This is a genomic window from Mycobacterium dioxanotrophicus, assembly GCF_002157835.1.
In the GTDB taxonomy this organism is placed as follows: Bacteria; Actinomycetota; Actinomycetes; order Mycobacteriales; family Mycobacteriaceae; genus Mycobacterium; species Mycobacterium dioxanotrophicus.
The window spans coordinates 7,132,937-7,190,607 of sequence record NZ_CP020809.1 but is presented as its reverse complement, the minus strand read 5'-3'; the positions used below and the strand labels follow the sequence as shown (position 1 = coordinate 7,190,607).

Sequence of the window (57,671 nt, the reverse complement as noted above, 5' to 3'; positions counted from 1 at the left end):
CACCCTCGCTCACCCCAGTCAGCGGTGCACCAGGCGCTCCTGGTGCACCGAGTATCGGATCTCCGAGCGGGGCACCAGGTACGCCGTCTTCGCCGAACATGCCGGGCAATCTCAATCCCGCAGCGCTGAACCCGCAACAGCAGCAGCTCAATGACTTCACCAAGGCGATGAGCGATGCGGCGTCGAAGGTTACCCAGCCGTTGACGCAGACCGGGCCTCCGGTGAACCCGGCGGCGGCAGCGTCAACGCCGTCGACACCGCTGCAAGCTCCGCCACCGGCAGCTGCGCCGCCCCCGCCTGCGGCGTCGGCTCCAGCCGCGTCCGCATCGTCGTCGGGCGGTGGTTCGGGTTCGGCTCCGGTGAACGCGAATGTGAACGTCAACTCGGCTCCGTCGTCGCCGATGCCGCTGGCGCCGGCACCGTCGGTTCCGTCGGCGGGTCCGGCCGCCCCCGCCGGATCGACCGGTGGTCCGATGGGTCCCGGGGTGATGCCGGCCGGCGCATCGCAAGGCGCGGGCGCGGGCGCGGTTCCGCCGCCGCCTGCTCCGGTACCGGTGTCGGCGGCGCGCATGGAACGCGACGCCGTCGCAGTGTCGTCGACTGCTGCTGCGCTGCAACGCAAGCAAGCGGGTAACGACCCGCTGGCGGTCGCACGTCGTATCGGTGCCGCGCTCAACATGGGGCACACGAAGGACCCCGGCTTCTACTGGGTCACCGGCCTGACGAAGGACGGCGCCATCGTGGTCGCCAATACCTATGGGCTGGGCTACATTCCGGATGGTGTGAAGCTGCCGGAGCCGGTGAAGCTCGCGAGTGCCGACGAGTCAATCCCGGCCGGTGTGCGGGGGAGCTGGGCGACATATCCGATCGTGGCGCTGCACGGTTGGGCGCAGCATCACGACACAACGCTGCGGGCGGTGATCGCGACCGAGGACCAGTTCAAGGGGTTCGATCCCGGCGCGGCGCCGATCATCTTGCAGCCCGACGACATTCCGGAGACTGGCCAGATGCAGGGCCGGGACCGGTTGACGGTCATCTCACCCGATGTGTCGGCGCGGCTGATGAAGATGAGCGATGCCGCGCTGATGGAATTACTGCCGCCGGCCTCGGTGGATGTCGAAGGGCCGCAGAACCGTCGCGTCGAACTGCTGCTGGAGGTGTTCCGCCCGCTGCTCAGCAGCGATCCCGGCCGCATCCCGGTACAGCTGGAGGCGATGGTCAGCTATGCCGATCACATGCAGGAACTGGCGATCTACAACGCGCACACCGCGGCTGACGGCGAGGCGCAACGCTCGGCGATCGCCGACTGGCTGTACTGGCAGCACTTGGGTGTGCTCACCTCCGATGCGCTGGCAGGCGCGAGTTGACGCTGCCGTTCGACGACGACGATTCCCTGCGGTACCCGCCAACACCGGTGATGCCGGAATTGTTCGTCGATCTGGATCTGCAGCTGTTCACCGCGGCCGACGAGTCTATGCGTTGGGCCGCGCTGGTGGCAGGCACCCGCGAGGTTCTGGACCGGTTTGCGCACCTGGCCTCGCCGAAGGTGCGGGTATCGACCGGCCCCGAAGTGGTGGTCAGTCGGCTCGACGCGTGCGTGCAGGGTTTCTCCGCAATCGGCGCCGAAGCGTTCGCACGGTGGCTACAAACGGTCGTTGATGTGCTGGAAGCCCATGCGTCCCTGCAACATCGGTGCGTACACGACATCCGTGCGACCAAGTCCGATGCGGAGGCAATTACCGCGATCACCGAAGCTGCGACGTCCCTCGATGCGGCGGCGAAGGCGATCGCCGGATACCCGTTTGGAGCGTTTCCACCTCGTCCGGACGAATCACCCGACTACCCGTTGATGGCCCAGGCCGGAATGTGCTTGGCCGCAGAGACTCACCGGGTCCCCCTCCGTACCCAGCTGGACGGCGCGGGCGGAGCCTCGGGATCCGCCGAGTTCAATCCCTATGTGGCAGCGCTGTTCCGGTTGGAGTTGGCGACGCATCGCCGGTTATATCGGCTGTTCTACGAGCTGTGCTTTCACGTAGGTTTCGATTTGCATGACAACCCCGACGTGCGGTTCGACACGCCCGATGGTGTCGACCGTCAGGGCCTGTGACGAGAGGAAGGTGAGCGATGGGGAATGTTCACGTCGATACGACGGTCTTGACCAGCCGCGCAAGCGAAATACTGACGATGCCGTGGAAGACCAGCGTGTCGCAGGCGCAGGCTCCGGACAGTGTGCCGCTGTCGGTCACGGCGGTGGCAAATCTCAACGACTGTGCCAATTCGCTGATGGCGTACCAGAATTGCGGCCAGACGCAGAGCGAGCGGCTCGCCGGGATGCTCAACGACACCGCGGAGCTGTATCGGAACGTCGACACCGAATATGCGGGCAGGATGGACGATCCTGGTCGGCTACCGAAGGTGAACGCGATCTCGGTACCCCCACCATCGACCCCGCCGCCGCCCTTGCCCGAAGCGCCGAAACCACCAGCGATGGTGAGCGCGGCGGGATACAGCACGGTCGAGCAGAACAATCAACAACTCAACAGCGGCCCAGGTACCGGCGCGTTGGATTCCGCCAGCGCGGACTACAAGGATGCCGCGAACATGCTTACCAAGGTGGAGGCGCCGCATTTCGAGAACTGGGAAGGCACCGCCGCCACAGCAGCAATGGACCGGTTCAAGGAGCTCTACACCTGGTTGGGTGAGCTGAGCACCAAATGGACTGCGTTGGCCGCGGCTGCCGACCAAATCAAAGCGGCACATAACACGGCTGTAGCCGAGCACGCGCCGATCCTCCAGTCGTACAACGAGTACCTGCGCAAACTGCAAGAGCTCATGAATGATCCGAACGCTGACCCGGCGCTAATCGACTTGATCGCTCGCACATTGACCAAGCTGCAGCAGGATTCCAACGACGTCCTGGAAAAGTACGCCAGGAGTGCGTCGTTCAGCCCGCCCAACGTGTCCGATCCGCCATTCGCGTCAGGGCGCACAGGCAATCCATCTGTCGGTCCCAACGGTGGCAAGGAAGGCGGCCCCAAGGCAGGTGGCGGCGACGGAGACAGCAAGGACTCCAAGGGCGACAGCCCTCAGGTATCGCCGGCGAGCACTGATCCCAATGCGGCACAACAGAAGTCCGGATCACCCGCGGGCGGGGGATCGCCTGCGGGCGGCGGGTCGCCGTCTGGAGGGTCACCGTCGGGCGCTGGCGCCGGAGGGGCGCCTTCGGGCGGTATGCCCGGGGGAATGCCCAACGCGGGCAAGCCGACTTTGCCGAAGCTCAGCGAGCCGTCCCTGAAGCCGGCCAGCCTGGGCGGCGGGGGCGGCGCCAAAGGCGGTGGCGGGGGTGGCGGCGGCATGCCCAAGATGCCGCTCGGGCCGGCGGTCGGATCGGAGTCAGTCGCACCGACTCCTGCCGCTGCAAAAGCAGGCGGCCCGGGTGCCGCGGGCACGGCGCCTGCCGGTGCCGGCATGGGCGGCGGTGGCATGGGTAGCGGCGGTATGGGCCACGGCGGCGGTCAGCAGGGCAAGGAAAAGCGTCGCGACCCGAACCTGTCGCCCGACGAAGATCTGTACAAAGAGGATCGCGCGTGGACCGAACCCGTCATCGGCCGCCAGACCCCGCAGCGGCGCAAAGCTCCTGACGGCGGCAAGGACAGCGGCAGCTGACGAGACTGAGCTGACGCTGCTGATTGGCGTGTCACAGCGAGGGTGGAACTCGCGTATTTGGGCTGCGCCCAGCCGACGCCGACGAGCGCGACCGTAAGCTGCTGCCGATCGTCAACAAGGGTGTCAGCCAGCTCAGCGACATCATCCAGAAGTCCACCAACGACATGATCGACATCCGCGGACGGGTGCAGGGCATCAAAGGCGAATACGAAGGCCTGATCAGACAGAAATTTGGGCCGCGTCATGAGGCTCCCGACGACGGCAGTGACCAGGACAAGAACGAGGGCGATACCGCTCAGTCAGATGCACCGGGAGCGAAGCCGGGCGAGCCTGGCGGCCCGGAGTTCGTGATGGGGGCGCCGACAAAACCTGACATCAAGTGGGACGAGGACTTCCAGTACGACTCTGCCGATCCGTCGTGGCGAGATTATCTGAAGCGCGCTGAGTGGCAGGCGAAGTTGGCCGGTGGCAGGGTGTTGCGGCCTGACCTCGACGACGCCACGCAAATGTATCGGCATTATTGGGACAACGACGGTAAGCCAATCGAATTCGATTACGAGGAGGCCTACCGGGAAGACCCAGGAATCAAGGCAAATGTCGATGATCAAATCAGCCGAGCGCAACGCGGGGCTGAAGAGCTGATCCGAGCGGGCAATACGTCGTTCTCGATGACAGGGGATGCGACGCCTACGTCCACGTACCCGACCACAGAGAACTGGCAGAAAGCGGTTGGTGGATACCAGCAGTGGAGCAGCGCTGATGTACGTGTCGACGGAAACAAGGTCACGATGACCGTCACTGTTCATGCAGAAGATCACTACGATTTCAATCGCGGTCAGGCTGATATCGGTACCGGGGCAGCCGACAATGAGAATGGCCGATTTACTGAACTGGGTTGGGCGAAGCCATTCGATTCTCACGGCCAGCTCACCCGTACGATCACATGGGAGCTGGGCAGTGCGCCAAGCGCTGAGCAAGGTGGGCAGCCGCAGTTCAATCCAGGGCGCGAAGATCGCGTCGACGGCAGAGGTAGCGCCGGCGGTATTGGACGGCCTGAAAACAACCGCAGCACGGGAGGGTGACGTTGCCGTGACACCACGTAAGACGCTGCGCGCCAGGATGATCGTCGCGCCGACGGCGCTACTCGTTGCCGCGCTCGCGGCGTGCGGCTCCACCGCTCACAGCCCTCAAAAGAGAGACGCCTCGATGAATGCTCCGGCGAGCAAGACCACTTCCAATCCGGTTCGGCACGACCTTGAGCCGATCACGAGGCGCTTCCCGGTGCTCGGCTCACCGATGTCGGGTTCGTGGGTGAGCGGCGACATGGGAGATCCGAGTGTTCCCGGCCCGTCGCTGTACTGGATCGACGCGGTGATCGAGTTGACGGCGGATACCGCAAGCGATCTGAAGCAGCGATACCTGCCGGTCCCGACTACTGCAATGCCGGATGTCTGGAATACCTTGACCGAATTGCTCCCGAAGGGTGGCTACGTCACCAGCATTCAGTTGGATGCGGCCTTCACGACGACGAAGCTCAAGTCGAAAGCGTTCATGGCAGCGGATGCGCCGGTTGTCGTAATCAGCGCTATCGGCGAGTAGCCAATAGAAATTTGAGCCCCCGCCGCGAAAGCGGCGGGGGTCCAATGTAAGACGTCAGAGCGCGGAGACTGTCCCCGTGAGGTGTGGGTAGCCCTTCGAGAGGTTACGCAGGGTCAGTTCCCAGCCGTCGGTGTCTCGTGAGACGTAGAGCCCCGCGTTGGCGGGCAGGACCACGGGCTTGGCGAATCGGACCGAGTACTTCACCGCGTCGGGCAGCTGACCCTCGATGTTCGCCAGAACCGTTGCCGCGCTGAACATCCCGTGTGCGATCACAGTGGGGAAGCCGAACAGCTTGGCCGCGATGGCGTTGGTGTGGATCGGGTTGTGATCCCCGCCGACGTCGGCGTAGTGGCGGATCTGCCCGGGCGTGATGCGCAGGATGGCATTCGGCGGGCCGAGCTTGGGTTGCTTCTGTGGCGGCGGCTTCGGTTCGTCGGACAGGCTGGTGCGCTGCTGGTGCAGGAACGTCGTCACCTGATGCCAGGCCAGATCATTGCCGACCTTGAGGTCGGTGACGATGTCGACCAGCAGCCCCTTGCGGTGCTCCCGCAGGTTCTCCGCATGTACGGCGGCGCTGACGGTGTCGGTGACGGAGATCGGCCGATATTGGGTGATGTGGTTCTCGGTGTGCACCGAACCCATTGCGGCGAACGGGAAATCGAATCCGGTAACCAGTGACATCACGGTCGGGAACGTCAGTGCGAACGGGTAGGTCAGCGGCAGCGTATCGCCGAACCGCAGCCCGGTCACCTGCGCGTATGCCGCGACGTTGGCTGGGTCGATGGCAAGGTCGTCGACGGTGATGGTGCGGGTGGGCAGGGTGTCGGAGCGGGGGACGAACGGTAGCGCCCCCACCACGGCGCGCAGCATGTTGTTCACGCCGTCACGCCCCCAGCATGGCCTGGCCGCACACCCGGATCGTGTTGCCTGTCACGGCATTCGACGCGGGGTTGGCGAAGTAGGCGATCAATTCTGCGACGTCCACGGGCTGACCACCCTGGAACAGCGAGTTGAGCCGGCGGCCCACCTCGCGGGTGGCCAGCGGAATCGCCTCGGTCATCTTGGTCTCGATGAAGCCGGGGGCCACCGCGTTGATGGTGATGCCCTTCTCGCCCAGCACCGGGGCCAGCGCATCGGTCAGCCCGATCATGCCGGCCTTGGTGGTGGCGTAGTTGGTCTGTCCGCGGTTGCCCGCGATGCCTGCCATCGAGGACAAGCCGATCACGCGGCCACCCTCACCCAGGGCGCCGGCAGCCACGAGGCCCTCGGTGAGCCGTTGGGGCGCAAGGAGATTCACGGCGATCACAGCATCCCAGCGGCCCTCGTCCATGTTGGCCAGCAGTTTGTCGCGGGTGATGCCGGCATTGTTCACCAGCACGTCCACCTTGCCGCCGTGATGCTCGGTGACGTGCGCGACGATCTTGTCGACCGCGTCTTCGGCGGTGACGTCAAGTGTCAGCGCGGTTCCGCCGACCTTCTCGGCCACCTTCTGCAGGTCCTCTGCGGCCGGCTCGACGTCCACAGTCACCACAGCCGCGCCGTCACGCGCGAACACTTCGGCGATGGTCGCCCCAATGCCGCGCGCCGCCCCCGTCACGACGGCGACCTTGCCGTCGAGCGGCTTGTCCCAATCGGCCGGCGCAGTGGAGTCGGCGGCGCCGACCCGGAACACCTGTCCGTCCACGTAGGCCGACTTCGCCGACAGGATGAAGCGCAGCGTCGATTCCAGACCGGTGGCGCCGGGCTTGGCGTCGGCGGCCAGGTACACCAGGGCGACCGTGGCGCCGCGGCGCAACTCCTTGCCCAGCGACCGGGTGAAGCCCTCGAGCGCACGCTGAGCGATTTGCTCATGCACGCTGCCCGCCTGCTCGGGCGTGGTGCCGACGACGACGACTCGTGCGCACGGGGCCAGGTTGCGCAGCACGGGCGTGAAGAACTTGTACAGCTCCTTGAGGCCTGCCGCATCGGTGATGCCGGTCGCGTCGAGCACGACACCGCCGAACGAGTCCGCCCAGCGGCCGCCGATGTTGTTGGAGACGACGTCGTAGTCCTCGGCGAGCGCGGCGCGCAGGGGTTCGACGACGCGGCCGGTGCCGCCGATCAGCAGTGACCCGGGTAGCGGTGGGTCGCCGGCTCGGTAGCGGCGCAGGGGCTCGGGCTGGGGCACGCCCAGCTGCTTGGCCAGGAAGGATCCCGGCCCGGAGTTCACAATCTGAGAGAGCAGGTCGGTAGCCATACCTACGAACTTACTCCAGAGTAAGAACAGTGGGTAATATGGCCCGGGACAACCCGACAGTGGAGGGCAAACAGATGGCCAACAACACGACCCGGCGCCGCGTTGCCGTATTGGGTGGCAACAGGATTCCGTTCGCGCGGTCCGACGGCGCTTACGCGAACGCCTCCAACCAGGACATGTTCACCGCAGCCCTCGACGGGCTGATCGACCGCTTCGGTCTGGCGGGCGAGCGGCTCGGCGCGGTGATCGGCGGTGCGGTACTCAAGCACAGCCGTGATTTCAACCTCATGCGTGAGTGCGTGCTCGGCAGCGCGCTCTCCGCGTACACCCCGGCCTTCGACGTGCAGCAAGCCTGTGGCACCGGCCTGCAGGCGACCATCGCCGCGGCCAACAGCATCGCGCTGGGGCAGTACGAATCGGCTGCCGCCGGCGGCGTGGACACCGCGTCGGACGCTCCGATCGCTTTCGGCGACGACCTGCGCCGCGTGCTGCTCGGGCTGCGCCGCGCCAAGTCCAACGTCGATCGGCTCAAGCTGGTCGGCAAGCTGCCGGCATCGGTGGGCGTCGAGATCCCGGTGAACAGCGAACCGCGTACCGGCAAGTCGATGGGCGAGCACGCCGCGATCACCGCCAAGGAAATGGGCATCAAGCGCGTCGACCAGGACGAACTGGCTGCAGCGAGCCACCGCAACATGGCCGCCGCCTACGACAGGGGCTTCTTCGACGACCTGGTCACGCCGTTCCTCGGGCTGTACCGCGACAACAACCTGCGCGCCGACTCGAGCGCGGAGAAACTGGCCAAGCTCAAGCCGGTGTTCGGGGTGAAGCTCGGCGACGCCACGATGACCGCAGGCAACTCGACACCGCTGACCGATGGCGCCTCGGTGGCGCTCTTGTCCAGCGAGGAGTGGGCCCAGGCGCACGGACACGAGCCGCTGGCATATTTCGTCGACGGCGAGATGGCGGCTGTGGACTACGTCAACGGTCCCGACGGTCTGCTGATGGCTCCGACTTACGCCGTGCCGCGTCTGCTCGCCCGCAACGGACTGACGCTGCAGGATTTCGATTTCTACGAGATCCACGAGGCGTTCGCCTCGGTGGTGTTGGCCACCCTGACGGCGTGGGATTCCGAGGAGTACTGCAAGGGCCGCCTGGGTCTCGATGCCGCTCTGGGCACCATCGACCGGTCGAAGCTCAACGTCAACGGTTCGTCGCTGGCCGCCGGGCACCCGTTCGCGGCCACCGGCGGGCGCATCGTCGCCCAACTGGCCAAGCAGCTCGCCGAGAAGAAGAAGCAGACGGGCCAGCCGGTGCGCGGCCTGATTTCGATCTGCGCGGCAGGCGGGCAGGGCGTTGCAGCAATCTTGGAGGCCTGAACCGTCCTGACCAGGGCTGATGCCCGCCCCGAAAACATTCGAAAAGTTTGTTTTCTCGGTGTGTAACGGCCCGCCCTGGGACGTCGATACACGGGTAGCTCCGTGTTGCCGTCTGACCCCCCGACCCGACGGCAACACGGGGCCACCTTCAAACTTCCCTTGAATTCCGGTCGAATTTTCCTCTGGTCTGAGGGGTACTCGAGGCGTAGGCTCGACCGTACGACGGGTTCGGGAGTGACTGATCCGAAGAGTCGGTCGAAGGGGTGAAAGACCGGCGGCGCGAGACCGATTGAGACGCCCCCAAGTGTCCTCCCGAACCCGCCCTTTTTTGTCTCCGCCCGCTTAGCGTTGAGGCCATGCAAACCAGCCTCATCGGCTCCCTCAGCGATACCCGCGGCCGTTCACCGATCGACGCCACCGTAGAGAATCTGGCGCAGCTGCGCGATGAGGGTTTCCGGCGGGTGTGGATGACCCAGATGCCGTACGAACCCGATCTGCTGACGGTGCTCGCCGTGGCGTTCCGTGAAGTCAGCGACATCGAAGTCGGCACCGGCGTGATTCCCATCCAGAACCAGCATCCGATGCTGCTGGCCCAACGTGCCCTGACGCTGAATCTGATCGGCGGCGGCCGCTTCATCCTCGGCCTGGGCATGACCCATCAGGCGGTTACCGAAGGCATGTGGGGCATCCCGTGGGACAAACCGGTCCGGCGCCTGCGTGAGTACCTCGACGGTCTGCAACCGCTGCTCGCCGGGGAGGCTGCCGATGCGCCCGGGGAAACGGTCACGACCCGCGGTTCACTGCAGATTCTCGGTGCGACCGCACCCGACATCTACATCGCCGCCTTGGGTCCGCAGCTGCTGAAACTGGCCGGGCGTCGCACGGCCGGCACCGTCACGTGGATGACGGGCCCGACCACGCTGGCCCAGCATGTGACGCCGACGCTGCGCGAGGCCGCGCAGGGTCGCCCGGTGCGCGTCGTCGCCGCGCTGCCCGTCAGTGTCACCGACGACGTCGCGGGGGCCCGCGCGCAGGCCGCCAAACAGTTCGCGATGTACGGGCACCTGCCGTCCTACCGCGCCATGCTCGACCGCGAGGGGTACGCGGGCCCGGAGGACGCCGCGATCATCGGCGATGAGGCCGAGGTCGCCGAACGGATCGAGGCGCTCGCCGGCGCCGGGGTCGACGAATACGTCGGTGTGCTGTTCGACGCGTCACCTGAGGCCAGGGCCCGCACCCGCGCATTGCTGCGCTCGATCGACAGCTGAGGGTGTGGCCAGCCCCACCATATATTGGCTGGACTGCACCATCGCCGGATGCGATCGTGTCCGGCAACCATGGGGAACGTGACTACCACCGCGATCGCACCGGCTGTTGCCGATGACTGGCGACGAGTCCTGCGCACCCCGCTGCGGGCCCGGGCCTGGCGCGCCTACTTGTACTTCCTGCTGATCAGTCTTCTGGCCGTGATCGGTGTGGTGTACCTGTTCGCGACCGGCTTCGTGTCGGGAGTTCTGCTGGTCACCCTGGTCGGCATTCCGTTGCTGGCTGTCGTCGTGCTGACGGGACGACGGTGGAATGCGCTGTACCGCGCGTTGGCCCGCTTGGTCGGGGTCAGCATCGACGCGCCTGCGCCCTTCACCCGGCCGGCCGGGCTGCCACAGACCGTGGCAGCAGCGCTGACCGATGCCGTCGGTTGGCGCAGCCTGGGCTTCCTCGCACTGCAGAGCATCGTGATGACCCCGGTGGGCTACCTGGTCTTGGTCGGCGTCGTGATGTCGGTGAGCCTGGTGGCCTCACCGGTGATCTGGGCCGTCACGGGCGAAGCGGTCGTGAGTTTCGGTGAGCCCGTCCAATCGCTCGGCGCGTACCTACTGTTGGCGCTGGGTGGGCTGATCGCGCTGTACCTGCTGGGCTGGCTGATGCTCGGAATCGTGCGTGCCCATGTCTGGCTGGCCGGCACGCTGCTGGCCGCGCCGGCCCGCGAGCGCAGGGTCGCCGAACTCGAAAGGGCCCGTGCCGGTGTCGTCGACGACGCGGCCGCCACCCTGCGCCGGGTCGAGCGCGACCTACACGACGGCACCCAAGCTCGACTCATCGCCGTCGCGATGACGCTGGCCCGCGCCGAAGAGCAACTCACCGATCCGAAGAAGACCGAGCGGGCACGCAAACTGGTGTCCGACGCGCTGGCCAACACCAAGGACACCCTGACCGAGCTGCGCGATATCGTGCGTGGAATACGGCCTCCTGCCTTGGATCTCGGCCTCGGGCCCGCCGTGCAGACCTTGGTGGCGCGCAACCCTATCCCCGTGGAATTGGTCGACGACATCGCGGTACGCCCATCGTTGGGAGTGGAGACACTGGCATATTTCTGCGTCGCCGAACTATTGGCGAACGTATCGCGGCACTCCGGCGCCACACGGGCCACCGTCTGGCTGCGCAGCGACGCCGAAGAACTACGGATTGCCGTGGCAGACAATGGTTCCGGCGGAGTTCAACCGGGCAACGGGTCGGGCCTGACGGGCTTGGCTGAGCGGTTGCGCATGGTCGACGGGCGCCTGGATATCGACAGCCCGGCCGGTGGGCCCACCACCGTGACCGCCGTCGTGCCCTCGGGTGCCGAGCGATGACCAGGCTGGCCATCGCCGAGGACAATGCGATCCTGCGGGACGGGTTGACGCAACTGCTTGTCGAACGCGGACACGACGTGGTGGCCAAGGTCGGTAGCGCCGACGAGATGCGGGACATCGCGGAGGCTTTGAGCCCCGAAGTATTCGTTGTCGACATTCGGATGCCGCCCACATTCACCGACGAGGGGTTGGTCGCTGCGGTCTCATTGCGCCGGTCGCACCCGCAGATCGGAGTGCTGGTCTTCTCACAGTGGGTGGAAACCCGTTATGCCGCTGAACTTCTCGCAGGCAACCCGGAGGGCGTCGGCTATCTGCTCAAAGACCGGGTGGCCGACATCGCCGAGTTCGATGCGGCCGTGCGGCGGGTTGCCGCAGGCGGCACCGCGCTGGACCCCGAGGTCGTGCGCCAACTGATGGGCAGCCGCCGCGGCGCCGACGCCCTGGACCGCCTGACCGCACGCGAACACGAAGTGCTCGGGCTGATGGCCGAGGGGCATTCCAACAGTGCTCTGGCCGACCATCTCTCGATCTCAGAACGCGCAGTGGAAAAACACATCGGCAGCATATTCACCAAACTGGACCTGCCACCGTCGGCGGCGCACCACCGCCGTGTGCTGGCGGTGGTCACCTACCTCAACTCCTAGCGGTGGGAGAACGGAAGTCAATACTTGGGCGAACGCAGTATCGGTGCGCGGTAACGATATTTGGCGATGAGATACATCACTACACCGAGCGCTGACAGCGCTGCGAGTGCCATCCATTCGGCGGTGGCGAAATCGACCGCACAGGCTATTGCGACCCACCCGAGCAGCACCGCACCGACCAATGGCAACACACCGCCGAGGAGCGCGTCACGCCAGTTGGACAGCACCCGGTCACGCAGGGCCCACGCGGCGGCGAGTGCGGTCAGCGCGTAGTAGCAGGCAAACAGAAAGCCGACGGTGGCGATGAGAAGGTCGAGGGCGTGCGCCACGCTGGAAGCCAAGATGTACACCCAGGTGGCCGCGATGCCCAAGCCGCCGATCAGCAGCGTGCTCGCGGCCGGCGTCTGGAACTTGCGGTGCACCTTGCCGAAGACTGACGGCAACACCTTGTCGCGACCCATCGCCAGCATGATGCGTGCCAGGCCCACGATGGTGGCCTGGGTCGCGGCCAAGACAGACGCCACCACTGCCAACGCCATCGCCTTGGCCCAGCCGGTTCCCGTCAACTCCTCCGCGACGAACACTGCGGCGTTGGTGGAATGCTGCTCCATCGCCTCGGGTGGCGCGACGGTGGCAAAGGCGAAACATATCAGCGTGTACATGACACCCAACACGATCACGGCGATGATCACCGCCTTTCCGGGGTTGGTCTCTGCGCGCTCGGTCTCCTCGCTCAGATAGATCGAGGTGTCCCACTGCGCGATCATGAAGATGACCAGCAGCATTGCGGCTACGAAGCCGCCGGTGCCACCCACACCCGAAGGGCTGAGCCAAGCCCACGTCGGATGCACCGAGTTCGGGCGGTCATTGGCGAACAGGGCCCAAAATGCCAATGCCGAGAACAGCAGGAGCACAGCGTATTCAGCGATAGCCAGGGACAACTGGAGTCGACCCGTGAGTTGTACACCGATGACGGCGAATGCGGTCAGAAACGCACCAAGCACCGTCGTGGCGATCACCGTTCCCCATTGACTGTTCGGATCGAACCCGACTAGTGCGAGAACGGCGGGGCCGATGCTGACGAAGTTGATGATCAACGAAACGACGAAGGTCACCACGAGGATCCATCCGACCCCGAAACCCGCACGCGGACCGACCGCACGTCCCACCCACGCGTAGGGACCGCCACAGTCCTGTTCCCACAGGTTCATTCGCTGGAACGCCACGGCAATGCAGAGCATCGCGATCGAAGCCACGATGATCGACGGGATGAATCCGTAGCTGCTGGCAACGATCAACGGCGCCAACGAGACCGCAACCACCTGACCCGGCGCCGCCCCAGCCATGCTGATGATCGTGCTTTCCCTGAGCCCGATTGCACTCTTCCGAAGAGTCGGACTGTCATCGACGGATCCGGGTGGACGCGATGCAGCTGGGTTGTCGCGGCGTTCTTCCGGTGTGGAGGGCTGCGTAACCGACATGGACGTCTCCTTGGTTGAAGAGTCGTGATTGCTGGTACGGAGAACAAATCGAGGATGGTGGGGCAGTCCGGAGTTCTACGGACTTTCATTGCTGCGCTTGCTATTCCAGAACCACAGGCCATGGCGCATGATCCATTGCCCGTTGTGTGGCGATAGCCCGAGAACGGCGGCTGTGTTGTTGCCTGACGGGCGGGGACGAGCCGTCGACGAGGCAGGGCGGAAGCTCGTCGACGGAACAAGCTCTCGTGCGCGGATGAGTAGGTGCCGTTGACGTTCGGTGAGCACGGTGCCGCTATGGCGGGTTAGTTCAGTGACGAGCTCGACGAATCGAGCATTGAGGCGTTGTACGTCCATGCCGAACCGCGGCAAGATGTCTTCCTCGTCAGGTCCGCCGTACGGCGCCCAGTCGACCAGGTAGCGAATTATGTCCCACTCGAATTCGTCGATCGGTAGCCTGCTTGCATTTGCCATCACCGGCTGACCGAACTGCGACTACGTTGCCGTGGTGTTGAAGAAGACGTTCTTCACTTCGGTATACGCGTCAAGCGCGTCGGGCCCGAGTTCGCGGCCCATGCCGGACTGCTTGAACCCGCCGAACGGTGTGGCGATCCGCACGGAGGTATATGAGTTCACCGCCAGCGCCCCGGCAGCCACCCCGCGGGCAACGCGCAGCGACCGTGCGGCGTTTGAGGTCCAGATCGAGCCGGCAAGACCGTAAATGGTGTCGTTGGCCCGGGCAACCGCCTCATCTTCGCTGTCGAAAGTGAGTACCGAAACAACTGGACCAAAGATCTCTTCACGGGCCGACCGGTGATCATCATCGATCGGGTGAAGCACGGTGGGTGCGAACCAGAACCCAGGGCCGGTCGGTGCCGAACCACGGAAAAGCACCGGTGCGTCATCGACGTAGCTCTGGACGGTTGCAGCATGTCCAGCCGAGATCAGTGGACCCATCTGTGTGTTGTCCGAAAGCGGGTCGCCGACAACGATGTTGGCGACGACCTTCTCAAGTTTCTCGAGAAAGGCGTCGAGCGCCGACCGTTCGACAAACACGCGCGAACGTGCGCAGCAGTCCTGGCCCGAGTTGCCGAATACAGCACCCGTGAGGCCTTCGGCCGCCGCGTCGAGATCGGCGTCGGCGAAGACCAGTGCCGCGGACTTGCCGCCCAGTTCCAGCGTGACGCGCTTGATGCCGTCGGCGGCCCGCCGTGCGATGTCCTTGCCGACATCGGTCGATCCGGTGAACGCGATCTTGCCGACGCCGGGGTGTTCGACCAGCTGGCTGCCGATCGTCCGTCCCGGGCCGACGACGACGTTGAACAGGTCGGCAGGCAACCCGGCTTCGACGGCGAGCTCTCCTAGCCGCAGTGAGGTGAGGGGCGTGAGTTCAGCCGGCTTGAGCACCACGGCGTTGCCGGCCGCCAAGGCCGGCGCCACCTTCCACGCGGCGATCGTCAGCGGATAGTTCCATGGTGTGATCAGTCCGACCACCCCGATGGGTTCGCGGAACGTCATGTCCACGCCGCCGGCGACCGGGATGGTGTGTCCGAGAAGACGTTCCGGCGCCGCCGCGTAGTAGCGGAATGTGGCGGCCACCCCGGAGATGGCGCCTCGTGCATCGCTGATGGGCATGCCGACGTTGCGGGCCTCCAGCTGGGCCAGGGCTTCGCGGTTGTTGTCGACCGCTGCGGCGATGGCCAGCAGTACCTCCGCGCGGAACTGGGGTGGCTGCGCGGCCCACTGCCGCTGTGCAACGGTTGCGCGGGCGATCACGTCTTCCAGCTCTGCGGCAGTGATCTGCTCCAGTGACTCGATGACCTGTTCGGTCGCGGGTTCGATTACGTCGATGACGGCCATGTCAGTGGTTTCCTCCGAGTGCGTGGGCAGCGTTGTTGATGAAATCGGTAAGGGCGTGCTGCAGTTCTGCGGCCTCGGGATGCCACTGCACACCAAGCACATACCGATGGTCGGGCCATTCAATTGCTTCGGGCAGTTGGTCGGGCAGCGATCGCGCCGTGACTACGGCACCACTGCCGAGCTGATCCACGCCCTGATGGTGGTGGGAGTTCACGGTTTGGATTCCACTGCCGCACAACATCGCCGCGTGGGTACCGCAGTCCACCTCAACTTCGTGAAAGGTCTCGTGGTTGAGCTTCCCCGGGCTCGGCCGGTGTTCGGCGTATCCGGCGTCGAGCAAGTGTTGATGCAGTGTCCCGCCTGCGGCGACATTGAGAATCTGCATGCCCCGGCACACACCCAACAGCGGAACATCACGCCGCAACGCTTCCCGTGCCAGCGTCAACTCGAATTCATCGCGCAGTGGTTCGGTCGCTTCGGTGCGGCCGTTGTCTGTCGCTCCGTACGACGACGGCTCGACATCGACCCCACCGATCAACAGCAATCCGTCGATGCGGTCGACGAGGAGGCCGGGGTTCGCGACAGCTCCGGTGTCGGGTATGAGGCCGAGTGGGATCCCGCCTGCGGCATCGATTTTGCTGAGATACGTCGCCGGAATGATCGCGGCCTGCTGGGTCCAGAAACCCCAATTGGCGACCTCGAATGCCGCGCAGACTCCGATCACGGGTGCGGTCATGCCGGATCAGCCGATCTCGGCCGCGAACTTCGCCTCTGCCTCGGTGAGGCAGCGGTCGACGATCTCGATGGCGCGCTCGGCTTCACCGCGGGTCAGCACGAATGGCGGCGCGAGGTGCAGAACGTCCCACACCCGAGTGACCAGACCCTCTTCCTGGGTACGCAGGGCGAGCTGCTTGATGAACGGATGCGCAGTGCCCCACGCCTCGCGGGTTTCCTTGCTCTTGACGAAATCGATTGCGCACAAAAGACCCTTGCCGCCGCGGACATCGCCCACGGTGGGGTGGCTGCGCAGTTCGTTCGCCAACTCGAAGAGGTAGGTTCCCATCTCGGCCGAGCGTTCGACCAGGTTCTCCCGTTCGAGGATCTCGATGTTCTTCAGCGCGGCGGCAGCGGCCACGGCATGGCCACCGAAGGTGATCAGGTGGCCGAGCGCGTGTCCGTCGGGACGGAAGTCGTCGAAGATCGACGACCGGACCGCCACAGCCGCGACCGGTGCGTAACCACTAGAAAGGCCCTTGGCCATCGTCATGATGTCGGGAACCACGCCGTAGTGCTCGGCGGCAAACACCTTGCCGGTGCGTCCCCAGCCGGTGATCACCTCGTCCATGATGAGCAGAACGCCGTACTTGTCGCAGATTTCGCGCAGCATCTGCCAGTACACCGGGCTGGGCAGGTGAGTGCCGTTGGCGACCGAGATCGGCTCACCAATCACCGCCGCGACGTGTTCGGGGCCCTGGATCAGGATCTCCTGCTCGACATAGCGGGCGCACATGATGTCACCGGCCTCGCCTTCGAGCCCGAAATCGTTGCGATAGTGGTTGGGGTTCGGCACCTTGCTCACCCCGGCCATGAACGGTCCGAAGTACTTCTCGCTGGCGCTGCCCGTCAAACTCGCCGCGCCGAAGGTGGTGCCGTGGTACGAGCCGCGGCGGGCAATGATCTTGTAGCGCTTGCCGAATCCGCGCATCACCTGCACCTGCTTGGCGATCTTCATCGCGCTCTCGACTGCCTCGGATCCGCCCGAGCACAGGAACACCCGGTCGAGGTCGCCCGGGGTGAGTTCGGCGATTTTCTCGGCGAGCTTGATCGCCGCGGGATTGGCGGCGTTGGATGCGGCGGTGTAGGCGATCTTCCCGGCTTGTTCGGCCATGGCTTCGCCGATTTCGGTGCGGCCGTGGCCTGCCGCGACCACGAACAGCCCGGCGAGGCCGTCGATGTACTCCCTGCCGTGGACGTCGATCAATGTCGAGCCGCGGCCTTCCACGAAGACTCGGAGCCCGCCTTCGATCAGTTCGTTCCATTCCAGGTCGTTGCTGTGCAGCCACAGGTGGTCCAGCGCAGTGGATTCCAGGGCATGCCGAGTCTCAAGTGATGTCATAATCTGTTCCTTTCCTTGGGGTTTCAGTCCGCTTACCAGCCGCGTTCGGCGAGTCGGTGCGGCTGGGGGATGTCGTCGACGTTGATGCCGACCATGGCCTCACCCAGCCCGCGCGACACCTTGGCCAGCACGTCGGGGTCGTCGTGGAACGTGGTGGCCTTGACGATCGCCGCGGCCCGCTGCGCGGGGTTGCCCGACTTGAAGATGCCGGATCCGACGAACACACCCTCGGCGCCGAGCTGCATCATCATCGCCGCATCCGCAGGCGTGGCGATACCACCGGCGGTGAACAGCGTGACCGGCAACTTGCCCGCCTTGGCCACCTCCACCACCAACTCATACGGGGCCTGCAACTCCTTGGCCGCCACGAACAACTCGTCCTCGCTCATCGAGGTGAGCCGCCGGATCTCACCACCGATCTTGCGCATATGCGTCGTGGCATTGGAGACGTCCCCGGTGCCGGCCTCCCCCTTGGACCGGATCATCGCCGCGCCCTCGGTGATCCGCCGCAGCGCCTCACCCAGATTGGTCGCCCCGCACACGAACGGCACGGTGAACCGCCACTTGTCGATGTGGTTGGTGTAATCGGCCGGGGTGAGCACCTCGGACTCGTCGATGTAATCCACACCCAGGGCCTGCAGGATCTGCGCCTCGACGAAATGCCCGATCCGCGCCTTGGCCATCACCGGGATGGTGACCGCGGAGATGATGCCCTCGATCATGTCGGGATCCGACATCCGCGACACCCCACCCTGGGCCCGGATATCGGCAGGCACCCGCTCCAACGCCATCACCGCCACCGCACCGGCGGCCTCGGCGATCTTCGCCTGCTCGGGGGTGACGACGTCCATGATGACGCCGCCCTTGAGCATCTCAGCCATCCCGCGCTTCACGCGCGGTACCCACATCGCCCGGCGGGGAGATTGACGACTCACAATTGGAGTTGGACACGCTCCATTGTGTACTCCCCATGGTGGTCGCCCGTCAAGATGTGGCCGTGGAAACCTCGGCAACGCGTGAACCTGTTGATATGCAAGGGCTTTTGTCCATGCGGCAGCCGCGCATGGCGCCTCGGGTATTGCCAAGTCCACGAGCCTTCTGATAAAAAGGCGCTCACCTAACTCCATTTAAGGATGCTGCGATGCCGATCCACACAGTCCTTGGCCCGATTGAACCGTCCGAGTTGGGCGAGACCAGCATGCACGAGCACCTGCTGATCGACGGCCGTGTCTGGTACGAGCCAGCACGTGAACCTGTGCCGGACCCACCGGCGGTCAGTCTTGAAAGCTTGGGCTTCGTGCACTGGAACCTGGTCAGCCTCGAGGACAATCTTCTGATCGACGACGTCGATCTTGTTGTGCGCGAGCTCGATTACCTCTCCGCCGTGCCGAACGCCGGTATCGTCGACCTCACCAACGTCGGCCTCGGCCGTCGGATCGAAGACCTCGCGACAATATCCAAACGCGCAGGCGTCCACGTGATGAGCGGGTGTGGCTTCTACATCCACAACTCACATCCCGACTACGTCGGAGAGTCCACCGTGGACCAACTTGCCGAACTCCTGATCATGGAGCTTCGCGAGGGCGTGGATGGCACCGGGATCAAGGCGGCGCTCATCGGCGAGATCGGTACCAGTTCACCGGTGACCGACCGGGAAAAGAAGGTGCTCACGGCAGCCGGAATAGCCGCGGTAGAGACGCAGGCATCAGTGAGCATTCATCTTGAGCCGCGTGGCGCGGAAGCGCTGAACGTCCTGGAAATCCTGCTGGCTCAGGGTATGTCGACCGATCGGGTAATCATGGGTCACCTCGATGAACACCTCGACCGCGGGTACCACGCCGATGTTGCGCAGTCGGGAGTGGCCATGGCCTTCGACACATTCGGCTCGGATTTCTATTTCAGCGGATTGTTCAAAGATCCGACCGACCTCGAACGCATCGATCACCTCCTATCCCTGTTGCACGAAGGTCACGCCGGGCAGATCGTGCTGGCATGTGACGTATGGACCAAAGCGAATCTCAAGAACTACGGCGGTTATGGATACGACCACCTGCATCGCCGCATCTTGCCGCTACTGCGTGACGAACACGGGGTCGACGACGACACCATCGCGCAAATGATGGTCGAAAATCCCCGCCGATTGCTTGATCGGCCTTGAGCCCGTCGATTCAGAGGAAAATCAGTTGTCCACAATGTATGCCGAGTCGGTGACCGCCGACGTCGTGAACGGCCTTCCGGCCGACGCCCATTCAGTAGTTCCGCTGTTCCCGGATATCCACGGAAACCTTCGTGGCAAGCTCGTGGAGCCCAGAGTGATCAGCACGGCCGAGGCGCTCAACGAGGGAATTCCGACAACCGATCTGCTGCTGGCGGTCGATCCCCTCGATGAGCCGATCACCACGCTGGCCACCATGGGTCTCAGGGGTGGAGCGAAAGACCTGCTGCTGCGTCCCGACCTCACCACGCTGCGTCCGATGCCGTGGTTCCCGGCCGCATACCTGCTGCTGGGTGATCTCTACGAAACCGGTGGTGCGCCGTGTGCGGTGAGCCCTCGTCAGGTTCTGCGTAACGCACTCGGTGCGCTGTCCAGTCATGGACTGCAGATGAAGGCGGCCTTCGAATTCGAGTTCCGATTGTTCCGGGAAGGGACGTGGGAGCCCGCGACTGCGGGCTTGAGTTACAGTCCGCTCACCCTGTCTCACGTTACCGAGTTCATCGGCACCCTCAGGCGATACGCCGACGACCTGCGGCTTGGTTTGTCGGTGGTGCACAGCGAGGGCGCGCCGGGGCTCATCGAGGTCAACGTCGACCCACAGGACGGCTTGGCTGCTGCCGACACTGCGGCGCTGCTGCGACTCGCTGCAACAGAGGCCGCTCGCCGACACGGTCTTTGCGCGAACTTCATGGCGAAACCTGTTGCTCACGAGGAGGGTTCGAGCGCGCATGTGCACTTCTCGATGTGGGACGAAGATGGAGAGAACGCATTGGGTTCGGCTGCGCGGAACCCGGACGACGAATTCTACCGGCGCGCAGCGTGGGGGATGCTCACTCATCTTCCGGCGCTGAGCCTCATCTACAACCCCACCATCAATTCCTACAAGCGGCTCGTGCCGGGCTTTTTCGCCCCGGTCAGCGCAGCGTGCGGCCCCGACGACCGTTCCTTTGCGCTGCGCGCGTTGTTGAAGACGCCGACGTCGAGCAGGTTTGAACTGCGCCGGCCCGGTGCCGACTGCAACCCCTACTTGACCTTGGCGGCCGTCGCGGCATCGGTGCATCTGGGCCTGGTCGACCAATCTGTGCCGGACCGCCGCCACATAGACCGACACGACGGTGCCCTGCCCGCCAGCCTGGGCGCCGCGATCGTCGAATTCGGCAGGCGGGACAGGCGTTTGGACACGGTCCTCGGCGCCGAGTTCTCTGCACATTACCTGCAGACGCGCGAATGGGAACTGCACGCGTGGCAGAACGCTGTCAGTGAATGGGAGAGGCAACGCTATGCCTGACCGTTTGTCGAAGGAAACGACCGAGGCCACACCGAAGGCCGAGCGTTATGAGCAGGAACTGAGCCGTAGCCTTGGTCTGTGGGGCAATGTCGCGTTGTGCGTCGCGGCCATCACGCCTGCGGTTGGTGTCTTCGCCATTGCCCCGATCCTGCTCAATATGGCGGGGACGGGCGCCGTCTGGGCGTTGATGATCGCGGGCATCCTGGGTCTGTCGATGGCTGCGTGTTATGGGGAGCTGGGCAGCGCCTATCCGATAGCCGGTGGTGATTATTCCATCGTCGCAAGGACTCTCGGCAACGCAGCAGGCTTCGTGTCCCTGATCTTCACCGGACCGGTGTGCGCCTTTCTGATTCCTGCGGTGGTTGCGTTGACCATCGCCACCTACCTCAACGTCGTCATACCATTGGATGCGCGGTGGGTCGGTGCGGCGGTGATCGCTGTCGGTACCGTGGTCGCCATCCTCGGGGTCCGGTTGAGCGCTCGCCTGGTGGGCCTGCTGCTCGCCGTTGAACTGCTGGTCGTCATGTTTGTGACTGCGCTTGGATTCGTCAAGACCCAGCATCCGCTGGCGGAGGTGCTCACGCCCACCGTATTCGGCCCGCATGGTGGCCAGCCTCTGGCCGTGGGAGCTCTCCTTGCGGCGGTTGCCGTAGCCGCCTTCACGTACAACGGTTTTCAGGGCGCTCTGCTGTTCTCCGAGGAAACCTCGGGTGGCGGCCGCAACATTGCCCGCTCCGTGTTCATTTCGTTGGCCGTCGCGGTATCTTTCGGCGTCATTCCGGTCCTTGGCGGGCTCCTGGGGGCCCGATCGCTGGCGGAATTCACCACGTCAGCCACGCCGTGGCAGCAGTTCCTCACCGATACCGGAGGCGAATCGTTCAATACAATCGTCAGCCTCGGGATCGCGCTGGCGGTGACGAACGGGGTCATGGCGCTGACCCCGTACTTCGCTCGGGTGATCTACAGCTCGGGGCGCGACATGATGTGGCCGACGCCGATCAGCCGGGCTCTGGCGAAGGTACACCCTCGATTCGAAACACCGTGGGTGGCAACGCTTGTGATCGGCGTGGCGGGCGTGATCTTGATCCTCACGACGGATGTCGAAGCCATGGCGACCGTCATCGGTACGGTCATCGCCCTGGAGATGATCCTTGTCGCGCTGTCGGCGATCGTCGGTAGGGTTCGTTTCCCTGGGCTGGTCCGTCCGTATCGCATGCCGCTTTGGCCGGCGGCGCCGGTGTCGGCGATCGCGCTGGCCATCGTGGTTCTCGTCGAGCAGTCGCGGACGGATCAGCTCACAGCAGTCGGCATAGTCGTGGTGTCCCTGCTGTATTACGCCTGCTACCTGCGGTCACGGAGAGCCACTCACATGAAGATGCTCGATCCTGCCGAGTCCGACTGAGGAGTCGATCGATGATGTCGGGCGGTGTCGGCTGGGTAGCATTGTGCGATGGGCCATCGGAGGCGAGCGGGTCAGCTGAGAGCATGAGTCTGCTGATCAGCGGGATATCGAGCGGGACGGTTTCGCTACCCCCGTCGCACGTCGACGTCAACCGGTACGTGGCCGACCTCGTTCGCAGGGAGATCCGCCTCGGCCTGCTACCGCCCGGCTCGGCGTTGCCCTCCGAGCGTGACTTTGCCGAGATGCTCGGGGTCGGCCGCACCCCTGTTCAACTGGCTTTCCGCCAACTGCACTCAGAAGGGCTCATCGAGCGCCGTCGTGGTCGCAACGGTGGGGCGTTCGTTCGCGGTGCCGGGGAAGATGAGTCGCGGTTCCACGACGTCATCATGGAAGCCATCGAAAATCGCGACGAGATACGGCTGGCGATGGAGTACCGGTGCTTGGTCGAGCCCGCAGTGTCACGGCTCGCCAGTGAAAGACGCACCGCGACTGAGCTCAACGAATTGGAGGCTGCGCATGCGTTGCTGCAGGAGGCATCTGACGATGCATCCTTCATGAGAAGTGACGCCGTCTTCCACCTCACGCTGGCTCATATCACCGCAAACCCGTTCTTGATTCGCGGCATCGAGGAATCCCGGCAGTGCTGCCACCCGGCGCTGGCGCTCCTACCCGAAGGTGGGACATTTCACGAGGCCACCATCGTGGAGCATCAGGAGGTTTTGGAGGCAGTGCATGCGCGAAAACCCGATGAGGCCGAGCGCGCGATGAGTGCCCATGTGCAACGCAGCATGTGGAGTGTGCAGAAGCTGCTCGCGACGCTCAAGGATCGGCACACCGAGTCGTCGGTCGGCTGATGACTGTTCTCTGTGTCACTCGCCGGAGTAGCCGGCGAAATAGTCGATGAGCATTCTCCTGGCCTCCGCGATGGTGGCCGGATCGCCGTCGGGGTAGTCGGTGAATGCCAACTGGAACAGGCGTTCTACGGCGTGCATCGCGACTCTGCACTGCAGTTCGCTCAGCGAGTCGAACAGTGGCGTGTGCCTTCGGAACTCGGCCAACACGATAGTGGCAAAGTCGTTTATCGCGAGGTGATCGAGCTGTCGCACCCGGTGTGTCAAGTTTTGCCGGACCCACAGCTCGCGGATCAACGGAACCCGGTGCTCGGCGGTGTAGAAGTCGATGACAGCATCGACGATTTCGATCCACCGGTTGCCGGGCCGGCTGCGAAGTGCCTTCTCGAACGCCGCGGCCGACTGTTGGATGCGCTGGTAGGAGAGTTCGTCGAGCACCCGCTCGGGCGTCTCGAAGAATGCGTAGAACGAACCGCGGCTGATGCCCGATCGGTCCAGCAGCAGCGTCGGGGATCCGACGACGGCCTCATAACCGACCTCTTCGACCAGCTCGGCCGCTGTGTCGAGAATCCGCTGGATCATCGCCCTGGACCGTTCCTGAAGCGGTCGCTTTCGTAATCCGCCGGCAAGTTCGTGATGCCAGGCGGTGCTGACCGTCGGACTCACGGACTGTGTCACCTGTGCCCCCGTTCATGGCTCTGCGTGCGCGCCAAGCGGCGCGGTTAACGCGAGTGTAACCGGGTCGCGATCCCAGTCGTGTTACCGGTCAGTGGACAGCGTGTCACGACTGGAATCGGTTCGCCTGCACTTCTATCGAAAAGTGGCCGTACACCTATGGACAGGTGGGGTCGGCGGCTCTATATTTGTGAGATACGCGACTCAAGTCGCGTCTCTAGTCTAAATCTGGACCGCCCGCTTTCGGTCGCCCTCCCGAGGTGAATCAAATGTATGACGCCACCCTTGCTGCCGCCTCCGCAACGCCGGCAAACCCGCTACGCCCGGCTGTCGCCGTCGTCGGCAGCGGACCTTCGGGCTGCTACGTCGCTCAGTTCCTGGCCAAACAGTGGCCCGATGCCGAGATTGCCATCTTCGAATCGCTGCCCGCTCCGTACGGCCTCATCCGCTACGGCGTCGCCGCCGATCATCAGGGCACGAAAGGGGTGGCGCGGCAGTTCGATCGGATGTTCACCAAAGGTGGGGTGCGATTCGTCGGCAACGTGTCGGTGGGGCGCGATATCGAGTTCGATCAGTTGGCGAGCAACTTCGACATCGTTGTTCTGGCCACCGGTCTTCCGGAGGACAAGTCGTTGGACATCCCTCAGGAGTCGGGGACCCGGGTGATCGGTGCGGGCGCACTTATACGGGCGCTCAACGGTTTTCCGACTCGGACGCTACTCCGAGACCAGGCCGGTGCGCATGTGCCACTAGGCCGCCGCTTGGCGGTCGTCGGGCTGGGAAACGTAGCCGTCGACGTGGTGCGGTTGCTGTCGAAAAATCATGACGGCTTCGTCGGATCTGACATCGACGACGAGATGCTGAGAGAACTGCGTCCGGAGCCGCCCGAGGCCATCGACGTCATCAGCCGATCGGCGGTGACCGAGGCCAAATGTGACCTGGCGATGCTGCGCGAGGTTGTGTCGTTGAGCAACGTCGAGATCGAAGTAACAGGGCTTCGCGACAACGACAGCGGACCGATCGCAGATCTGTTGCGCCCGTTGACGTATGCAACATCTGCAACGGCGCCGGGTCTCGGTGCCCAGCGGACGCGGTTGTGCCTGCACTTCGGCGTCGCGCCTGAACGCATCGAGAACGGCCACGGCTGCACGCTCCTGCGAGCCCGGAAGCAGTTCGGTGACCGCCAACCGGTGAGCTTCATCGCCGACACGGTGATCACCGCAGTCGGATTCACCGGAGGCCCATCAGACGACCGGTCGTGTCCGTCGTCGGCCTGGTCTGGTCCGCATGTCTACCGCGTCGGCTGGCTGCGCCGCGGGCCGAAAGGGACGATTCCGGAGAACCGCAAGGATGCGCAGCAGGTTGTCGACGCGATCGTCAGCGACGTGGCATCCGGGCGAATCAGCTTGGAAAGACCAGGTTTTGATGCTGTTGCTTCGCGGCTCGACGGTCAGGTGGTCAACTTCGCCGGCTGGCAACGCATCGAAATGCACGAGCGGCAGGCGGCACGCAGAGACCGCTGCCGCCGCAAGATCATCGACATCGACACCATGCTCTCCATCGCGACGTCCGGCGAGAAGTCGGCCACCACAACGTAAATCGAGTCAATTCTCAGACATTCAGCAGAAAGGCTGACAAGTGGACACAGTGACGATCCTCTATGGTACGGAATCGGGCAACTCCGAAATGGTCGCCGATGACGTCTGTACCGCCCTGGAGCGCACCGGCATCAAGAGCGAGGTTTTCGACATGGAGACCTACGATGTCGCCGATCTCGGCGCGCGGAAGCTGGTCATCGTCGTCTCCTCGACATACGGCGAGGGCGATCTACCTCAAACGGCGTTGCCCTTCTTCGATACGCTCAACGAGGTTCGACCTGACCTCTCGTCGACGCGGTTCGCCGCCTTCGGGCTGGGTGACAGCACATACGAGACGTACAACCGTGGTATCGCACGCCTGGTCGCTGCCTTCACCGATCTCGGTGCCACCCAGGTGGCGGAGACCGGGTACCACGACGCAGACAGCGGACTCGACCCATCTGAGGTTGCCGCCGACTGGCTGACCACAATCTTCGCTGCCGCAACCGCCTAGATGTCGTGACCCGAGACGTTGTTGTCAGGCGGCGAGCCGGCTGATGGGTGGTTTTCCGCCGAGGGCGGAGTGGCCTCGTCGAGTGTTGTAGCGGCGAAGGAATCGGTCAAGTCCTCGTGTGCGCAAGCTGTTTGACGACCAGGGCTTGACGTAGGCCCATTCGGTGAGCAGGGTCTGGTTGAAGCGCTCAGCTTTGCCGTTGGTCCAGGGGCAGCCGGGTCGGATGAATCGGCGTTTGAGTTGCCACGCTGAGCACACCCAGCCCCAGTTTGTGCCGCGTCGGTAGACCAGGGCGTTGTCGGTGAGCAGACGCCGTGCGCGCACGCCGTGAGTGGCGAACCAGGTTACGGCCCGGTGCAGGAATCCCGCGCAGGTCAAGTCCTTCTCGTCGGGCAGGATCTCGCTGTAGGCCAATCGGGTGTGGTCGTCGATGGCGGTGTGGATGTAGTCGTAGCCGATCTTGATTTTCTTGTGCCGGTTGGCAACTGAGATCGCGGCCTCGCGGCCGTGTAGACGCCAGCCGCCTCCTGCTGGGATGCGGCCAAGCTTTTTGACGTCGACATGGATCAGTGATCCGGGGGTGCGGTGTTCGTAGCGGTTGGCGCTGCGCCGCGATGAGCGCACCGCTTCGCCGGTGATCGGGTCGATGGCATCGAGGTGGGGCACCTGATGGCGTGCCAGGATCCGTCCGACCGTTGAGGGATTAAGACCCAGCTCGGCGGCCAGCACCACAGCGCCGCGCTTGTGGCGGCGCCGGGCCGCCAGCACCTTCTGCTCGACTCGCCTACTCGTGCGCTGGGGCATCCGGATCGGGCGCGAGGACCGATCGGCCAACGCCGCCTCACCGCCCTCGGCGTAGCGGCGCAACCACTTGTACACCGTGGAGCGCGAAATACCCAGCTGTTCAGCCACATGCGCGGGCGGCCACCCCGCAGCGACACGCTCGACGATCAGCCGACGAGCGAACAGGTTGGTACGGGCGTTAGCGTGAGACACAAGGACCTCCTACGGGTGAATGCCAGATCACATCCACTCCGTCAGGAGGTCCTCCCAATTTCAACCAGGCACGCCGTCAACAACCTCCCGGGTTACAACACCTAGACCACGGAGCCCACACCCAACGTCCACACCGACCCAAGGACCCACATGTCATCTGACGCCGCCGCTGCCAGCCCGCGCATCACAACCGTCCAACCGGACTCAGGCGCCGAACTCTCCGGGCGTATGGGAGCCACCTCCCTCATGCTCACCGTGCTGGCGTTCTCCGCGCCGATCGCCGCCGTCGCCGGGTTCATCCCGTTCTGCATTCAATTCGGTGGTCCCGGCGCGAGTTTCATCTTCGCCGTCGCGACAGTCAGCCTGCTGCTGTTCGCCGTCGGCTATGTCACCATGACCAGACACCTGCCCAGACCGGGATCGTTCTACGCGTTCATCACCGCCGGCTTGGGCAAGGTCACCGGCCTCGGCTCGGCCTTCTTGGCGATCGTGTCCTACGTTCTCATGCTCGGCGGCTGTTTCCCCTTCATCGGCATGACTCTGACTGAACTGATCAGCAGCATGGGCGGACCCCAGACGCCGTGGTGGCTGTGGACGATCATCGCCTGGACCATCGTCAGCATCCTCTGTTACTTCCATATCGAGTTGTCGGCCAAAATCCTCAGCGTCGCCATGGTTTTGGAGGTCACCATCGTCGTGATCTTCAACGTCGCCGTACTGGTGCATGGCGGCGGGCCGCAGGGATTTGCCCTTGCGCCGCTCAACCCCGCCTCCCTGTCGCAGGGCGACGTCGGCATCGGACTGCTCTTCGCCATCATGATCTTCCTCGGCTTTGAGGCCACCGCAGTATTCCGCGACGAAGTCCGAGACCCGGATACGACCATTCCGCGTGCCACCTATGGCGCGGTCGCCTTCGTCGGTGTCCTCTACACCGTGTCCTGCTACCTGCTCACCACCGCCTACGGATCCAACGCAGTCCAGGCCGCCACCGAAGACCCGAAGATGATGTTCCCCAGCGCCATCGGTCATCTCGCGGCCGGGTTCTTCACGCAGCTGACCTTCATGATGATCATCACCTCCGAGTTGGCGGCAGCCATCTCCGTGCACAATGTGGCATCCCGCTACTTCTACAACCTCGGCCGCGACAAGGCGCTGCCCGCCTTCTTCGCTCACGTCCACCTGCGACACCACTCGCCAGCCCGTGCCTCGGTCGCCGTGGCAATCGTGGTCGCCGCACTGTTGATCATCCTCGGCATCACCCACCCCGAGGGTGAAGGACTCGATGCGCAACTGTTCGGCCTCGCCACCGTCGGCATCCTGACCCTGATGGCATTGGTCAGCTTCGCAGTCATCGTGTGGTTCAGCCGCAAGGGGATCCCCGCCGACGCCAACGTCTTCAAGTGCTACGTCGCACCCGGCCTGGCCACCATCACGCTCGGTGGCACCGTGGTCCTCAGCGTGCTGCACTTCGACCTCGTCGTCGGCGGAGAACCCGGCCAGAACCTCGGACTGCTCATCGTGCTGGCCGCCTCGCTGGTGATCGGAGCCGGCTTGGCCCTCTACTTCCGTTCCGCCAAGCCTCGCATCTTCGCCGGGCTCGGCCGGGCCGACACCGGAGAAGCCGAGACACCCGACGCCGTCATTCCAACCCGTATGTGATGTCCGATCAGGCGGCGCCACAACAGATTCAATAGGATTGAGAGGAAAGTGCCGTGACGACAGTCCAGGCCGAATGCCCAGCTACTCGCGACTTCCTGCCATGGAAGGACCCGCAGCTACGTGTCGACCCCTACCCGTTCTATGCCCGCGCGCAAGCCGAGGCGCCGGTCTCAAGAGATGAGGACGGAACGTTCGTCCTCACGAAGTTCGACGACCTCATGCACTACGGCCGGCTGCCATCGGTGGTCATCGCCCCCGAATGGGAGAAGGCAGGCGCTTGGCGAGTTCTCAAGGACATGTCCCTGGGCCACGACGAACCAGACCACACCCGGCTCCGGCGTATGACCAGTAAGTGGTTGACCCCCAAGCGGATTCAGGACTGGGTCAAGATCACGGCCGAAGTCACCGACGAGATCCTCGATCGTGTTGGTGACGACGGGCTGGTCGACGGATCAGATCTCGGGGTCGAGGCCACCCATGTCACTGTGTGCCGGCTCTTGCAGGTTCCCGAGGACGACATCGAGTCGGTGCGGCGGGAGATGCGTAAGGCCATGCCGGTGCTCAGCGCCGTACCGGATGCCGGCGACTTCGAAGCCTGCGAAGAGGCACACGAATACATGCGCGCCCGCACCGCATTTCTCATCGAGCACGGCCGGGCGAATCCAGGCGACGGGCTGCTGAACCATCTGCTGGCCCTGCAGGACAGCGGTGAGATGTCCGAGGCCGAAGTCTTCGCGACGACGCTGTTCTTCTACTTCGTCGGCCATATGGACGCCAGCTACCTGATCTCGTCAGGGCTGCAGCTCTTCACCCGCAGACCGGACATCTTCGACGCGTTCCGAGCCGAACCCGATGTGCGGCAGGCCATCGTCACCGAGTTGGTCCGCTTCGATGCGCCCGAACCGGTGATCACCCGCACGACAACAGAGGACCTCGTCATCCGAGGCGTCCACATTCCTGCCGGCAGCGTCCTGCGCCTGGTGATGGGCGCAGCCAACCGGGATCCGGACGTGTTCGACAATCCACACGAGTTCGACTTCAGGCGGCCCCCGGAGCAGTCGCGCAACCTGACGTTCAGCTTCGGCAGCCACAGTTGCCAGGGACGCCTGCTGGCCGAGGCCGAGGTGCGGGTGGTGTGGGAACGGATCGCCGCGCGTTATTCACGCATCGAGCTCGCCGGAGAGCCGGTCATCAAGAACACCGACGCCTCACGGCACTACTACTCACTGCCATTACGGCTGTGCCCGTAGCGAATTCACCCAACCAGAAAGGTAATGAATGACAACGTCAAACACGTCAACCGAGACTGCCGTGATCGTCAGCGACATCAATTCGGTGGAGCTCGAGGACTGGGGGCCGCTGCCCGAGGCCACCGCCGCGCCCATGGCCACCGCGGGAAAGAAACTGTGGACCGGTGAGGGCATTCACGAAGTGGGCATCTGGCAGTGTGCGCCTGGCCCGTCGCGGTGGGTGTTCGAGACCAACGAGACCATCACCGTGCTGGCCGGCCGGATGACCGTCACCGAAGAAGGTGGCGCACCCTACGAGGTGAAAGCCGGCGACAACGCAGTGTTCCCCAAGGGCTGGACCGGTACGTGGGACATCCACGAGACGGTTCTGAAGGTGTACACGGTCTTCTGACCCGTCAGCGGTCTCGACGACGCCACCACCATACGAACCCGATCGCCGCAAGCACCGCGACCACTGCAGCCGCCGGCACCGCCGGCGCGGATTTGGCGGCGTCGGTCGCCGCGTGTGCACGTTCGACGACGGCTTCCTTGGTCTCGGCCGCCTTGTCCTGGGCGCGGCCCTTGACGTCCAACTTGTCGGACATGGCCGCCACGGTCTCGCTGAGCTCACTGCGCGTTTTGGCAATGTCGGATTGCAGTTCATCGATTCCGGCGTCTGGACCCGGTTCCTGGGGCAGTCGATCAGCGGCGGCCATGCCGAGCCTCCTTGATGTCGTCGAAGTCGTGCTTGATGCTCTCGGCTGACGCGACTGCTGGTGGCGGCACCTGTTGGGCCTGTCTGCGGCTGATCAATGTCGCGACTCCGGCGCCGATGAACAGCACCGCGGCGACGATGATCGCGGCGGCCCACACGGGCAGCACCAGCGCGATCGCTGCGACCGCGGCGGCAATTACGGTCATGAGGCCGAGCACCGCGAGCAATCCCGCGACGCTGATCAGCCCCGCACCGATTCCGGCGTGCCGGGCGGACTCCTGGAACTCTCGCTGGGCCAGCCGGATTTCGTCACGCACAAGCCGTGTCGTCTGCTCCTGTAACTGGCCGACGAGCTGAGGTATGGACGCTTCGCTGATGGGTTTCTGTTGGGTGGTCATTCGTTGGACCCTTCTGCAGGCGTTCTGCTACTCCACAGCAGTGCCCGACAGCGCGCCGCCCGAAACGTGTGTTTGCGTCCGTTCTGGGTATCCACCGGGTCACCCCGAACGGAGGAGGACCCGTGAGCCGTACGTCGAAAGTGTTGTACCTGCCGCTGTCGATCGCGACGAGTGTGGCGGGCGGCCTGCTGGCGAGCGCGTTGTTCAGCCAGGTGTGGAAGCGTATCGACGAGCCCAATCGAGAACCGCCCGATCCCAAGGATCTCGATCGGTCGGCCTCCAAGGCGTTGACGGCAGCGGCCATCCAGGGCTTGGTCTTCGGCTTGGTGCGGGCTGCCGTGGACCGGGCCGGCGCCAAGGGCTATCACGCGTTGACCCACGAATCGCCGGTGTGAGGCTAACTGCGCGAATACAAACCGTTCAGTGCCCAGATGGTCAGGTACGCCAAGCCGAAGAACGCTGCCACGGCCATCGCCACCCCAGTCGACTGGACGTAGGACAACGGTGAGCGCACCCACTCGAACGTCGCCGCCACGACCGCGTCGGGACGGGTCACCAGATCCCAGGAGTTCCACCGTTGAAACCGGCCGATCACCACGCCCACTGCGCACAGACCCACCGACAGGACCGCAACCAACCAACCCCAGACGCCGCCGAAGTCGCGCTCGATTCGCTTGTGCACCAACAGTAGTGACACGACTCCGAGCAGAATGCCGGTCCATGCGGCGAAGCCGTACTGCAGTACGTGCCGCCACAACTCGTAGCCCTCACCGAGGTGCACCAGATCGGTGACAAGGTAGGGCGCATTGGGCAGGAATGCCAACCAGCCGAGGCCGAGCGGTAGTAGCCACAGGCGACGCTCGACGAGGTCGAAGGCCACCGCGAAGATCATCGGGATCCATGCCAGCACCAGGTTCCACACCAGGAACTTCGTCGGGTAGGTCAGCGGGGCGGCGGGATCGGTGATCCCCAGAGCGAGGGTCAGTGCCGTCGTCGCCATCAGGGCGACGACCAGCAGGATGCCACGGGCTTCGGTCACTGCACCAGTTTGCCGGGTGGCGGCCATGCCGTGCCGCCGAGGATGGCCGAGGACATCACACCCGCTTCGACAGTGTGTCCGGTCCCTGCCGGGCTGCGGGTACCCCAAAATCGCGACTTGTGTGATCTGTGATCACAACCTACTCTCGGATGAGACCCAGATCTCAGATTCCCGAAGCGGCCCGCGCCAGCACTGACCGGCTGAGTGACTCCGTTCCAGACCTGGGGCTTCACAGCTGAAGACTTCAACGCTCACCGCGGCAGGGCGCCGGGAGCCTGAACGAGAGGACCAAACGATGAAGGACGTCGTGATTGTCGGAGGCGGCCTGTCCGGGCTGTCGGCGGCATGGCGGCTGCGGCACTGGGACACGCTCGTGTTGGAATCCGGCACCCGGGTAGGTGGCCGCATCCGGTCGGAGAAGCGCGGACGGTATTTCCTGAACTGGGGCGGGCACGTCTTCGCCGGCGCCAACACCGCCACCGATGCCCTGCTGGCCGAGACCGGCACCGGCTCGGTGAAGGTACCGGGTTCGCTGACCGGCTTGGCGATGAACGGAAAGCTGTTGCTGGACGGGCCCGTTCAGAGCTATCCCCTGCGGGTTCCGATGCCGATGGCTTCCCGTGTCGCCCTGATCCGCGCCGGCGCCAAAGTCGGTCTCGACGTCTTGCGCTACGCCCGCGCCGTGCGGATGCGTGCCGGGGAATCGAGCGAGGTGCGTCAGCAGCGCATCTACGAGTTCGAGAACAACCGCACCTTCGCCGATTACATCGGGGATCTTCCCGAGGACGCCGAAGCGCTTTTCCGCCCGACCATCACGCGTTCGGCGGCGGACCCCGACGAACTGGCGGCAGGCGCAGGCATCGGATATTTCAGCCTGGTCTGGAACATCGGGCAGGGGCTGGATCGCAGCATCTTGGGTGGTCCGTCCACCTTGACCGAGAACATCGCGGCGTCGGTGCGCGACCGCATCCAGCTCGGTGCAGCCGTGAACGAGGTTGTCCACAAAAAGAATTCGGTCGTCGTGCGCTACACCCAAGACGGTGTGGACAAAGAGGTGGAAGCCCGTTACGTCGTCCTGGCGACGCCGGCCACGGTCAGCCACCGGGTCGCGGTCGACCTGCCCGCCGATCTGCGGGAAGCGCTCTCGGCGATCGTCTACGGGCCCTACGTCAGCGCCGCGTTCCTGACCAACGAGACCACCCCGCAGAAGTGGGACGGAGCGTACGGAATCGCCACGCCCAAGCGCTCTTTCAACGTCGCGCTGAACATGGGCAACATCGTGCGCGGCATGGAACGGCACCGACAGCCCGGCGGCAGCCTCATGACGTTCTCGCCGGCCAGCCTGGCCCGCAAGCTCCTCGACCGCAGCGACGACGAGATCATCAAGACCTATGTCGACGATCTCGACCAGATCCTGCCCGGCTTCGGCGGAATCGTCGAAGAGGCCCACGTCCAGCGTTGGCACACCGGTGCTCCCTACTGCTTCCCCGGACGCGGCAAGCTGCAGCCTGTCCTGACCCGGCCCTCGGAGCGGGTGTTCCTCGCCGGTGATTACCTCGGCACGCTCTACACCGAGACCGCGATCAGTTCCGGATTCACCGCGGCCCAGGAAGCCGCCAGCCGACTGTCCCGCGAATACCAGACCCGCACGCTCACCAGCGTGCCCTCCACCACGTCCACCCCGGCCGCCAGCTGAACGAGAGAAAGACCCAACATGACAACAGAATTGCGCGGTGTCCTCACCGCACTGTCCACGCCGTTCACCGCAGACGAGCAGATCGACACCCTTGCTCTCAAGCGCATCGTGGATCGCACCATCGACGGCGGCGTCCACGGGGTTGTGGTCGGCGGGTCCACCGGTGAATTCGCCGCTCTGAGCCACGACGAGCGCCGCGACCTGGTGGAGACGGTCGTCGAACATGTGTCCGGTCGCGTCCCGGTGATCGCGCAGACCGGTGCGACCACGACGGCGGAAGCCATCCGCCTGTCGCGGGCCGCCGAGACGGCCGGGGCCGACGTGCTGATGCTCGTCACGCCCTACTACGAGCCGCTGACGGTGGACGAGACCACCGCCTACATCAAGGATGTCGCCGCAGCGGTCCAGTTGCCGGTGATGCTCTACAACATTCCTGTGGCGACCGGAACCAACCTCGACGCCGACACGATCGGGTCCCTTGCCCGCGAGGTCGACAACATCCGCTACGTCAAGGATTCCAGCGCCAACTGGGAACAGGCGCTGCAACTCATCCACCATCACCGTGACCACATCGACACCTTCATCGGTTGGGACAGCTACATTTTCAGTGCCCTGGCCGAAGGTGCCGCGGGTGTCATGGCCGGCACCGCGAACGTCGTGCCGCGTGAAATCGTGGCGGTATACCGCTCGATCGTCGACGGGGACTACGCCGCGGCCCTGGTTGAATGGAAGCGGGTCTACCCGGTGATCGATGCGATGATCTCCGTTCCGTTCATCCCCGCGGTCAAGGCGGCGCAGCGCTACCTCGGCGAGGCTGTGGGCCGTCCGCGCCGGCCGACGGCCGACCTGTCACCGGCCGACCTCGCCCGGGTGGAAGCAGCGCTTGACTTGCTGCAACGCGAGCGGTCACTGACCTGACCCGCAGTAACATGTGATCTGTGGTCACATCGGTCCAGACAACATTGGTGACAGACCAGGTCTACGGCGTGATCCGCGACGCGATCCTCAGCGGCGAGCTTCCTGTGGGGTCAAGGCTGCGGGTCCGCGACATGGCCGCGATGGTCGGCACCAGCGTCATGCCGGTCCGCGAGGCGATCCGCCGCCTTGAGGAGGCCGGCCTGGCCGAACGACAACCGCACCGGGGCGCAGTCGTCAAGGGCCTCACCCTCGAGGAGTTGGTGCACGTGTACGACGTGCGCCGCCTCCTCGAGGTCGAGGCCGCCCGCCTCGGCGCGGAGCGGATCACCGCCGCGGACTGCGACAAGATGCAGGCCGAGTACGACCAGATGCGCCAAGCGATCGTCGAAGAAGACGTACCTGCCTACCTGGACCGGGACGAGGCATTGCTGGCCATCCTCTACGAAGCCTCGGGTAATCCGGTGATCGTCCAGGTGATCCGCACGCTGTGGCACCAGTGCCGGTCGTACAAGCTGGTCGGTGCGCAGGGAACACTGGGATCCTCGAGCGACGAAAGCCTGTGGACCTATCAGCAAAAGTTGATCGACGCCGCCGCTGCCAACGATGGACCGGAGGCGGCCGCGGTGAACTCCGAATCACTCCTCAACGCCACCGACCGCATCCACGCGCTGCTGGCCGCACAAGGGCAATCGGAGACGGCTGCGCCCATGTAAGCCCCGGTCCTGGCCCAAAGGCATTGATGGCCAGGCCATTTCATCGGCAATGTAGTTGTGCCACCGCCGGCGCCCAGGCAAGGCCGCACCGGTGGATCGCCGCCGTTCCCGGGTTGTCTTCTTGTTGCATGACGCCCGTGGCGCCGGACTCGTCTCTGTGCGTGCGCTTCTAACGGGCGATCGCTGAAAAATTCTCAAGTGATCACAGATCTAATCTTGACGGTGATCTGTGATCACATTTAGAGTGGCAGACATCACATCCTCCCTAGGCCGATGGTCTCCATCACCGCGAAGGAATCACATGACCACTGCAAACCGCCCGCCGGCTTTGACGCCGGCTCTCGCGCGCACCGCCATCCTCTGCTCGCAGGCAACCACCAAGGAGGCCCGGTCATGACCACCGGTCACCCACTCGATGACGCCCCGTTGTCGGCGTTTCACAAGCGGCTCGCGCTCTACGCCTCGGGCGGACCGTTCCTCGACGGCTATGTGCTGTCCATCATCGGTGTCGCGCTGGTCCAGATCAGCCCCGCATTCAACATGTCCACAGCCCAGGAGGGCCTGGTCGGGGCATCGGCACTGATCGGCATCTTCCTGGGTGCCTTCGTGGGTGGCTGGCTCACCGACAAGTTCGGCCGCCAGGTGCTGTTCACCATCGATCTGGCGCTGATCATCGCCTGCTCCATCGCGCAGTTCTTTGTCGGAGACGTGCTGTGGCTGGTCGTGCTGCGGCTGCTGATCGGCATGGCCGTCGGCGCGGATTATCCGATCGCCACATCGCTGCTGGCCGAGTTCTCGCCACGCAAATGGCGCGGCCCCCTGCTCGGCGCATTCGTCGCCATGTGGTTCGTCGGCGCCGTCGCGGCGTACATCGTCGGTGAGATCCTGGTCCACTTCGACGGTGGCTGGCGCTGGATGCTGGCCAGCCCCGCCGTACCGGCCATCCTCATCGTCCTGGCACGGCTGGGCACTCCCGAGTCCCCGCGCTGGCTGCTCAAGAAGGGCCGGGTCGAGGAAGCGAATGCGGTATTGGTGAAGGTCTTCGGACCGGGTGCCTCGGTGGAGGACCTGCCCGAGGAGGTGTCGGAAAACCTTCGCATCGGTGCGCTGATCCGAGGTGGCTACGGCAAGCGGATGGTGTTCATCACGATCTTCTGGACATGCTCGATCGTGCCGCTGTTCGCGGTCTACGCCTTCGGGCCGAAAATCCTTGGGGCCCTCGGTCTCACCGGCGCCCTGGCCAACTACGGTTCGGCGTTCATCACCTTGATGTTCCTGGTCGGCTGCATCGTCGGCCTGGTCCTGGTCAACCGGATGGGACGCCGGACGCTGATCATCCACAGCTTCGCGTGGGCCGGCCTGGCGTTGCTCTTGTTGGGCCTCTTCCCGAACGCGTCGGCGTGGATCGTGTTGGCGCTCTTCGCCGGCTACGCCGTGACGATCGGCGGCACCCAGATCCTGCAGTGGATCTATCCAAACGAATTGTTCCCCACCGAGATCCGCGGATCGGCCGTCGGGCTGGCCTCATCGTTGAGCCGTATCGGTGCGGCGGTGGGCACCTACCTGGTGCCGGTGTCGCTGGCGCACCTCGGTACCGGAGCCACGATGATCGTCGGTGCGGTAGTCACCTTCATCGGTGCCGGGGTGTCGATCATGTGGGCGCCCGAGACCCGCGGCATGACCTTGGGAGAATCCTGCGCCGTGAACAACACGCCCGCGTCCGCAGTCAAACGTGCCGCCTGAGCGGAAAGGGACCCGCGTAATGACCGAGACCACGCCGCGCTACCAACTCGGCATGCACACCTACTCGCTGCACCTCAGCGGGCTGGGTGAGAGCTGGGGATTCGACCACGCGCATGCGTTCGAGAGATCCATCGATCTGCTGCAGCTCATGGATCTGGCCGTGGAATGGCAACTCGACGGCCTGCACATCACCAATGTCGACCTCGAGTCGCTCGATGAGGCCCGTCTCGCGCAGGTGAAGGCCGCCGCCGAGGAGCACGGTCTTTACCTCGAATACAACGTGTCGTTCGACGCACCGTCGGATCCGCGCGTCAATTCCACTGTGGTCGACGCACTTCGCAACGCGAAGGCGATGGGTGCCGATCTCGTCAAGTTCAGCCTGGACATCGACCGTCCACGGCCGTTGTACGGGACGTGTTTCCACCCCGACGTCATGCGGCAGCTCGAAAACCGACTGGCGGAGTTCAAGGCCAACCTCGACCTGCTCGACGAGCTTGATCTGCAGATCGCAATCGAAAACCATTGCGACACCTACGCGGACGAGGTGGTCTGGCTGGTTCGGCAGCTGGACCACCCGGCAGTCGGCACGTGTGTCGACACGATCAATTCGTTCGTGGTCCTCGAAGGTCCGGAAGGCTGCATCGAAAAGATGGCTCCCTATGCCAACTGTGTGCATTTCTGCGACAACAAGCTCGTCGTCGACCCCAACGGCACGCACTGGATCGGTGCGCCCATTGGCCAAGGAGACATCGACTGCGTCAAGGTGCTCAATACCTTGCGAGAACGCGCGACTCGACTGCGCCGAGTCACGTTCGAGGTCGAGTTCGAGCAGGGGAGCGATCCGATCGAAATCGCCCGCAAGAAAGAGATTCGAGCGTGCGAGGAGAGCATCAGCTACCTACGCGACGTGCTCGGGGTTGGGGTGCGAAACCGCTGAGGCGCTGACGCGAACAAAAGTGGCCCTCGGGATAAACCCGAGGGCCACTTCATGTTTGAGCGGTTTAGAACGACGCCTCGTCCAGCTCCATCACGTCGTTGTCGAGCGTCTCGACAACCTGGCGGGTGCTGGTGAGCAGCGGCAGCATGTTCTTGGCGAAGAACGACGCCGCGGCGATCTTGCCGTCAAGGTACGTCTTTTCGTCGCCGGTGACACCCGCGTCGAGCTTCTCGATGGCCACTGCGGCCTGGCGCAGCAGCAGCCAGCCCAGGAGCAGGTCGCCGACCGACAGCAGGAAGCGCACCGAGCCGAGGCCGACCTTGTAGATGCTCTTGGCATCCTCCTGCGCGGCCATCAGGTAGCCGGTCAGGCTGGCGGCCATGCCTTGCACGTCCTCCAGCGCGGTGGCCAGCAGCGCACGCTCGGTCTTCAGCCGGCCGTTGCCCGACTCGTTCTTGATGAACTGCTCGATCTCGCCGGCCACGAACGCCAGCGCCTGACCCTTGTCGCGGACGATCTTGCGGAAGAAGAAGTCCTGCGCCTGGATGGCGGTGGTGCCCTCGTAGAGCGAGTCGATCTTCGCGTCGCGGATGTACTGCTCGATCGGGTAGTCCTGCAGGAAGCCGGAGCCGCCCAGGGTCTGCAGGCTCTCGGTCAGCTTGGCGTAAGCCTGCTCGGAGCCGAAGCCCTTGACCACCGGCAGCAGCAGGTCGTTGACCTTGTGCGCCAGTTCGCCGTCGATGCCGTGCAGCGCCTTGGCGACGTCCTTGTCCTGGAAGGTCGCGGTGTACAGGTACAGCGCGCGCATGCCCTCGGCGTAGGACTTCTGGGTCATCAGGCTGCGACGGACGTCGGGGTGATGGGTGATGGTGACGCGCGGGGCGGTCTTGTCCATCATCTGGGTCAGGTCGGCACCCTGCACGCGCTCCTTGGCGTATTCGAGGGCGTTGAGGTAACCGGTCGAGAGGGTCGCGATGGCCTTGGTACCGACCATCATGCGGGCCTGCTCGATGACGTCGAACATCTGCGCGATGCCGTTGTGCACCTCGCCGACCAGCCAGCCCTTGGCAGGCTTGTCGTGCTGGCCGAAGGTCAGCTCACAGGTGGCCGAAACCTTCAGGCCCATCTTGTGCTCGACGTTGGTGACGTAGACGCCGTTGCGCTCGCCCAGCTCGCCGGTCTCGAAGTCGAAGAGGAACTTCGGTACGAAGAACAGCGACAGGCCCTTGGTGCCCGGTCCGGCGCCCTCAGGGCGGGCCAGCACCAGGTGGAAGATGTTCTCGAACAGGTCATCGGAGTCGGCGGAGGTGATGAACCGCTTCACGCCGTCGATGTGCCACGAGCCATCGTCCTGCTTGACGGCCTTGGTGCGGCCGGCGCCCACGTCCGAACCGGCGTCGGGCTCGGTGAGCACCATGGTGGCGCCCCAGCCGCGCTCGGAGGCCAGGACGGCCCACTTCTTCTGCTCTTCCGTCGCGTTGTCGTAGAAGATCTGCGCGAAGGCGGCACCGCCGGCGTACATCCACACGGCCGGGTTGGCGCCGAGGATGTGCTCGTTGAGCGCCCACAGCAGGGCCTTGGGTGCGGGCACGCCACCGAGCTCTTCGTAGAGGCCGACCTTGTCCCAGCCGCCGTCGATGGCGGCGCGGACAGACTTCTTGAAGGATTCGGGCAGAGTCACCGTGTGGGTCTTGGGGTCGAACACCGGCGGGTTGCGGTCGCCGTCGGCGAACGAATCACCGATCGGTCCCTCGGCCAGACGAGCCATCTCGCTGAGCATCTCGCGGGCGGTATCGGCGTCCAGGTCGGTGTAGTCGCCCGTGCCGAGGGCCTTGTCCAAACCGAAGACATCGAACAGGTTAAAGACCTGGTCACGGACATTGCTCTTGTAGTGGCTCACATTTCCTCCTCGATGAGAATGCCACTTGCGGTTGGGTACTCGGGTTAAGTTACCCACCAGTAACTGCACCCAACTATACCGTTCGGTAACTTCAACGCAAAGCGATCGCGAGCAATTTCCGCCGTCTAACCAACCCAACGGTTGATCGATCTTGACCGTTGGCGCCTCATGGCGCTGTGACCTGCGGTTACGTGAGAATGTGAACCTCGTCACGAGACGACTGTCTACGGTGATCGCATGCAGCGAATCGCAGTGTGGGGGACAGGCAACATGGGGTCTACAGCCATCCGGTCGGCGGTGGCATTTCCGGGCCTGGAACTGTCGGCCGTGATCACCTCGACGCCGGAGAAGGCTGGTCGCGACGCCGCGAGCTTCGCCCAGCTCGACGCCCTGACCGGGGTCGCCGCCACCACCGACGTCGATGCGGCACTCGAGGCCTGCGACGCCGTGGCCTACATGGCCTCGGGCGATATCCGGCCCGAGGAGGCGATCACCGATATCGAGCGGTGCCTGCGTGCTGGCAAACATGTGGTGACGCCGTCGCTGTACTCGTTGTACGACCCGCGGTCGGCCCCGCCGGAGTGGCTGGACCGGTTGAGCGCGGCCGCCGAGGAAGGCGGCGCGGGTCTGCTGGTGTCGGGCGTGGACCCCGGTTGGGGCAACGACGCGCTCGCGGTGATCGCAGCCGGACTGTGCACGCGGCTCAAGACCATCCGCTGCCAGGAGATCTTCGATTACTCGACCTACGACCAGCCGCACTCGGTGCGTGTGCTGTGCGGTTTCGGCGGTTCGATGGATGAGGTGCCGATGATGCTGCTGCCCTCCATTCCCACGATGGTGTGGGGCGGCAATGTCCGACTCATCGGCCGAGGCTTGGGCCTGGAGATCGATGAGATCACCGAAGAGCTCGAACGGCGCCCACTCGATGCCGACGTCGACAACGTCATGGGCCGGTTCGAGAAGGGCACCCAGGGTGCGTTCCGGCTTCAGGTCATCGGATGGGCCGACGGTGTGCAGCGGGTCGTTGTCGAACACGTCACCCGCATCGACCCGTCCTGCGCACCGGACTGGCCGCAGCCCGACGAGGGCGCAGGCGATCATCGCGTGATCATCGACGGCGATCCCCAGCTGACCATCGTGGTGCGCGCCGACGTGCCGGGCGGCACACGAGCCGACGGCGGCAACACCACGGCCGCCAATCGTCTGCTCGGCGCCATCGCCTGGCTCGCGACGCAGAAGCCCGGGATCTACGACGGGCTCGACGTGCCGCTGCGCTCAGCGCTACCGGCCGAGGCCGAGACCGCCCGCTGGGCCTGAGCCCTCCGGCTCACTTTCTCTGCCGAGCAGACAGTGCGGTACGCCAACACCGGCGTGTCGCGTACCGCAATGTCTGCTCGCGGGGCTAGTCCGCGGGCTGCGGTGTCTCAGCCGACTCCGCCGACTCCGCCGGTTCCGGTGCCTCCGCGGACTCCGCATCGGGCAGTTGGCTCACGAGGTACTCGGCGAGCCCACCGATGGTCGGGTAGTCGAAGACCGCCGTCGCGTTGAGGGTGAATTTGCCGCCGAACTGACTGTGCAACCGGTTACGCAGCTCGATCGCCATGAGCGAGTCCGTGCCGAGGTCCAGGAACCGACTGCTCGCCGCGGGCGGCTGTGCCAGACGAAGGAAGTTCTGCACCTCCTTCTGCAGAAACTCGGTCACGAAGCCGGCACGCTGCGGCACCGGGATCTCGAGCAGCTGCTTGAGAACCTCGCTGTCACCGACGACCTCACCGGCGGCACTCGGCAACACCAGGTCGAGGATCGGCGGCCGCTGACTGCCCAGCACCTTGGCGGCCCGTTGCCAGTTGGCCTTGATGACGGTGGCTTGGCCGGTGCCGTTGGCGACGACCTCGGCGAGGGCGGCCAGCGCGGCCGACGGTTCCAGCGGAATCAGGCCCTGGGCACTGATATTCGCCGTCGCCGCCTCCGAGGAGGCCATGCCACCTTGGGCCCACGGACCGAAGTTGACACCCGTGGCCGGCAGCCCCTGTGCCCGACGCTGCGCTACCAGGCCGTCGAGCAGCGCGTTGGCGGTCGCGTAGTTGGACTGACCGGGGGAGCCGAACAAGCTGGACACCGAGGACGACACGATGAAGAAGTCCAGCTCGTCGTCCTTGGTCAATCGGTCCAGGTGGCTGGCGCCGAAGGCCTTGGGCGTCAACGTCGTCCGGAACCGTTCCACGCTCTGCTGCCCCAACAGCGCATCGTCGAGTACGCCCGCCAGATGCGCCACCCCGGCCAGGGGCGGCAGCTCCGCACGGATCTTCTCCAAGAGCGTCGCCACCTCCGCTTCGGCGCCGACATCGGCGGCGAAGACGTGGATGCGGGTCTTGTAGCGCTCGGTGATCTCCTCGATGACACGCTGCGCGTCCGCATCGGGCGCGCGCCTGCTGGTCAACACGATGTCGCCGGCACCGAGCTGGGCCAGGTACGACGCCGTGTGCAGACCGATCGCCCCGAGTCCACCGGTGATGAGGTAGCTGCGATCCGGGCGCGGCTGCAGCGGATTCGGTATCTGCACCACGATCTTGCCGATGTGCCTCGCCTGCTGCATGCGGCGGAACGCGGCCCGGGCCTCGGTCAGCGGGTAGACCTCCGCGGGCAGCGGCGTCCACTCTCGCTTGGCCAGCCCGTCCGACACCTCAATGAGCAAGTCGCGGATGCGATCCGGTTCGGTGAACATCACGGTGTCCAGCGCGACGATCTCGTAGGCGATATCGGGACGGGCCTCAGCCATCCGCTCATGCGACCAGATGTCGCGCTTGGCGATCTCGGCGAAACGGCCACCCTGGGCCGTGGCCTTCAAGGTCGCCTCGATGAACCCTTCGCTGGTCAGCGAGTTGAGCACCACGTCGACACCCTCACCGCCGGTATCCGCCAAGATCTGGTCGGCGAAATCGGTTGTGCGCGAGTCGTACACGTACTTCACGCCCAGCTTGCGCAGCGTCGCACGCTTGAAGGTGCTGGCCGTGGCGAACACCTCGGCACCGCACTGCTGGGCCATCTGGATCGCCGCCAACCCGACGCCACCGCTGGCCGCGTGGATCAGCACCTTGTCACCGGGCTTGAGCTGCGCCCAGTCGAACGCGAGTCGGACCGTCAGCGCCGCAGCGGGAATCGTCGCGGCCTGCACCGCACTCACCCCGTCGGGGATCGGCGCCAGGAACTGGGCCGGCACGTTGAACCGGCTGGAGAAGGCACCCTGCATGGAACCGTAGACGCGTTGGCCCACCTCGACGCCGGTGACGCCCTCACCCAATTGCGTTACGACGCCAGCGAAGTCACCGCCGATCGGCCCGGGATCTCCCGGGTACAGGCCAAGAACGTTGAGCACGTCGCGGAAGTTGAGGCCAGCGGCCTCGACTCGGACCTGTACGTAACCCTCGTCCGGTGCCGGTACCTCTTTCTCGGTGATCCGCAGGTTGTCGATCGCGCCGCGTTCGGTGGGTGCGAGGACGTAGTCGCTCCCGCGGGGCACCGTGAGATGACCGCTGCGCGCCCACGGCAACAGGCGCGAGGCCAACAGCTTGCCTTGCCGCACAGCCAGTTCTGGCTCATCCACAGGGCCGGACAGCAAGCTGGCCAGTGCCTGCACAGCCTCATCCGAACCGTCGGAATCGACGAGCTTGGCGTGCAGCGCCGGTTCCTCGTTGATGGTGGTGCGGCCGAATCCCCACAGCGCCGCCTGCACCGGGTCCACGGGTTCACCGGACTCGGTGGCCACAGCTCGCTCGGTGACGATCCACAGTCCGCCGGGCAGCCTGACCTGACCGGCCTGCACGGTGTGCACGGCACTGAGCAGGTTGGCGATCTCCGTTTCGAGCCGCGCCTGCGCCTCGGCGGTCGACTCGCCTGCGCTTGGGGTGCTGCTGTGCCAGACGACGCCGGAGAACCCCATGCCGCGTTCGTGTGCCTGTGCCAGCACCTGCCCCAAGAGCTCGGGATTGGTGTTGCGGTCCAACGGGATGCAGCCCGGCACCTTGGCGGCCAATCCGTCGAATCCGGCGATCAGCCAGGTGCCGCTCAGCTTGGGGGTCTCATCGTCAGACGGCGCAAGCGGCACCTCGTGCCAGCCGAGGGTGTACAGCAGCCGCGTGGCGTCGCCGCCGAGGCCCCGCAGCAGGGCCTCGCGAGGCGCCCGCTTCACGGTGAACTCGCGAATCCCTCCGAGGTGACGGCCGTCCCGATCGAGGTACTCGAGGTCGAACACTTGGGTCTCGCTGTCGAGGGCACTCTGGTGCCACCGCGCACGGCAGTAGAACCGCCGAGGCATCTTTTCCTTCAGCGTCACCTGCCCGTACCGCAGCGGCAGGAACAGGTCGTTCACCCCCTGTTCGGCTGCGAGAAGCGCCGGGAATGCAGGGAATGCAACACCCGTGCACAGGTCCATCAAGACCGGGTGCAGCGGTTCGGTGCCGAGCTGTTCGGCGAGTTCTTCACCGACGAGGATGTCGCCGATGGCCTCACCGTCACCGAGCCACAGGGACTTGAGCGAACCCGACCAGTTCGGGCCCCAGACCAGCTCCAGGTCGGCGAAGGTTTCGAACAACTCCTGCGGCCGCAGCCGGTTCATCCGCTCGATCACTTCGTCGATCGGATCGTCGTCGGCCGCCGGTGCGTCGGTGTTGTCGGCGTTGTCGGAAACACCGCTGACCACAGTGCCTTCGGCGTTCAACGACCACTCGGCATCACTGACGCCGAACGGGCGGCTGTGCACCTGGAACTTCCACTCGTTGCCGCCGCCGGCCGGGTGCAAGGTCAACTGCACCTCGCGAGAGCTCTTCTCGGGCAGGATGATCGGCTCGTAAAAGAACACGTCTTTCGCGTGCGCCGGCGTGCCGACGGCTGCCAGCGCCATCGCCGCATACGTCGCACCGGGCACCACGACGGTGCCGTAAATGACGTGGTCGGCAAGCCACGGCTGCGACTTGACCGAGATCCTGCTCGTGTACACCGAGTCGCCGGACGCGAGATCCTTTGCACTGCCCAGGATTCCGGATCCGACGGGGCCGTCCACGGTGATTGCCGATGTCTTGGGCCAGAAGCGCCGGTGCTGGAACGGGTAGGTGGGCAGTTCGAGCCGGGTCCGCGGGTGCGCGGATTGCAGCGCCGCGAAGTTCGGCCGGTGCCCTCCGACGTAGGCTGCGGCCAGCGCGTCGGCGATCTGGCGCCGGTCGGCGACACCCTTGCGCAGTGAGACGATCGCCCGCGGCGCGGCCAGATGCTCCGGCCATACCTGCACTGCAGCCCCGGTCAACACCGGCTGCGGACCGATCTCCATCAACACCGAGCAGCCCAACGCCGCTACCGTGCGGACACTTTCGGCGAACTGCACCGGCTGACGCGAATGCCGCCGCCAGTACTGGGCGTCGAGCGGCGTCTGGGCCGTGAGCACGGCACCGGTGCGGTTGCAGACCAGCGGCAACGTCGGGGCGGAGAACTGCACCTGAGCGGCGAATGACTCGAATTCGTCGAGCACCGGGTCCAACAGTTCCGAGTGGAAGGCGTGGCTGGTCTCCAGCCACGTGCAGCGGATGCCCTCTTCCTCGAACCGGTTGACCGCTTGTTGCAGATCGTCACCGGGACCCGAAAGCACGGTGTTGGGCCCGTTGTAGGCACCGACTGACACGCGCGGGTATTCACCGGCGATCTGCTCGACCTGCTTGGGATCGGTGAACACCGCCACCATGCGCCCGCCGGCGGGCAGGCTGCCGAACAGCCGGCCGCGGTGAGCGATCAGCCGCACACCGTCTTCGAGGCTGAACGCTCCCGCCACACATGCCGCGGCGTACTGACCCACGCTGTGGCCCAGCACGACGTCCGGCTCAATGCCCCACGACTGCCACAGGCGGGCCAGGCCCATCTCGACGGCGAAGAGTGCCGGCTGGGCAAACGAGGTGTGCCGCAACCGTTCTCCGGCCTCGGCATCGGTCGCGAACATGACATCCAGCAGCGGATGCGGCAGGATGTCGGCAACCGCGTCCGCACACCTTTTCACGGTTTCGGCGAAAACCGGCTCGGCCTCGAACAATTCGCGCGCCATTCCCGGGTACTGGCTGCCCTGCCCGGTGAACAACCACGCCGTTGTCGGATGGTTGGTGTGCTCGCCGCGAACCACCCCGGGTCGCGTGCGGTTCTCTGCGAGGTCTGCGAGGCCCATGCGGGCGTCGTCGACCGACTCCACGACCAGCGCGGCGCGGTGTTCGAAGTGCGAGCGACCCGTGCCCGCGGTCAGGCACACGTCGGCCAGATCGGCGTCGGGGTGCGCGTCCAACCACGATCCGTACCGCTGGGCCAGTGCCACCAGGGCTTCCGGTGACCGGGCGGACAGCGCAAGGACGTTGACCGCCTGCTGGTCGTTTTCCGGGCCGACTGGTTCCTCGCTCGGAGCAGCCACGGCAGCCGTGGGAACCGGCGCCTCTTCGATGAGCACGTGCGCGTTGGTGCCGGTGAACCCGAACGAACTCACCCCGGCGCGCCGCGGCCTGCCATTGGCCTGCCACGGAATCGCCTTGTCCACCACCCGCACCGAGAGCGAATCCCATGGGATGTGCGGGGACGGGTTCTCGAAGTGCAGGCTCTGCGGCAGTGTCTCGTGCTGCAACGACAACACGACCTTGATCAGACCTGCTGCGCCCGAAGCGGACTCGGTGTGACCGATGTTGGTCTTCACCGAGCCCATCAACAGCGGCCGGTCGATGTCCCGCGATGCGCCGTAGGCGGCGGCAGCAGCCTGCACCTCGATGGGATCGCCCAGTGGGGTGCCCGTACCGTGCGCCTCGAGGTAGTCGACGTCGCCGCCGGTCCACCCGGCGCGCGCGAGTGCTGTCCCGATGAGCCGTTGCTGCGCACCACCATTGGGCACCGTAAGACCACTGGACGCGCCGTCCTGGTTCACCGCGCTGCTGGGGATGACCGCGCAGATCCGGTCGCCGTCGCGTTGTGCATCGCTGAGCCGCTTGAGCACGAGAATTCCGCAGCCCTCACTGCGCACGTAGCCATCGGCGGACGCGTCGAAGGTCTTGCAGCGCCCGACGGGTGACAGCATCCGTGCACGGGAGGCGGCGACGACCGTCACCGGAGAAAGCAGGACGTTGACGCCGCCGGCCAGCGCCAGGTCGCAGTCCCCGGAATGCAATGCCTGGCAGGCCTGATGGATCGCGACCAACGCCGAGCTGCACGCGGTGTCGACGGCCATGGCCGGGCCTTCGAATCCCAGCGCAAAGGCAACTCGACCGGAGATGGCGTTGAGCGCATTGCCGGTGATGAAGTACGGCTCGATCTTGTCGATCGACTCCGACGACAGCAGGTGGGCATACTCGTTGGCGGCCACGCCGGCGAAGATGCCGGTTCGGCTGCCGCGCAACGCCGCAGGCGAATAGCCGGCCCGCTCCAGGCCTTCCCATACTGTTTCCAGCATCAGCCGCTGCTGGGGCTCGATCCAGACCGCCTCGCGCGGCGAGATGCCGAAGAACTCAGGGTCGAAGCCGTCGATGCCGTCGAGGAATCCGCCGAAGCGCGTGTAGGTCTTGCCCGCCGTCTCCGGATCCGGGTCGTAGAACTCGTCGATGTCGAAGCGGTCCTCGGGGATTTCGCGGATGGCGTCGACACCGCCGGACAGCAGGTCCCAGAAGGCCTCTGGGTTGGGTGCGCCGGGGAAACGGCACGACACCGCGACGATCGCGATCGGTTCGTCGGTGCTCGTTGTCACCGAGGCCGGTTTGGGTGCCGACTTCGGTTGCTCGGCGAGGCCGAGCACGTCGCCGAGCAGGTAGTCGGCCACGTCGGAGATTCGGGGGTAATCCATCACCAGGGTGATGGGAATCTCCGCGCCCACGCCCTGTTCCATGCGGCGGCGCAGTTCGACGGCCATCAGCGAATCCATGCCGAGGTCGAAGAATCCGGCGTCCTCGCGGATCTCCGAGGAGTCCACGCGCGTCACCTCTGCCACCGCGTCACGCAGGTAGTCGGTGAGCAGTTTCTTGCGCTGCTGAACCGGAGCGTTTGTCAGCCGTTCGACCAGCTGGGTCTTGCCGGTGCCCGACGGCGCAGCGGACAGCTGGGTGGGTACCTCGCGCTCCAACTCGGCCAGGAATGCCCGGCGGCCGGCCTGCTGGTACAGCGGCAGGAAGCGGGCCCAATCGACCCGCGCCACAACGCCTTGCGCGGACCGCGACGTGACCACGTCGGCCAGCCCGGCCAGCGCGTCGGCGGGCGAGAGCGTCCGGATCCCGCGCTGTTCGAGCCGCTTGCGGGCTTCCGCGTCGGCCATGCCCGCCGACCACGGTCCGAAGTTGACGCTGACGCCGCCCTGCTCACGCAAGCGCCACGCCAGCCCGTCGAGGAACGCGTTGGCCGCGCTGTAGGCGGTCTGACCGAAGCCACCCCAGACCGCGGCGATCGAGGAGGTGGTGATGAAGAAGTCGAGCTTCTCGTCAGCCACAGCCTCGCTCAAATGCCATGCACCCCAGACTTTCCCGGCGAAGACGCGATCCACTTCGGCGTCGTCCAGGTCGCTGAGCGGGGTGGTGCCGACCTCGCCGGCGGCGTGCACGATGCCCGCCAGCGGCGGCAGCTCGGCGCGCACGCCGGCCAGCAGTCGTGCGACGTCGTGCGCGTCGGCGACATCGGCGGTGACCACCCGGACGTCGCAGCCGTGCTGGGCGCGCAGTCCGTCGATGCGTTGCGCTGCGGCGTCGCTGGGCTCACGACGGCTGGTCAGCACCAGATGCTTGGCGCCGTGCGCGGCCAGGTATCCGCCGATCTCCAGGCCGATGGAGCCGAGGCCGCCGGTCACCAGATACGTTGCGTTGTACCGTAATTCGAGCGGAGCGCCACTGGGCAATTCATCGCGCCGGACCAGCCGGGGAACGTGGACGGTTTGATCGCGCAGCGCGATCTGGTCTTCCCGCACGGGCGCGTCGGATGCCGTGATGCGGCCGAGCAGTCCGGACCATTCGTCGGCGGAAGCGGTAGAGAGGTCAGCCAGCCCGCCCCAGATCTGGGGCAGCTCCAGCGCCGCGGCGCGACCGAATCCCCACAGGGCAGTCTGCTCCGGCGCCACCGTGTCGGCATCGGTGACGTGCTGTGCGCCCTGGGTGACCAGCCAGATCGGGGCCCGCAGGTCAGCGGTGACCGCGGCGCGCAAGAGTCGTCGCGTCCCGGCGAGCACCTGGTGGTGCATCCGCAGAAGAGACCGCATCGAAGGCGCACCGGTCGAGTTGAGAGCTGCTACATGGATGATGCGCAACGTCGTATCGTCAGTGACCGCAGCGCGCAACGCATCCGCGAGCTGCGCCTCGTCGGCATCGGACGCAGGCAACGCGAGGAATCGCGGCTGCTGGCCACGCGCGGCGAGCGCGTCGACCAGGGGCTTGACCGCGTCGGATTCGTCGCCGATCAGGATCCAGGAACTCGCCCCGGCCTCGGCGCCGGACAGCGGGGTAATCGCCTTCTCCCAGCGGAACTCATAGCGGTCGTCGGCGATGGACTGCGTCGAGCGTTGCTGATTGTGTTGTGCGGCAAGCTTTGTCAGGACGTTCACGGTCTGCTGGTCGCCGTCGAGTAGCGCTGCGAGCTCCTCGATGCGGCCGTCCTCGAGAAGGCGCACGGCCTGGGTACGTGCGGCGACGTGCTGTTGCTGGTTGGGCTGATCCCGGTTGTCGCGATACCAGTACTGGCGGTGTTCGAACGGATAGGTGGGTAGGTCCAGCTTGCGCGCGTCCGGCTGCCGGAAGGCCGCGAACGTGGGCACGTGACCCAAAACGTATGCGTCGGCGACGGCTTCGGTGATCTGCCGGTGGTCGGCGGTGTTGCGCCGCAGGGAGGCGATCACCCGCGGTGTGGTGGCCGGATCCGGCCAGGCGCCCAGCGCCGCGGCGGTGAGCACGGGCCGCGGGCCGATCTCGAGCAACGCCTTGCAGTTCATATCGGCCAGCGTCCGCACGCTCTTGGCGAATTCCACCGGCTGGCGCGCGTGGCGACGCCAGTACGCGCCGTCGAGCTTGACGCTGCGGCCGAGTGCGGCGCCGGTCCGGTTGTCGATCAGAATCCGTTGCGGTGCTTTGTAAGTGAACTTGTTCGCAGATGCCTCGAAGGCATCGAGAATCGGGTCGAGCAGTGCCGAGTGGAAGGCATGGCTGGTTTCCAGCCAGTCGCACCGGATGCCATCGGCAGTCAACCGGGCGACGGCCTGTTCGAGATCTCCTGCGGGGCCTGACAATACGGTGTTGGTGCCGTTGTATGCGGCGACTGACAGCGTTGGAAATTCGTCGGTGAGGCCCTCGACCCGCTCGGCGGCGGTGAACACCGCCACCATCCGGCCACCGGCAGGCAGGCTGCCGAACAGACGGCCCCGTTCGGCCATCAGCTTCGCGCCGTCCTCAAGGCTGAAGACACCCGCGACGCAGGCCGCCGAATACTGGCCCACGCTGTGGCCCAGCACCACGTCTGGCTCGAAACCCCACGACTGCCAGAGCCGGGCCAGGCCCATCTCCAGGGCGAACAGGGCCGGTTGCGCGTAGGAGGTCTGCCGCAGCGTCTCTTCGCTGCCTGGGCTGTCAAGGTCGAATATCACGTCCAGCAACGGCTTTTCGAGCACATCGGCGACCGCGGCCGCGCACCGTTTCAGCGTTTCGGCGAAAACCGGTTCGGTGTCGAATAATTCGCGGGCCATGCCGACGTACTGGCTGCCCTGGCCGGTGAACAGCCACGCCGTCTTCGGCGCTTCGTGCGATTCTCCGCGGACCAAACCCGGCGCCGGGCGGTCGTCGGCGAGCGCGCCGAGCAACTCGACGGCGGATTCCTTCGAATTGACCACCAGCGCGGCGCGGTGTTCCAGGTGCGCGCGCCCCACTCCGGCGGTGAAGCAGACGTCGGCGAGCGTGGCCTCGGGGTGGGCGCTCCACCAGTCGCGGTACTGGTCGGCGAGCTGCACCAACGCGGCAGGCGTGCGCGCCGACAGCGGAAGGATGCTGAACCGCGCGTCGGCGGGCTGCTCGGCCGGAACCGGCCAGACTTGTTCGGGAGCTTCTTCGAGGATGACGTGCGCGTTGGTGCCTGCGAACCCGAACGAGCTGACCCCGGCGATGCGGGGCCTGCCGTTGCGGTCCCACGGGGTGGTCTCCTTGACCACCTCGACAGCCAACCGGTCCCAGGGGATGTGCGGCGACGGGTTCTCGAAGTGCAGATGCTTGGGCAGTGTCGCGTGCTCCAGCGACAAGATGACCTTGATGACGCCTGCGATTCCTGCGGCGGCTTCCAGGTGCCCGATATTCGTCTTCGCCGAGCCGATCAACAGCGGCGCGTCGGGCTCGCGTCCGGCACCGAGCACCGCACCGGCGGCCTGGGCTTCGATCGGGTCGCCCAGCGAAGTCCCGGTGCCGTGGGCTTCCAGGTATCCGACATCGCGGGGTTCGAGGTTCGCCCGCTTGAGCGCGTCGGAGATGACGCGCTGCTGGGCGACGCCGTTGGGCACCGTCAGTCCGCCCGACGCGCCGTCCTGGTTGATGGCGCTGCCGCGGATCACGGCGCGAATGTGGTCACCGTCGCGGATCGCGTCCTCGAGGCGTTTGATGACGATGACGCCGCAGCCCTCGCCGCGTACGTAGCCGTCGGCCGCCGCGTCGAAGGTCTTGCACCGACCGTCGGGCGCGAGCATGTGCGCGCTGGAGAACGTGATCATCGTGGCCGGGGTGAGCAGGACGTTCGCGCCACCGGCCAGGGCCAGGTCACATTCGCCCAGACGCAGCGCCTGGCAGGCCTGATGGATCGCCACCAACGACGAGCTGCACGCCGTGTCGACGGCGACGGAGGGACCCTGCAGCCCCAACCGGTAGCTGATACGCCCGGCGGCTGCGGCGTTCGACGTCCCGATGGCCATGTAGGCCTCGATCTCGGGGTACGTCAGCTCGTCGGAGGCCATGCCCAGGTAGTCGTGTGTCGCCAAACCGACGAACACGCCGGTGTTGCTTTCTGCAAGAGATGTCGGTGCGATGCCGGCATGCTCGATCGCGCGCCACGAAGTCTCGAGTAGCAGTCGATGCTGCGGGTCCATCAATCTGACTTCGCGCGTGGACATGCCGAAGAACGGCGCGTCGAAGCCGGTGACGTCGTCGACGAAACCGGCCCGCCGGGTCACCACCTTGCCGGGCGTACTCGGGTCCGGATCGAAGAATTCGTCGACGTCCCAGCGGTCCTTGGGCACTTCCGACACCGCGTCACGGCCCTCGCGCAACACTTCCCAGAATGCCTCGGCATCAGGTGCCCCCGGGAAGCGCGCCGCGTAGCCGACAACGGCGAAACGGGAGTGCGGTTCGATCGGACGCTCGACGGATTCCATGCCGTTGTCCTCCTTGCATCGGCGGTCAGAATGACACTCCGCGCGCTCCCCCATAGCGCCTGAAGATCAACTCGACGCACACTATATGCGCGCGTACCTGTGGCGTGCTTGGTTCGCTGTCCTGACAGGAACCTGTGCCAGACGCCTCCGGTAGAACCGAGGGTATGTTGTGCCGCGACGGGCTGTGTCGGCCCCACAACCGGCTTGGCTAGGAGTCCTGAGAGGGGACGAGCTTTTGCGCATCGGGAAGATAACTGTTGGCGCACTTGATGAATGGTCGTTGAGCTCGGGCTCGGTCACCTCGTGGCACCCGACTGCCGCAGCTCAGGAAAGAGCCAAAGAAGCGCCAGTGAGCCCGGTTCCGGTTAGCTACAAGCAGCGCCAACACCTTCGTAACTATCACGACCGCACCGCGGCCGGTTTGAACTTCTCCCGGCAGATCATCGCCAGCTGTGAGGTGGCAGGGCAATGCGATATCGCAGCCATGGATCACGCCGTCAATACCTATCTACGGCGGCACGACACATTCCGGAGTTGGTTCGAACGGACCGGTGACGGCGACTTCATCCGGCGTGCCCTCGACGACCCGGCCGACATTGAATTCGTGCCCGTCGATCAAGGGCACATGACGGCCGACGAAATAGTCCAGAACGAAACTCACTTCACGTTCTTCGCCGCCATGGACCACGTTCACGGGGACGCGACGTTGATCGGCACCACGATGATGGAAGCCAACGGCATGTATTCCGCGATGAGCGGGAGCGGCCAGGCTCTCGCGCTTCCCGATGCTGGTAGCTTCGACGATTTTTGTGTCCGCGAGGGCGAGTACACCTCCGCGTTGACCGTGGATTCGCCCGGGGTCCGCGCCTGGATCGACTTCGCCGCGAACAACCGCGACGGCTTCCCCGAATTTCCGCTGCCACTGGGCAACCCGGACGAGTCGATGAGCAGCGCCTGGAGTTCCGAGACTCTGATGAGCCCGGCTCAGACCGAACGCTTCGACTCGGCCTGTTCCGGAGCCGGCGCACGTTTCGTCGGAGGCTTGTTTGCCTGTCTGGCTCTGGTGGAGCATGAATTCACGGGAGCGCTCACCTATTACGGGCTCACTCCGAGAGATTCCCGCACCGCCGGCGACAATTTCATGACACAGGGCTGGTTCACGGGCCTGATTCCGATCACCGTGCCGGTGGCGGCGACGTCTTTCAGCGAGGCCGCATGGGCAGCGCAGGCTTCTTTCGACTCCGGGCTTGACATGGCGCGTGTTCCGTATTACCGCGTTTTGGAGTTGGCTCCGTGGTTGAACTGGCCACGCCCGAACTTTCCGGTGTCAAACTTCTTGCACGGTGGTGCCGCGCCGCTCAACGCGATCCTCGCGGCCGGCGACTTGGGGCTTGCGAACAATATCGGGATGTACCCCGACAATCGGTTTTCCTACCAATTGACGATCTACATATTCCGGTACGGGGAAGGCACGGTCATGGCGATCATGCACCCCGACAATGCGGTCGCCAAGAAATCGGTGACCCGCTACATGGAGGCGATGAAGTCGGTCGCCGGACGGGTTGCTGACAGCGGGCACTGGGGACGCGTCGCGTAGCGCAGTACAAAACGGTGCGGACGCGAGGAGCAGAGATGGCTATTGATTTTCCGCTGTGCTCTGACTTCGGGGTGAAGGTGAGGGCAACATGCGACGGATAGCGGACCTCGTGGTGCGGTGGCCCTGGGCGGTGATCGGAGTCTGGGTGGCGCTGCTGGTCGCCCTGCCGCTGGCCTTCCCGTCACTGAGTGCCATGGCCGAGAAGCATCCGCTGGCCATCCTGCCCAACGACGCGCCGTCGAGCGTGACCGCGCAAAAGATGACCGAAGCGTTTCACGAACCGGGCAACGACGACCTTCTGTTGGTGGCGCTGATCAACGAGAAAGGCCTCGGACCCGCCGACGAGGCGACCTACCGCAAGCTGGTCGACGCTTTGCGCGATGACCAGGCCGATGTGGTCAGTGTGCAGGACTTCATCGCTACCCCGCAGCTGCGGAAGTTCATGACCAGTGAGGACAAGACGACCTGGGTGTTGCCGGTGGGTCTGGCCGGTGAGCTGGGCACGCCGCGGGCGTTCGAGTCGTTCAACCGGGTCTCCGAGATCGTCGCCCGCAGCACCGCGGGCAGCACCGCGCAAATCCACGTGACGGGCCCTGCGGCCACCGCCGCCGACCTCACCGTCGCAGGTCAGAAGGATCGGCTGCCGATCGAGATCGCGATCGCCGTCCTGGTCCTCGCGGTGCTGTTGGTCGTCTACCGCAGTGCGGTCACCATGCTGTTGCCGTTGGTGACCATCGGATCGTCGCTGGTGATCGCCCAAGCGCTGGTCGCGGGCTACTCCCAGCTCACGGGTTCAGGCGTGTCCAACCAGTCCATCGTCTTCCTCAGCGCGATCATGGCCGGCGCCGGAACGGACTACGCGGTCTTTCTGATCAGCCGCTATCACGACTATCTGCGCTCGGGCTCGGATTCCGATCAGGCGGTCAACAAGGCGATGATCTCGATCGGGAAGGTGATCGCCGCATCCGCCACGACGGTGGGTCTGACGTTCCTGTTGCTGAGCTTCTCAAAGATGGGTGTGTTCAGAACGGTCGGAGTGGCGTCGGCCATCGGCATCGGTGTCGCGTTCCTCGCCGGGCTGACCTTGTTGCCCGCGATCCTGGTGCTCGCCGGCCCCCGCGGGTGGGTGAAGCCGCGGCGCGAGCTGACGGCTCGGTTCTGGCGGCGTTCCGGTATCCGGATCGTGCGTAGGCCCGTGGCGCATCTCGCCGCCAGCCTGCTGATTCTGGCTCTCCTGGCCGGTTGCGCGATCTTCGCGCGATACAACTACGACGACCGCAAGGTGGTGTCGGCGTCGGCGTCGAGCTCCATCGGGTATGCCGCGGTCGAACGCCATTTCCCCATCGCCCAGTCCATTCCCGAGTACATCCTGGTCCAGTCTCCGCACGATCTGCGCACTCCGCGGGCCCTGGCGGATCTGGAACAGATGGCGTCGCGCGTCGCCCAGTTGCCCGATGTCGGCATGGTCAGCGGCATCACCCGGCCGCTCGGCGATGTGCCGCCGGAGTTCCGGGCCACCTACCAGGCAGGCCTCGTCGGTGATCGGCTGGCGAACGGATCTGATCAGATCGACCAGCGCAGCGGCGACCTCAACCGGCTGACGAACGGGGCCAAGACCCTGGCGGACAGTCTCGCCGACGTGCGCGCCCAGATCACGCAAATCGCGCCGAGCATTCAGAGCCTGGTCGACACGATGTCGTCGGTGCGCACCGAATACGGCGGCGACAAGCTGGTCAAGGACGTCGAAACCGCGGCCAAGCTGGTGCAGAGCATCAATGCGCTGTCCAATTCCATGGGATACAACCTCTCGGCCGTCAAGAACATCTTCGGATGGATCGACCCGGTTCTGCAGGCGCTGAACGGTAACGCGGTCTGCGACGCCAATCCGTCGTGCAGCGAAACGCGCGCCCAATTCCAGAAACTGAGCGACTCGCGAGGCGACGGCAATCTCGACCAGATCAACGATCTCGCGCACCAACTCCAGGGCGTCGACGACAAGCAGACCCTGACGGCGACGGTCAACAAGCTCAACGCCGCTCTGGTGAATGTCTCCAAGGCGGTCAAGACCCTGGGCCTGGACAAGCCCGGCGGCCCGCAGGCCGGCATGAGGCAGCTGCAGCAAGGCGCCGACCGGCTGGCCGGCGGCAGCCGCGAAGTGTCAGGCGGGGTGGACGAACTCGTCAAACAGGTCAAGGTGATCGCCGACGGACTCAATCAGGCCTCGGCGTTCCTGATGACGATGCGGACCAATGCCGCCGACCCGTCACAGGCCGGCTTCAACATCCCGGCCGAAGTGCTGGGCCTGCCGGACTTCAAGAAGGCTTCCGCGGCGTATGTCTCGCCGGACGGCCGCTCGGCGCGGTACCTCGTGCAAACCAAACTCAACCCGTTCAGCTCGGAAGCGATGGACCAGGTCAACCAGATCCAGGACATCGCTCGGGGTGCTCAGCCGAACACCGCGCTGGCCGACGCGACGATATCGATGGGCGGATTCCCCGCCGCGCTGCGCGATACCCGCGACTACTACCAGCAGGACATCCGCTACATCATCATCGCGACGCTCATCGTCGTGTTGGTGACGCTGATGTTGCTGTTGCGGTCGGTCATCGCACCGCTCTACCTCGTCGGGTCCGTGGTGGTCTCGTACTTCGCGGCGATGGGCATCAGCGTGTTGTTCTTCCAATACCTGTTACACCAGCCACTGCATTGGAGTGTGCCGCCGTTGGCGTTCGTGGTGCTGGTCGCGGTGGGCGCCGACTACAACATGCTGCTGGTGTCGCGACTGCGTGACGAGTCTTTGCACAGCGTGCGGTACGGCGTCATTCGCACGTTGAGTTCGACGGGCGGTGTGATCACCGCGGCAGGGCTCATCTTCGCGGCCTCGATGGCGGGTCTGCTGTTCTCCAGCATTGGCATAGTGGTTCAAGGGGGCTTCGTGATCGGTGTGGGAATCCTGTTGGACACCTTCGTGGTGCGCACCATCACGGTGCCCGCCATTGCAACATTGGTGGGGCGGGCGAATTTCTGGCCGTCGCGGGAGGTCGCCCGCAAGTTGGGCCTGCGGACGTGAGGAGCAAAAGGGTGCTCTGCGGACGTGAGGAGCAAAAAGGACTCTGCGGACGTGATTGCTGGGCCGTCCGCAGCAAATTCTCAGCAGTGTCAGAACGGGCATGCAGACGTCATGTGTGTGAAACTACGAACCGGAGCGGGGCGATAGGAGTGGAGATGAAGAAACTCCTTGCTGGACTTGCACTGCTGGTGACAACCAGCGTCACAGGATCCTTCGGCGTCGTCGGCAGTGCGCGGGCCGACGACGCGCCGGTGCCCAGACCGCCCGTCCCAGGGAATCCAGATCCCGGAACCGCATACGCATTGGGTGGGGCTCACGTTCTCGGCATTCCTTATGACGAGTACATCCGGATGACGGGTGAGCAGTGGTTCCCGGGTATGAAGCGAGTGAAGGTGGACTACCCGGCAGGACAGGTTCAGGGCCACACCCTGGAACGTCTCTTCCCTGGGGTCGGCCCGATCGGGGAGAAGATCTACCCCGGCCTGGGACTCGACGGCCCCAGCATCGGTGAATCGGTCGATGAGGGAGAAGGCAATCTCGACGCCGCCGTCC

Annotated in this window: 42 protein-coding genes (2 of these 42 running past the window's edge); 28 read left to right on the top strand and 14 right to left on the bottom strand. The window is 65.1% G+C overall.

Going from position 1 to position 57,671, the window contains the following annotated elements; genetic code table 11:
* The 5 genes in view from BTO20_RS39645 to BTO20_RS34740 are tightly spaced (at most 23 nt apart) and all read left to right on the top strand, a layout consistent with a single transcriptional unit that may run on beyond the window.
* Positions 1-1,367, top strand: the 3' portion of a protein-coding gene (locus BTO20_RS39645) for a hypothetical protein (RefSeq protein WP_198344177.1). It extends 772 nt beyond the left edge of the window; the window shows 1,367 of its 2,139 coding nt (coding positions 773-2,139); the start codon falls outside the window, past its left edge; its stop codon occupies positions 1,365-1,367.
* The gene (locus BTO20_RS34755; RefSeq protein WP_087080823.1) at positions 1,364-2,107 is read left to right on the top strand and encodes a hypothetical protein; all 744 of its coding nucleotides are present in this window, start codon (positions 1,364-1,366) and stop codon (positions 2,105-2,107) included. Before BTO20_RS39645 ends, BTO20_RS34755 begins: the two co-directional genes overlap by 4 nt.
* A 17-nt stretch (positions 2,108-2,124) precedes the next feature.
* Positions 2,125-3,666 (top strand): PPE domain-containing protein, encoded by a 1,542-nt coding sequence (locus BTO20_RS41175; RefSeq protein ID WP_157680405.1) that lies wholly within the window; start codon positions 2,125-2,127, stop codon positions 3,664-3,666.
* Positions 3,667-3,689: 23 nt separating this feature from the next.
* The gene (locus BTO20_RS34745) at positions 3,690-4,748 is read left to right on the top strand and encodes a hypothetical protein (protein ID WP_087080820.1); all 1,059 of its coding nucleotides are present in this window, start codon (positions 3,690-3,692) and stop codon (positions 4,746-4,748) included.
* A gap of 7 nt (positions 4,749-4,755) precedes the next feature.
* Positions 4,756-5,265, top strand: a complete 510-nt coding sequence (locus tag BTO20_RS34740; RefSeq protein ID WP_157680404.1) for a hypothetical protein — start codon at positions 4,756-4,758, stop codon at positions 5,263-5,265.
* A gap of 54 nt (positions 5,266-5,319) precedes the next feature.
* On the opposite strand, the gene BTO20_RS34735 is transcribed toward BTO20_RS34740, so the two are convergent.
* Positions 5,320-6,135 carry a MaoC/PaaZ C-terminal domain-containing protein gene (locus BTO20_RS34735; protein ID WP_087083112.1) on the bottom strand — a complete coding sequence of 272 codons (816 nt, stop codon included), beginning with the start codon at positions 6,133-6,135 and terminating at the stop codon, positions 5,320-5,322.
* A 13-nt stretch (positions 6,136-6,148) separates the two neighbouring features.
* On the bottom strand, positions 6,149-7,501 hold the full coding sequence (locus tag BTO20_RS34730) for a 3-oxoacyl-ACP reductase (RefSeq protein WP_087080815.1): 1,353 nt from the start codon (positions 7,499-7,501) through the stop codon (positions 6,149-6,151).
* A gap of 74 nt (positions 7,502-7,575) precedes the next feature.
* Between BTO20_RS34730 and BTO20_RS34725 the strand changes: the two genes are divergently transcribed.
* From BTO20_RS34725 to BTO20_RS34710, 4 genes are all read left to right on the top strand, one after another.
* Entirely contained in the window at positions 7,576-8,877 is a 1,302-nt protein-coding gene (locus BTO20_RS34725; protein WP_087083110.1) for an acetyl-CoA C-acetyltransferase, read from the top strand.
* A gap of 356 nt (positions 8,878-9,233) precedes the next feature.
* Entirely contained in the window at positions 9,234-10,145 is a 912-nt protein-coding gene (locus BTO20_RS34720; RefSeq protein ID WP_087080813.1) for a TIGR03564 family F420-dependent LLM class oxidoreductase, read from the top strand.
* Between the two features lie 78 nt (positions 10,146-10,223).
* A complete protein-coding gene (locus BTO20_RS34715; RefSeq protein WP_232490954.1) occupies positions 10,224-11,507 on the top strand; it encodes a sensor histidine kinase in 1,284 nt (427 codons plus the stop codon).
* Complete coding sequence (locus BTO20_RS34710) at positions 11,504-12,151, top strand: LuxR C-terminal-related transcriptional regulator (RefSeq protein WP_087080809.1); 648 nt, start codon at positions 11,504-11,506, stop codon at positions 12,149-12,151. Before BTO20_RS34715 ends, BTO20_RS34710 begins: the two co-directional genes overlap by 4 nt.
* Before the next feature lie 17 nt (positions 12,152-12,168).
* On the opposite strand, the gene BTO20_RS34705 is transcribed toward BTO20_RS34710, so the two are convergent.
* The 5 genes from BTO20_RS34705 to pdxS form a co-directional block, all read right to left on the bottom strand.
* Positions 12,169-13,497 carry an APC family permease gene (locus BTO20_RS34705; RefSeq protein ID WP_157680403.1) on the bottom strand — a complete coding sequence of 443 codons (1,329 nt, stop codon included), beginning with the start codon at positions 13,495-13,497 and terminating at the stop codon, positions 12,169-12,171.
* 627 nt (positions 13,498-14,124) lie between these two features.
* A complete protein-coding gene (locus BTO20_RS34700; RefSeq protein WP_087080805.1) occupies positions 14,125-15,489 on the bottom strand; it encodes an aldehyde dehydrogenase family protein in 1,365 nt (454 codons plus the stop codon).
* 1 nt (position 15,490) lies between these two features.
* Complete coding sequence (locus BTO20_RS34695; RefSeq protein ID WP_087080803.1) at positions 15,491-16,225, bottom strand: gamma-glutamyl-gamma-aminobutyrate hydrolase family protein; 735 nt, start codon at positions 16,223-16,225, stop codon at positions 15,491-15,493.
* A 6-nt stretch (positions 16,226-16,231) separates the two neighbouring features.
* The gene (locus tag BTO20_RS34690; protein ID WP_087080801.1) at positions 16,232-17,605 is read right to left on the bottom strand and encodes an aminotransferase family protein; all 1,374 of its coding nucleotides are present in this window, start codon (positions 17,603-17,605) and stop codon (positions 16,232-16,234) included.
* 32 nt (positions 17,606-17,637) lie between these two features.
* Positions 17,638-18,513, bottom strand: coding sequence for a pyridoxal 5'-phosphate synthase lyase subunit PdxS (gene pdxS, locus BTO20_RS34685; RefSeq protein WP_087080799.1), 876 nt, complete (start codon positions 18,511-18,513; stop codon positions 17,638-17,640).
* 233 nt (positions 18,514-18,746) lie between these two features.
* On the opposite strand from pdxS, the gene BTO20_RS34680 reads away from it, so the two are divergent.
* The 4 genes from BTO20_RS34680 (at position 18,747) to BTO20_RS34665 (ending at position 23,364) form a co-directional block, all read left to right on the top strand.
* The gene (locus BTO20_RS34680) at positions 18,747-19,763 is read left to right on the top strand and encodes a phosphotriesterase family protein (RefSeq protein WP_087080797.1); all 1,017 of its coding nucleotides are present in this window, start codon (positions 18,747-18,749) and stop codon (positions 19,761-19,763) included.
* Between the two features lie 34 nt (positions 19,764-19,797).
* Positions 19,798-21,108 (top strand): type I glutamate--ammonia ligase, encoded by a 1,311-nt coding sequence (locus BTO20_RS34675; RefSeq protein ID WP_087080795.1) that lies wholly within the window; start codon positions 19,798-19,800, stop codon positions 21,106-21,108.
* Positions 21,101-22,510, top strand: coding sequence for an APC family permease (locus BTO20_RS34670; protein WP_087080793.1), 1,410 nt, complete (start codon positions 21,101-21,103; stop codon positions 22,508-22,510). Before BTO20_RS34675 ends, BTO20_RS34670 begins: the two co-directional genes overlap by 8 nt.
* Before the next feature lie 83 nt (positions 22,511-22,593).
* Positions 22,594-23,364 (top strand): FadR/GntR family transcriptional regulator, encoded by a 771-nt coding sequence (locus BTO20_RS34665; RefSeq protein ID WP_158087087.1) that lies wholly within the window; start codon positions 22,594-22,596, stop codon positions 23,362-23,364.
* Positions 23,365-23,379: 15 nt separating this feature from the next.
* Here BTO20_RS34665 and BTO20_RS34660 read toward each other — a convergent pair whose 3' ends face one another.
* Positions 23,380-23,943 (bottom strand): TetR/AcrR family transcriptional regulator, encoded by a 564-nt coding sequence (locus BTO20_RS34660; protein ID WP_232490953.1) that lies wholly within the window; start codon positions 23,941-23,943, stop codon positions 23,380-23,382.
* A gap of 362 nt (positions 23,944-24,305) precedes the next feature.
* Between BTO20_RS34660 and BTO20_RS34655 the strand changes: the two genes are divergently transcribed.
* Both BTO20_RS34655 and BTO20_RS34650 read left to right on the top strand, forming a co-directional pair.
* Entirely contained in the window at positions 24,306-25,634 is a 1,329-nt protein-coding gene (locus BTO20_RS34655) for an FAD-dependent oxidoreductase (protein ID WP_087080791.1), read from the top strand.
* Between the two features lie 40 nt (positions 25,635-25,674).
* Positions 25,675-26,127 carry a flavodoxin domain-containing protein gene (locus BTO20_RS34650; RefSeq protein ID WP_087080789.1) on the top strand — a complete coding sequence of 151 codons (453 nt, stop codon included), beginning with the start codon at positions 25,675-25,677 and terminating at the stop codon, positions 26,125-26,127.
* Positions 26,128-26,151: 24 nt separating this feature from the next.
* On the opposite strand, the gene BTO20_RS34645 is transcribed toward BTO20_RS34650, so the two are convergent.
* Entirely contained in the window at positions 26,152-27,123 is a 972-nt protein-coding gene (locus tag BTO20_RS34645) for an IS481 family transposase (RefSeq protein ID WP_087080787.1), read from the bottom strand.
* A 150-nt stretch (positions 27,124-27,273) separates the two neighbouring features.
* Here BTO20_RS34645 and BTO20_RS34640 point away from each other — a divergent pair, with 150 nt between their 5' ends.
* From BTO20_RS34640 to BTO20_RS34630, 3 genes are read left to right on the top strand one after another with little or no spacing between them, the layout of a single operon-like run.
* Positions 27,274-28,782: an APC family permease gene (locus BTO20_RS34640; RefSeq protein WP_232490952.1), complete on the top strand. Its 1,509-nt coding sequence runs from the start codon at positions 27,274-27,276 to the stop codon at positions 28,780-28,782.
* 53 nt (positions 28,783-28,835) lie between these two features.
* Positions 28,836-30,032, top strand: a complete 1,197-nt coding sequence (locus BTO20_RS34635; protein ID WP_087080785.1) for a cytochrome P450 — start codon at positions 28,836-28,838, stop codon at positions 30,030-30,032.
* A gap of 28 nt (positions 30,033-30,060) precedes the next feature.
* Positions 30,061-30,423: a cupin domain-containing protein gene (locus tag BTO20_RS34630; protein WP_087080783.1), complete on the top strand. Its 363-nt coding sequence runs from the start codon at positions 30,061-30,063 to the stop codon at positions 30,421-30,423.
* Positions 30,424-30,427: 4 nt separating this feature from the next.
* Here the strand turns inward: BTO20_RS34630 and BTO20_RS34625 are convergent, their stop codons facing one another.
* The gene (locus BTO20_RS34625; protein ID WP_087080781.1) at positions 30,428-30,727 is read right to left on the bottom strand and encodes a DUF3618 domain-containing protein; all 300 of its coding nucleotides are present in this window, start codon (positions 30,725-30,727) and stop codon (positions 30,428-30,430) included.
* Positions 30,714-31,124 carry a phage holin family protein gene (locus tag BTO20_RS34620; RefSeq protein ID WP_087080780.1) on the bottom strand — a complete coding sequence of 137 codons (411 nt, stop codon included), beginning with the start codon at positions 31,122-31,124 and terminating at the stop codon, positions 30,714-30,716. The genes BTO20_RS34625 and BTO20_RS34620 overlap by 14 nt, the downstream gene beginning before the upstream one ends.
* Positions 31,125-31,246: 122 nt before the next feature.
* Here BTO20_RS34620 and BTO20_RS34615 point away from each other — a divergent pair, with 122 nt between their 5' ends.
* A complete protein-coding gene (locus BTO20_RS34615; protein ID WP_198344176.1) occupies positions 31,247-31,519 on the top strand; it encodes a DUF4235 domain-containing protein in 273 nt (90 codons plus the stop codon).
* Between the two features lie 2 nt (positions 31,520-31,521).
* On the opposite strand, the gene BTO20_RS34610 is transcribed toward BTO20_RS34615, so the two are convergent.
* On the bottom strand, positions 31,522-32,163 hold the full coding sequence (locus tag BTO20_RS34610) for a DUF1361 domain-containing protein (RefSeq protein ID WP_087083103.1): 642 nt from the start codon (positions 32,161-32,163) through the stop codon (positions 31,522-31,524).
* Positions 32,164-32,458: 295 nt separating this feature from the next.
* On the opposite strand from BTO20_RS34610, the gene BTO20_RS34605 reads away from it, so the two are divergent.
* The 5 genes from BTO20_RS34605 (at position 32,459) to BTO20_RS34585 (ending at position 38,170) form a co-directional block, all read left to right on the top strand.
* On the top strand, positions 32,459-33,859 hold the full coding sequence (locus BTO20_RS34605; RefSeq protein WP_087080776.1) for a protoporphyrinogen/coproporphyrinogen oxidase: 1,401 nt from the start codon (positions 32,459-32,461) through the stop codon (positions 33,857-33,859).
* 18 nt (positions 33,860-33,877) lie between these two features.
* Positions 33,878-34,777 (top strand): 4-hydroxy-tetrahydrodipicolinate synthase, encoded by a 900-nt coding sequence (gene dapA, locus BTO20_RS34600; protein ID WP_087080774.1) that lies wholly within the window; start codon positions 33,878-33,880, stop codon positions 34,775-34,777.
* A 20-nt stretch (positions 34,778-34,797) separates the two neighbouring features.
* Positions 34,798-35,490 carry a GntR family transcriptional regulator gene (locus BTO20_RS34595; protein ID WP_087080772.1) on the top strand — a complete coding sequence of 231 codons (693 nt, stop codon included), beginning with the start codon at positions 34,798-34,800 and terminating at the stop codon, positions 35,488-35,490.
* A gap of 393 nt (positions 35,491-35,883) precedes the next feature.
* Positions 35,884-37,233 (top strand): MFS transporter, encoded by a 1,350-nt coding sequence (locus tag BTO20_RS34590; RefSeq protein WP_087083101.1) that lies wholly within the window; start codon positions 35,884-35,886, stop codon positions 37,231-37,233.
* 19 nt (positions 37,234-37,252) lie between these two features.
* Positions 37,253-38,170: a sugar phosphate isomerase/epimerase family protein gene (locus BTO20_RS34585; RefSeq protein ID WP_087080770.1), complete on the top strand. Its 918-nt coding sequence runs from the start codon at positions 37,253-37,255 to the stop codon at positions 38,168-38,170.
* A 64-nt stretch (positions 38,171-38,234) separates the two neighbouring features.
* Here BTO20_RS34585 and BTO20_RS34580 read toward each other — a convergent pair whose 3' ends face one another.
* Complete coding sequence (locus tag BTO20_RS34580; protein ID WP_087080768.1) at positions 38,235-40,070, bottom strand: acyl-CoA dehydrogenase; 1,836 nt, start codon at positions 40,068-40,070, stop codon at positions 38,235-38,237.
* A gap of 237 nt (positions 40,071-40,307) precedes the next feature.
* On the opposite strand from BTO20_RS34580, the gene BTO20_RS34575 reads away from it, so the two are divergent.
* Positions 40,308-41,387, top strand: a complete 1,080-nt coding sequence (locus BTO20_RS34575) for an NAD(P)H-dependent amine dehydrogenase family protein (RefSeq protein WP_087080766.1) — start codon at positions 40,308-40,310, stop codon at positions 41,385-41,387.
* Between the two features lie 85 nt (positions 41,388-41,472).
* Here the strand turns inward: BTO20_RS34575 and BTO20_RS34570 are convergent, their stop codons facing one another.
* On the bottom strand, positions 41,473-52,452 hold the full coding sequence (locus BTO20_RS34570; protein ID WP_087080764.1) for a type I polyketide synthase: 10,980 nt from the start codon (positions 52,450-52,452) through the stop codon (positions 41,473-41,475).
* 235 nt (positions 52,453-52,687) lie between these two features.
* On the opposite strand from BTO20_RS34570, the gene BTO20_RS34565 reads away from it, so the two are divergent.
* The 3 genes from BTO20_RS34565 to pe all read left to right on the top strand — a co-directional run.
* On the top strand, positions 52,688-54,049 hold the full coding sequence (locus BTO20_RS34565) for a condensation domain-containing protein (RefSeq protein WP_087080761.1): 1,362 nt from the start codon (positions 52,688-52,690) through the stop codon (positions 54,047-54,049).
* An 88-nt stretch (positions 54,050-54,137) separates the two neighbouring features.
* Entirely contained in the window at positions 54,138-57,119 is a 2,982-nt protein-coding gene (locus BTO20_RS34560) for an MMPL/RND family transporter (protein WP_087080759.1), read from the top strand.
* A 155-nt stretch (positions 57,120-57,274) separates the two neighbouring features.
* Positions 57,275-57,671, top strand: the 5' portion of a protein-coding gene (pe, locus tag BTO20_RS34555) for an acyltransferase PE (RefSeq protein ID WP_198344175.1). It continues 725 nt past the right edge of the window; the window shows 397 of its 1,122 coding nt (coding positions 1-397); its start codon is at positions 57,275-57,277; its stop codon lies off the right edge, out of view.

Excerpts from the sequence above, each read along its gene's own strand:
- BTO20_RS34730 (WP_087080815.1), bottom strand. The coding sequence starts at position 7,501 with ATGGCTACCGACCTGCTCTCTCAGATTGTGAACTCCGGGCCGGGATCC.
- BTO20_RS34710 (WP_087080809.1), top strand. The coding sequence starts at position 11,504 with ATGACCAGGCTGGCCATCGCCGAGGACAATGCGATCCTGCGGGACGGG.
- BTO20_RS34560 (WP_087080759.1), top strand. The coding sequence starts at position 54,138 with ATGCGACGGATAGCGGACCTCGTGGTGCGGTGGCCCTGGGCGGTGATC.
- BTO20_RS34630 (WP_087080783.1), top strand. The coding sequence starts at position 30,061 with ATGACAACGTCAAACACGTCAACCGAGACTGCCGTGATCGTCAGCGAC.
- BTO20_RS34660 (WP_232490953.1), bottom strand. The coding sequence starts at position 23,943 with ATGATCCAGCGGATTCTCGACACAGCGGCCGAGCTGGTCGAAGAGGTC.
- BTO20_RS41175 (WP_157680405.1), top strand. The coding sequence starts at position 2,125 with ATGGGGAATGTTCACGTCGATACGACGGTCTTGACCAGCCGCGCAAGC.
- BTO20_RS34655 (WP_087080791.1), top strand. The coding sequence starts at position 24,306 with ATGTATGACGCCACCCTTGCTGCCGCCTCCGCAACGCCGGCAAACCCG.
- BTO20_RS34585 (WP_087080770.1), top strand. The coding sequence starts at position 37,253 with ATGACCGAGACCACGCCGCGCTACCAACTCGGCATGCACACCTACTCG.
- BTO20_RS34695 (WP_087080803.1), bottom strand. The coding sequence starts at position 16,225 with ATGACCGCACCCGTGATCGGAGTCTGCGCGGCATTCGAGGTCGCCAAT.
- pdxS (WP_087080799.1), bottom strand. The coding sequence starts at position 18,513 with ATGTGGGTACCGCGCGTGAAGCGCGGGATGGCTGAGATGCTCAAGGGC.
- BTO20_RS34620 (WP_087080780.1), bottom strand. The coding sequence starts at position 31,124 with ATGACCACCCAACAGAAACCCATCAGCGAAGCGTCCATACCTCAGCTC.
- BTO20_RS34680 (WP_087080797.1), top strand. The coding sequence starts at position 18,747 with ATGCCGATCCACACAGTCCTTGGCCCGATTGAACCGTCCGAGTTGGGC.
- BTO20_RS34700 (WP_087080805.1), bottom strand. The coding sequence starts at position 15,489 with ATGGCCGTCATCGACGTAATCGAACCCGCGACCGAACAGGTCATCGAG.
- BTO20_RS34570 (WP_087080764.1), bottom strand. The coding sequence starts at position 52,452 with ATGGAATCCGTCGAGCGTCCGATCGAACCGCACTCCCGTTTCGCCGTT.
- BTO20_RS34665 (WP_158087087.1), top strand. The coding sequence starts at position 22,594 with ATGAGTCTGCTGATCAGCGGGATATCGAGCGGGACGGTTTCGCTACCC.
- BTO20_RS34735 (WP_087083112.1), bottom strand. The coding sequence starts at position 6,135 with ATGCTGCGCGCCGTGGTGGGGGCGCTACCGTTCGTCCCCCGCTCCGAC.
- BTO20_RS34720 (WP_087080813.1), top strand. The coding sequence starts at position 9,234 with ATGCAAACCAGCCTCATCGGCTCCCTCAGCGATACCCGCGGCCGTTCA.
- BTO20_RS34590 (WP_087083101.1), top strand. The coding sequence starts at position 35,884 with ATGACCACCGGTCACCCACTCGATGACGCCCCGTTGTCGGCGTTTCAC.
- BTO20_RS34670 (WP_087080793.1), top strand. The coding sequence starts at position 21,101 with ATGCCTGACCGTTTGTCGAAGGAAACGACCGAGGCCACACCGAAGGCC.
- BTO20_RS34705 (WP_157680403.1), bottom strand. The coding sequence starts at position 13,497 with ATGGCTGGGGCGGCGCCGGGTCAGGTGGTTGCGGTCTCGTTGGCGCCG.
- BTO20_RS34625 (WP_087080781.1), bottom strand. The coding sequence starts at position 30,727 with ATGGCCGCCGCTGATCGACTGCCCCAGGAACCGGGTCCAGACGCCGGA.
- BTO20_RS34605 (WP_087080776.1), top strand. The coding sequence starts at position 32,459 with ATGAAGGACGTCGTGATTGTCGGAGGCGGCCTGTCCGGGCTGTCGGCG.
- dapA (WP_087080774.1), top strand. The coding sequence starts at position 33,878 with ATGACAACAGAATTGCGCGGTGTCCTCACCGCACTGTCCACGCCGTTC.
- BTO20_RS34640 (WP_232490952.1), top strand. The coding sequence starts at position 27,274 with ATGTCATCTGACGCCGCCGCTGCCAGCCCGCGCATCACAACCGTCCAA.
- BTO20_RS34725 (WP_087083110.1), top strand. The coding sequence starts at position 7,576 with ATGGCCAACAACACGACCCGGCGCCGCGTTGCCGTATTGGGTGGCAAC.
- BTO20_RS34690 (WP_087080801.1), bottom strand. The coding sequence starts at position 17,605 with ATGACATCACTTGAGACTCGGCATGCCCTGGAATCCACTGCGCTGGAC.
- BTO20_RS34575 (WP_087080766.1), top strand. The coding sequence starts at position 40,308 with ATGCAGCGAATCGCAGTGTGGGGGACAGGCAACATGGGGTCTACAGCC.
- BTO20_RS34675 (WP_087080795.1), top strand. The coding sequence starts at position 19,798 with ATGTATGCCGAGTCGGTGACCGCCGACGTCGTGAACGGCCTTCCGGCC.